We start from the raw sequence: 56218 nt of genomic DNA on the forward strand, positions 1-56218 counted from the left end.
AACGAGAACACCAACGGGCTGCTGCGCCAGTACTTCCCCAAGGGCACCGACCTGTCCGTGCATTCCGCCGAGCACCTACGGTTCGTCGCCGACGAACTCAACGACCGTCCCCGCAAAACCCAGGACTGGCATACTCCAGCCGAGAAGCTCAACGAATTATTCGATGGTGCAACGACCGCATGAATTCGCCTAGCTACGGCAACCAGAAAGGCGCACAGGCCCGGCAGGGAATTTCGCCGGGCCTGCTCCACCCCTCCCGCACGAGCACGGTCTCCACTTCACGGGCTACGACGCACGGATTCTTCGTCACCTCGTCGAACCCGTAGACGAGTCGCGGCCGCCCCTGCAGTTCCGCCGCGTTGTCGCGTCGACGGTCCCGGAACGCCACCTCCGCCATGGCGTGCGCGCGGCGACCGTCGAGCCGCACGATGAGCGGCACGCCGTGGCCGGAGTAGTCGCAGTCCTCGAAGAGGGTGCGGCCATCCACGACCACGGGTGACTGGCGCCGCGCCCGCGGAAGCCCGTGCGCGTCCTCGACGTCGGTGGCGTAGCGGTATTCGAGCACGGACTGCACCCCGTCTGCGAGTAGTCGTGCCGCGTCCGTGAGCGTCTTGCGGTATCGGCGCGGCCGCCGCTCCTCCATGCGTCGTCGAATGTCGCGCAGAGGGATCCGGGCATTGGTCACGAGGGCGATGAGACGGGTGAAGGCGTCCCGCGCCGTCGGTTCGGCGATCGCCACATCCAACGCGGTGTCCGCCCTCGACGTGCGAGGCTGGTCAGTGTCTACGGCAATGTATTCGTGCGCCCTCGACCGATGCACGACGACACCGGGATGCAGTGACGACGACAGCGCGATCGGATTGCCCGGCTTACGCGACGGACGCATGCCCGTCGCGCTCTGGCACCGCGAAGACTTCCCGTAGGGCACCGTGATGTGTATCGGTTCGCCGTCGCGGACGCGAACCATCCCCCATTCCTCCGCGGCGGTGATGTGGCTGAGCATCGAGTGGCCGCCACCGTAGAGAAGGGCGGCCGAAAGGATCATTTCCCGGGTCAACGGGCCGTTGGTGACGGCATAGACGCCCTGGAGCACCCGGCGCCACTGACCCGAGTCCAGCAGATGCCGCACCCGGCCCCGCGTGAAGCCGAAGGGCTCGAGTTGGGATTGCGTGACGAGCCCGAATTGAGTGTCGACGAGGCGTTGAAAGTCGTGGTGATCGATGTCGGTCATACGGCGCATCGTGCGATGCGCGTCCGACTCCGATGCCGACAAAAACGCGGTTATCCACTCTGCCTGTGGATAACCGCGAAGTTGTGGATAACCCTCCCCGTGCGCCTTTTTGGTTGTTGCAGCTACCAAAAAGGCGCACGGGCGGCGGAGCCGCCTACGCCTTCAGCGACGCCGGCGGGGTGAAGCGCTCGCCGTACTTGGCGGCGAGTTCTTCGGCGCGCTTGACGAAGCCGGCCTGGCCGCCTTCGTAGCCCTGGATGTACTGCGACACACCGCCGGTCCAGGCGGGGAAGCCGATGCCCATGATGGAGCCGATGTTGGCGTCGGCGGTGGTGAGGAGCACGCTCTCGTCGAAGCATTTCTGCGTTTCGATGGCCTCGATGAACAGCATGCGCTCGATGAGGTCCTGGAACGGGACTTCGAGTTCCTTGGAACCGAAGTTCTCCCGCAGCCCGGGCCACAGGCCGGTGCGCTTGCCGTCGGCGTAGTCGTAGAAGCCTGCGCCGCCGAGTTTGCCCTTGCGGTCGAACTTGTCGACCATCGTGTTGATGACGTCGCCTGCCGGGTCGGCGGGCAGTTCCTTGCCTTCGGCCTTCGCGGCTTCCGCGGTTTCCTTGCGGATTTTCTGCATCAGCGTCAGGTTCAGCTCGTCGGACAGCTGCAGCGGTGCCGCCGGGTAGCCGGCCTGCATGCCTGCCTGTTCGATGGTGGCGGGCTCGATGCCCTCCGCGAGCATGGCGATGGCCTCGTTGATGAACGTGCCGATGACGCGGGAGGTGAAGAAGCCGCGGGAGTCGTTGACGACGATCGGCGTCTTGCGGATGGCCTGCACGTAGTCGAAGACGCGGGCGAGGGCCTCGTCGGATGTCTTCTCACCGCGGATGATCTCGACGAGCGGCATCTTGTCGACGGGCGAGAAGAAGTGAATTCCGATGAAGTCCTCTTGGCGCTTCACACCGGTCGCGAGGCCGGTGATCGGCAGCGTCGACGTGTTCGAGCCGAGCAGCGCCTTCGGGTCGACGATGTCCTCGATCTCCTGGAACACCTTGTGCTTGAGGTCCTGCGACTCGAACACGGCCTCGATGACGAAGTCGACACCGGCGAAGTCGGCGGGGTCGGCGGTCGGCGTGATGCGGTCGAGGAGCGCCTTCGACTTCTCCTCGGTGGTCTTGCCCCGCGACAGCGCCTTGGCCTCGATGCCCTCGGAGTACGCCTTGCCCTTGTTCGCGGCCTCGATGGTGACGTCCTTGAGGACGACGTCGAAGCCGGCTTTCGCGGAGACGTAGGCGATTCCGGCGCCCATCATGCCGGCGCCGAGCACACCGACCTTGGTGATCGGGGTCTTCTCGATGCCCTCGGGGCGGGACGCGCCGGAGTTGATGGCCTGCAGGTCGAAGAAGAACGCCTGGATCATGTTCTTCGCGACCTGTCCAGTGACCAGCGACGTGAAGTAGCGGGCCTCGATGAGGAGCGCGTTGTCGATGTCGACCTGCGATCCCTCGACGGCGGCGGCCATGATGGCGCGCGGTGCCGGCATGGGTGCACCCTTGAGCTGCTTGCGCAGGTTCGCGGGGAACGCGGGCAGGTTCGCGGCGAACGCCGGGGTGGACGGGGTGCCGCCGGGGATCCGGTAGCCCTTCTTGTCCCACGGCTGGACGCCGCCCTCGGGGTTGGCCTTGATCCACGCCTTCGCGGCGGGCACCAGCTCGTCGACGGAGGCGACGACCTCGTCGACGAGTCCGACCTCCTTCGCCTGCACCGGTCCGCGCTGCTGGCCCTGGAGCAGCACCTGCATGAGGGCGTTCTGCAGACCGAGCATGCGGACGGTGCGCACGACGCCACCGCCGCCGGGCAGCAGACCGAGGGTGACCTCGGGCAGGCCGATCTTGACGCCCTTCACGTCGGCGGCGACGCGGTGATGCGTGGCCAGGGCGATCTCGAGTCCGCCACCGAGTGCGGCGCCGTTGATGGCGGCGACGACGGGCTTGCCGAGGGTTTCGAGGCGGCGCAGGTCCGACTTGATCGCGACGCTGTGGCTGTAGATCTCGTCGGCGTTCTCCGGGCCGACCTTGATCATGTTCTTCAGGTCGCCGCCGGCGAAGAACGTCTTCTTTCCGGACGTGATCACGACACCGGTGATGGAGTCCTTCTCGTCGACGAGGCGGTCGACGGTCGCCTTCATCGAGGAGATGTAGGCGTCGTTCATGGTGTTCGCGCCCTGGTTGGGATCGTCGATGGTGAGCACGACGATGCCGTCGGCGTCCTGCTCCCAGTTGATGATGTTCTGCTCGCTCACTGCTTCAAGTCTCCTGATGGTCCGGGCGGTCAGACGCGCTCGATGATGGTGGCGACGCCCATACCGCCGCCGATGCACAGGGTGATGAGGGCGTACCGGGCATTCCGGCGCTCGAGCTCGTCGATCATGGTGCCGGTGATCATGGCGCCGGTGGCTCCGAGCGGGTGGCCCATGGCGATGGCACCGCCGTTGACGTTGAGCTTCTCGTCGGGGATGTTCAGGTCCTTCTGGAACTTGAGCACGACGGACGCGAACGCCTCGTTGATCTCGAACAGGTCGATGTCGTCGACGGTCAGACCGGCGGCGGCGAGCACCTTCTTCGAGGCCGGGGTCGGGCCGGTGAGCATGATCGTGGAGTCGGCACCGCTGGTGGCCGTCGCGACGACGCGGGCGCGCGGGGTCAGGCTCATGTCCTTGCCGGCCTGCTCGGACCCGACGAGGACCAGTGCGGCGCCGTCGACGATGCCGGAGCTGTTGCCGCCGTGGTGGACGTGGTTGATCTTCTCGACCCAGTGGTACTTCTGCAGCGACACCGCGTCGAAGCCGCCCATCTCGCCGACACCGGCGAAGGACGGGTTGAGGCCCGCAAGGTTTTCGAGGGTGGTGCCGGGACGCATGTGCTCGTCCTGGTCGAGGACGACGAGGCCGTTGATGTCCTTGACCGGGACGACGGACTTGGCGAAGTAGCCGCCGGTCCACGCCTTCGCGGCTAGGTCCTGCGAGCGGACGGCGTACGCGTCGACGTCCTCGCGGGAGAAGCCCTCGATGGTGGCGATCAGGTCGGCACCCACACCCTGGGGGACGAAGTAGTTGTCGTAGTTGGTGGCCGGGTCGAGTGCCCACGGTCCGCCGTCGGAGCCCATCGGCACGCGGGACATCGATTCGACGCCACCGGCGATGACCAGTTCGTCCCAGCCGGACCGCACCTTCTGCGCGGCGGTGTTGACGGCCTCGAGGCCGGACGCGCAGAACCGGTTCAGCTGGACGCCGCCGACGGTGTCGGGCAGTCCGGCGTCGTTGACGGCGACGCGGGCAATGTCCATGCCCTGGTCGCCGACGGGGGTGACGACGCCGAGGACCAGGTCCGAGATGCGATCCTCGTCCAGGTCGGGGAAGCGGGCGCGGAGCTCGTCGATCAGGCCGGTGACCAGCGAGATCGGCTTGACCGAGTGCAGCGAACCGGTCTTCTTTCCGCGGCCGCGCGGGGTCCGGATGGCTTCATAAATGAATGCCTCTGTGGTCACTGTGGAGTGTTCCTTCCTTATCTGCGTCGACGCCGACCGTGCACACGGCGCTCTGCACGGGGCATACCCCGGCAGATTTACCTTAGAACGTGTTGCAAAACAGTAGGAAGGACCGAAGCGATCCTGGATCGTGACCCAGGCGATCACAACCGGCCGGCCTCGTGCTCGAACTGCAGGATGCGCAGCCGGTGTGGCGGGACGGGGCCGTCCGGTTCAGCCCTCGAGCTTCTTGGCCCCGAGCATGTCCTTGAGCAGTTCGAACGCCACGTCCTCCGGGTCGCGGCGAGTCGCGGGATCGGCGGGTTCCGCCGCCTCCTTGAACATCTCTTCTTCGTCCTCGGGTGTGGAGACGGGCGGCGTCGACGCCGAAGCCTCGTAGTCGATAGGCCCGGGATCGTCCGGGTAGTCGGGTGCCTCCGGCGGCGGGATGTCGTCGTCCGGTTCGGACGACGGGCGTGCCTGCGCCGCACCGGGACCCGCGTCGGTGCGCCGGCCGTCGGACTGCTGCTGCGGCGGCCGCTGCGCACTCCTCTCCTGGCTGGGCCGGGAGAACCGGGGTGCGCCCGCCGGCTTCGTCGGCGCCGTAGAGGCCTTCGCGACCGGTGGGGGCGGCGCCGTCGGGGCACCGGCCTGGTACTCCACTTCCCAGGCGCCGCCGAACATCTCGGACAGCACCTCGGTGATCACCTGGGCGTTGTGCGGCGACGCGATCCGGGCACCCAGGTTGGGGACCGGGTGCGCCAGGATCAGGCGGTTGCCCTGCACGTCGTGCACCGTGGCGGCCGACAACATGGCGGGCAGAATTTTGTTCCGCTGACTCACCTTCTCGCGCAGCGAATTCCAGGCCTCGCGCAGGGTCGCAGCATCCGGACCCGCCGAAGCTGCGGGTGCCGCCTCCACCTCGGGTACGAGCGGCGGCTCCGGCGCGGGAGTCGGCTCCGGCGCGGGAGTGGGAGCGGGCGCCGGCTCAGGCGCGGGTGCAGGCGCAGGAGTCGGCTCGGGTTCCGGGACCGGAACGGGCGCAGGTTCGGGCTCGGGCTCGGGCACGGGCTGCGGCGTCGGCTCGGGTGCCGGCGTCGGCTCCGGAACGGGCGTCGGTTCGGGCTGCGGCGTCGGCTCCGGTTCTGGAACGGGAGCGGGCTCGGGCTCCGGAACGGGCCGCGGCATCGGTTCGGGTTCCGGCTCGGGCGGCGGGGGCACGGTGGCCGCCGCGGCCTGGCGCATCGACGGTCGCTGGAACTTCGGCTCCGGTTCCGGCTCGGCGTGCGGTTGCGGCGCGCGCTCCGATGCCGCGGCGGGCCGCTCGGCTGCGGCGGTGACCGTCGCGGAGCCTGCGGGCGGAAGTCCGCGCTCGACACGTTCGAGCCGCTGCAGCACGGCCGACTCCGCATCGGACGCCGACGGCAGCAGCATCCGGGCGCACATCACTTCGAGCAGCAGGCGGGGGGCGGTGGCGCCGCGCATCTCGCCGAGACCGGCGTGGATCACCTCGGCGTACCGGGTGAGCGTGGCGGGGCCGATCCGCTGGACCTGGGCGCGCATGTTCTCGAGCACGTCACCGGGAGCGTCGACGAGGCCGCGTTCGGCGGCGTCGGGGACCGCCTGCATCAGGATCAGGTCGCGCAGGCGCTCGAGCAGGTCGACGGCGAACCGGCGCGGATCGTGCCCGGCGTCCATGACGCGGTCGACCGTCCCGAACAGCGCGGCGCCGTCGCCGGTGGCCAGCGCGTCCACGGCGTCGTCGATCAGCGCGACGTCGGTGACGCCGAGCAGGGCGAGCGCGCGCGGGTAGGTGACGCCCTCCTCGCCTGCGCCGGCGAGGAGCTGGTCGAGGATGCTCAGCGAGTCACGCGGGGACCCGCCGCCGGCGCGGATGACCAGCGGATACACCGGGTCGGCGACCGGAACACTCTCCTGCTGGCAGATCTTCTCCAGCAGCCCGCGCATCGTCGTGGGCGCGAGCAGCCGGAACGGGTAGTGATGGGTGCGCGAACGGATGGTCGGCAGCACCTTCTCGGGTTCGGTGGTCGCGAAGATGAAGATGAGGTGCTCCGGCGGCTCCTCGACGATCTTGAGGAGCGCGTTGAAACCCGCCGTGGTGACCATGTGGGCCTCGTCCACGATGAACACCCGGTACCGGGACTCGGCGGGCGCGTAGAACGCGCGGTCGCGCAGCTCACGGGTGTCGTCGACGCCACCGTGGCTGGCCGCGTCGAGTTCGGTGACGTCGAGGTTGCCCGACCCGCCGGGGCCGAGCGCCACGCACGAGGGGCACTGGCCGCACGGCGTCGAGGTCGGCCCCTCCACGCAGTTCAGCGATCGGGCCAGGATGCGGGCAGACGACGTCTTGCCACAGCCGCGGGGACCGGAGAACAGATACGCGTGGTTGATCCGTCCGGCGTCGAGAGCGGTGCTCAGTGGTTCGGTGACGTGCTCCTGCCCCACCACCTCGGCGAAGGATGCGGGTCGGTACTTCCGGTACAGGGCCACGCGGAAAGACTACCGGCGGGCCCCGACAGTCCGGTCCGGGTGGTCGAAGCGCCTGCTCGGCACCCGCTCGGGGCGCTACTCACAGGTAGGAATCCGGACCTGACCGCATTGCGTAACACGTTCGCAACGCATCGGCATCACAGTTGAAACGGCCCGCGGCCATCGTGAATTTCCGCACCGGGTTTCGTCCGGGTGTGTGAGGAGAATGTCGTGCCTGCAATCGACGCCGGAGCAACCGCCTGGCTTCTGATCAGTACCGCGCTGGTCCTGCTGATGACCCCGGGGCTCGCCCTGTTCTACGGCGGGATGGTCCGCTCCACCGGCGTACTGAACATGATCATGATGAGCTTCGTGTCGATCGCGCTCGTCACGGTCGCCTGGCTGGTGGCCGGGTACTCCCTCATCTTCGGCGACGACATCGGCGGCGGACTGATCGGCGGGCTCGAGCACGTGGGGATGGCGGGCATCGACCCGACCACCGTCCACGGGCAGGTCCCCGAGATCCTGTTCGCCACGTTCCAGCTGACGTTCGCGATCATCACCGCCGCGCTGATCAGCGGTGCGATCGCCGACCGGGCCAAGTTCTCGGCCTGGATGATCTTCGTGCCCGTGTGGGCCCTCGTCGTCTACGCACCGGTCGCGCACTGGGTGTGGAACCCGCAGGGCTGGATCGCGCAGTTCGGCGCCCTCGACTACGCGGGCGGGCTGGTCGTGGAGATCGTGTCCGGCGCGTCGGGCCTGGCGTTGGCCCTGGTCCTGGGCCCGCGACTCGGATTCAAGTCCGAGTCGATGCGCCCCCACAACCTTCCGCTGGTGCTGCTCGGTGTCGGCCTGCTCTGGTTCGGCTGGTTCGGTTTCAACGCGGGTTCCGCGCTCGCCGCCGACGGCACCGCCGCCGCGATCTTCCTGAACACCCTGGTTGCCGGGTGCACCGGCCTGCTCGGCTGGCTCCTCGTGGAGCAGAAGCGCGACGGCCACCCCACGACGTTCGGTGCGGCGTCCGGCGTCGTCGCCGGCCTGGTCGCGATCACCCCGTCCTGCGGCACCGTGAGCATGGTCGGCGCCGTGATCGTCGGTGCGGTCGCCGGTGTGGTCTGCTCGTTCGCCGTCGGCTGGAAGTTCCGCCTCGGATACGACGACTCGCTCGACGTGGTGGGAGTCCACCTCATGGGCGGCATCGTCGGCACGATCCTGATCGGCCTGCTCGCCACCGAGGTGATGACGGGCGGAGCCGAAGGCCTCCTGTACGGGGGCGGGTTCGGCCAACTCGGCAAGCAGGTGCTGGCCGTGGTCGTCGTCGCCCTGTACGCGTTCGGCGTGACGTTCGGGCTGGGCAAGCTGATCGACCGGATCTTCGGGTTCCGGGTGAGCGCCGAGGACGAGTCCTCCGGCATCGACCTCGCGTTGCACGCCGAGTCGGCGTACGAACACGGTGTGCTCGGGCACGGACCGATCGGCGGCGGCCAGGGCAACAGCGTCTTCCCGTGGATGCACGAGGCCGAACGCAGGCGGCAACTCGACGCGGAACGGAAACAGGAGCCGGACGATACGGAGTAGCGGCGGCTACTTCTTCTTCGCTGCCGCCGCCTTCTTCGCGTCGGCCTTCGCGGCCTTCTTGAACTCGCGGACCTCGTGGAGACTCTTGTCGTCCACGACGTCCGCGATCGAACGCCTGGACCCCTCGGTTCCGTAGTCGCCTGCCGCTTCGCGCCAGCCCTTCGGCTCCACCCCGATCTGCTTGCCGAGCAACGCCAGGAAGATTCGGGCCTTCTGGTCGCCGTATCCCGGCAGCGCCTTCAACCGCTTCAACACTTCTTTGCCGTCGGGGTCGCCGCTCGTCCACAGTGCCTCGACGCTGCCGTCGTAGTTCTCGACGAGGAACGCGCACAACGACTGGATACGGGTGGCCATCGATCCGGGAAAGCGGTGGACCGCGGGGGTCTGTGAGCAGACGGCCGCGAACTCCTCCGGATCCATCTCCGCGATGCGGTGCACCTCGAGACCGCCGATCCGGTCGTCGAGTTTCTTGGGGCCCGCGAATGCCGTCTCCATCGGTACCTGCTGATCGAGCAGCATCCCGATGAGCAACGCCAGCGGATCACTCGCCAGGAGTGCGTCGGCGTCCGGATCCCCTACCAGGTTCAGCGTGCGTGCCATGGTTCGATCCTGCCATCCCACGATGGGGCGGGTGCGCCCTTCACCGCGACGCGCGGATTATTCACAGAGTTATCCACATCACTGCATTACCGGTGCGTAACCCAGCATCGACGCCACGCCGGCGATCAGTCCGTCGCGCCAGTGCAGCGCGTCGTGGCCCCCGCAGAACTCGCGGTAGCGCACGTCGTGGCCGGTGCCGGCCAGCGGCCCGGATCTTCACGAACGCTGCGCGACAGCGCTCGGCCCGTGTCGGCGCGGTGGATACCGGGTACCCCTACGGTCAAGGGACTCCGGTCCAAGCGCACGAGCCGTAAGGACACCCGATGGCCCAGCACGAAACGAACAAAGCCGGTGGGATGAGCCGGGCCGTGGACAAGGCAACCGACAGCACCACTTTCGAACGGGTGGCGCGGGCGGGCCACGTGATGAGCGGCTTCGTGCACCTGCTGATCGCGTACATCATCGTTCAGCTCGCCTTCGGTAGCGGTGGCAACGCCGACCAGTCCGGGGCGCTGGGCACGCTGGCCTCCAAACCCGGCGGCCGGTTCGCGTTGTGGGTGGCGACGGTCGCGTTCATCGCCATGGCGCTGTGGCGACTCGCCGAAACGGTTCTCGGCCCCCACGCCACCGAGAAGTCCGGCGACAGCGACGACACGTCGCTGCTCGACCGCGCGAAGGCCTTCGGCCTGGCCGTCGTCTACTTCGCGTTCGCCTTCTCGTCGTACCAGTTCGCGAGCGGCGGCGGGAAATCGAGCGGACAGCAGAACGCCGGAATGAGTGCGCGCCTCATGGAGTCCGGGGCAGGCAAGACCCTCCTCGTGGTCGTGGGCCTCGTCGCCATCGCGATCGGCGGCTACCACATCTACAAGGGAGCGGCGAAGAACTTCCTCGACGACCTGAAGGGCACCCCGTCGAAATTCGTCGAACCGCTCGGGGTGGTCGGCTACGTGGCCAAGGGCCTCGTCATCGCCGGCGCGGGTGTGCTGGTGATCGTGGCGGTCTTCAACTCCGACCCGTCCAAGGCGACGGGCATCGACGGCGCGGTGAAGACCCTCGGCTCGGCGCCGTTCGGGCAGTTCCTACTGGTCCTCGCCGCGTTGGGGATCGCCGCGTACGGCCTGTACAGCTTCGTGATGGCGCGCTACGCCAGGATGTAGATACACGTCCGGCCGCTCACCTGAAACAGGTGAGCGGCCGGACGTGTATTTCTAGGACTTCGGCAGATCCAGGCGAGATTCGGTGGCAGCGAGCAGCACGCACGTGGCGACACCGTTCATCGACTTGTCCAGATCGTCCATCGACGGGAAGCTCGGCGCGAGCCGGATGTTCTTGTCCTCCGGGTCGATTCCGTACGGGAACGCCGATCCGGCGGCGGTGAGCGCGATCCCCGCCTCCTTCGCCAGGGCGATGACGCGCTTCGCGGTGCCCTCGACGACGTCCAGGCTGATGAAGTATCCGCCCTTCGGCTCCGTCCACGACGCCACCTTCGACGCCCCGAGGCGGTCCTCGAGGATCTTCAGGACGAGCGCGAACTTCGGCGCCAGGATCTCGCGGTGCTTCTCCATGTGGGCGCGGACACCGTCGGCGTCACCGAAGAACCGCAGGTGACGCAGCTGGTTCAGCTTGTCCGGTCCGATGCTCTTCTTGCCGAGGAACTTCTGGTACCAGGCCAGGTTCGCGGTCGAGGAACCGAAGAAGCTGACGCCCGCACCGGCGAACGTGATCTTCGACGTCGACGCGAACACGAGCGGCCGGTTCGGGTGACCCGCCTCCGCGGCCATCCCCAGGATGTCCAGCGACGGTGCCGTCTCGCCGACCAGCGGGTGCACCGCGTAGGCGTTGTCCCAGAACAGCCGGAAGTCGGGGGCGGCGGCCGGCATCGACGCCAGCGCCCGCGTGACCTCTTCCGAGTACACCGCGCCCGTGGGGTTGGAGTAGTTGGGAACGGCCCACAGACCCTTGATCTGCGGATCGTTCGCGACGAGTTCGGCGATGACGCCGACGTCGGGGCCGTCGTGGCGCATCGGCACCGGGATCATCTCGATGCCGTAGGTCTCGGTGATCCCGAAGTGACGGTCGTAGCCGGGGGCCGGGCACAGGAACTTGACCTTCTCCTCCTGCGCCCAGGGGCGCGGGGAGTCGGGGGTGCCGTGCAGCAGGGCGAACACGACGTTGTCGTGCATGATCTCGAGGCTGGCGTTGTTGCCGGCGAGCAGGTTCTCGACGGGGATGCCGAGCAGTTCACCGAAGATCGCGCGCAGTTCCGGCAGACCGGTGAGCCCGCCGTAGTTGCGGGTGTCGGTGCCGTTGCCGTCGCGGAAGTCGCCGTCACCGGGCAGGGTCAGCAGCGCCGCCGACAGATCCAGCTGCTCGGGCGAGGGCTTGCCGCGGGTGAGGTCGAGCGTGAGCTTCTCCGTCTTCAGCTGCGCGTAGCTCGCAGTCTGGCGCTCATGCTCCGAAAGTAGTTCCTCATGGCTCATCAACCCGATCTGGGTCTGGTTGGTCATCAGGAGCGGCCTCTCACCGACATCGGGGGTCGGGTATGCGAAAGATAGGGGACCCCGCGCACCCGGCAGAGCCCGTTGACCCTTGCTGCCTTCCGGCCCTGGGGGAGTTCACAGGATGCGCGCCGCGCGGGATCCACCACAGAGTGTAGACGGCCCCGAGCCGCTACCGGGATCCACCCCGGCCCGCGCCCGACGCCGCACGTCAGACCACCGCCAGTGCTACGGTCGCCCCCGCATTCGGTCACCGTCGGCAAAGGATCGGGATGAAACTCAGAAGGACAGCACACGCGGCGGCCCTCGCCGTCGCCGTCGCAGCACTGTCGGCGTGCGGCGGGAGCAGCGAAGACGCGGCCACGTCCGACGCGGTCGGCTGGGACGCGGCCGAGCCGTGCTCCCTGGCGGACGACGCGACGCTCGCACCGCTCCTGACCGCAGGCGCAGGCGCCGGCGAGGGCACCGCAACCGACAGTCCGGAGCGTCGCGCGTGCACGTGGGGCAAACCCGAGGCGCTGAACACTGTGACCGTCACCACCACGAGCGCGCCGGAACCGGTCGACCCGCTGCGCACGATCGACGTCGGCGGACTCGAGGGCCGGGCGCTCGCCGAGAGCAAATACCAGTGCATCCTCGAGGTCACCACCGACGCGGGCACCCTGTCGATCGAGACGAAATTCGGCCTGGACGCGACCGCGAACCCGGACACCTCCTGCGACCGTTCCGTGCCGCTCGCCGAGCACGCCCTCGGTCAGCTGAAGTGGGCGTAGAACCGGCGATCACCTGGTCGTTTAACGGTGAGCCGTCGTCGTTGGGTATGCTCCTCCACGGAGGATTCGCCTAGTGGCCTATGGCGCTCGCCTGGAACGCGGGTTGGGTTAACGCCCTCAGGGGTTCAAATCCCCTATCCTCCGCCACAGGAACCCCTGTGAACCGCTGAAAAGTGGTTCACAGGGGTTTCTTGCATCTCCGGGCAAACCTCAGGCGCCGCCCTCGGAGCACCGCCTGCGGACCCTTCCGGACCGAGAATCCCAGGCCACGACAGGCACAACCCGTTATCTCCCTGTTATCGTCTCCGGTGCAGCGTTCGCTGTGCAGTGTCTGTTACGAGATAGAAGGACATTCGGATGGCGATACGTCGCACCCGCGCGCTGATCGTGGGACTGGTCGCAGTGTTGGCATCGGGCCTCGTGTCCGTACTGGCCGGAACCGGCATCGCGCATGCCGACTCGGCCCTGATCTCGGTGTACTCACCGTCGATGGACAAGGACATTCCCGTCAAGGTGCTCAAGGCCGCCGGTGGCGGTCCCGCGCCGACGCTGTACCTGCTCGACGGTCTGCGCGCGCCGGACGACAACAACGGCTGGCTGATCGAGACCGACGTGGAGAATTTCTTCGCCGGCAAGCACGTCAACGTCGTCATCCCGTTCGGCGGCGGCGGCACCTTCTACTCCGACTGGCTGCGCGACGACCCGAAGCTGGGCCGCGTCAAGTGGGAAACGTTCCTGACCAAGGAACTGCCCCCGGTGATGGCGTCGCAGTTCGGCAGCGACGGCGTGAACAACGCGGTCGCGGGTCTGTCGATGAGCGGCACCTCCGCATTGAACCTCGCCATTCACCGCCCTGACTTCTACAAGGCGGTCGCGTCGTACAGCGGGTACCCGACGGCCAGCTCGCCCGGCTTCGCGCAGGGCATCCAGGTTTCGGTCGCCCAGATGGGCGGCGACGCGCTGAACATGTGGGGCTTCTGGCCGTCCGCCGCCTGGATCCACAACGATCCGCTGCTCAACGTCGGCGCACTGCGCGGCAAGTCCGTCTACATCTCGTCCGGTGCGGGTTCCGCGGCAGGCGATCCCACCGTCGACCCGGACAGCAAGTCGTTCGATCCGGTGAAGTTCTCGCAAACGGTTCCCCTCGAGACCGCCTCGGGTCTGAGCAGTCGGACGTTCGTGCCCGCGGCGCAGCGCGCAGGCGCCAAGCTGCAGACGCACATCGCCGACGAGGGCCTGCACACGTGGAACTACTGGCAGGACCGGCTGCACGAGTCCTGGGCCAACACGCTCGCGCCCGCGCTCGGCACGTCCTAGTCGAGGCGTTCCGATCGCCTGAACTACGCCACAGCGGCCCCCGATCCACGGATCGGGGGCCGCTGTCGTTCACCGCGGTGTTTGATGTGTGATGTGCCGATCGACGAGAGCAGGCGGATGCTCGTGCTGGCGGTGGTGTTGTCTGCGCTGGCCGGCTACGTCGACGCGCTCGGATTCATCACGCTCGGCGGGTTCTTCGTCGCGTTCATGAGCGGCAATCTCACCCGGTTCAGTGTCGGGTTCGCGGACGCGGAATGGGCGCATGCGCTGACGGCTGCCGCGGTGATCGGCATGTTCGTCCTCGGTTGCGCCCTGGGCGCCGTGGTCGTGCACCTGTCCGATCGCAGGCGGCTGTCCGTCCGGACGACGGTGCTCGCCGTCGTGTCCGGGCTCCTGATCGCGGGCGCCGTCGCCGCGACCGTCGGGGCGAGCACCGTGGCCGTCGGCGCGATGCTGCTCGCCATGGGCGCCGAGAACTCCTTCTTCCAGAAGGACGGCGAGGTCACCATCGGCCTCACCTACATGACGGGCGCCCTCGTGAAGATGGGCCACCGGCTGGCCGCGGCGCTGTTCGGCGGTCCGCGGTGGGCGTGGCTACGACATTTCGCGCTGTGGGCGGGCCTGGTGGCAGGAGCGGTGACGGGCGCTCTCGCACACCACTGGATCGGGCTGGACGCCCTGTGGTTCGCGGCCGCGCTGTCGGCGGCGCTGACCGTCACCGTCCACCTCAGGATCGAGCGTCCTACTCGCCGCCCGCAGTTGTCGTGACCGGGTTGCCTGCGGAGTCGAGGGCCCACCACACGCTGCCGACCGCCTGCCCGTATGCGTCACCGGGTTCGTTGTCGTCCTTGTAGCGGTACACGGGGCGGCCGTTCACGGTGAGCTGATGGGTGCCGTCCGCTGCCGGGATGGTGTCGACGACGACTTCCTGCAACCCTTGCACCGTCGGGTTCTCGGTCACGGAGGTGACCGGCGGCCACGACTGCAGGCACGTGTCCCGGCACGAACTGGCACCGGAGCCGACCACGTCCTTGTCGTAGACGTACACCGTCATCCCACCCTCGTCGACCACCACGTCGCCGAGCGTCGTCGGTCCCATCTTCAGCACGGGTGTTCCGGGCACGGCCGGTGGGGACGTCGGCGTCGGGGACACCGGGGCGTTGCCGCCCGTGTCGCCGGAATCGGTGCGGTCGTAGGCGCAACTCGAGAAGGTCAGGCTGACGGCGACGATCGCTGCCAGCGCCCATGTTCGTCTCATGGAGTCCTCGTTCTCTGTGACGGCGAAGTGGCGGGCCTCCGGGGAACCTCTGCGGACCCGTGCATACAGTTCACCTCGAGTTGCGTGCCGGTGCGGGCACTTCGGGCGATGTGACGGGCCCGCACGTGTCGGTATCGGCGATTAGGCTCCGGTGCATGGGCTGGTACACGCCGACCTCGCCGTCACCCGACCTCGCAGGCACCCTCGTGTGCGGGTGGTCCGCACGCACGCAGGGCGAGCATCTGCTGGTGCCCGACGCCTGCATGGACATCCTGTGGATCCGGGGTGCAGGGATCCGGGTGTGCGGTCCCGAGACCACGGCGTGGTCGTTCACGCTGCCGCCCGGCACCGAATCCGTCGGTGTCCGTTTCCGTCCCGGCGCCGCCTCGCATCTGCTGCGGACGTCGGCGGCCGAGGTCCGCAACCTCCGGGTCGGCCTCGGCGACGTACTCGGGTCCACGTGGGAGCGGACGCTGACCGACCGGCTCGACAACGCGTCCGGCTACGCGGAACGAATCGCCCTGTTCGAGAACGCCGTGCGCGCGTGGCGGAACCGCGGACCGGAGGCCGACCCGCTGATCGGGACCGTGCGGCAGGCCCTGGCCCGGCACTCGTGGAACGTCGGTGCGCTCGCCGACGCCGCCTCCGTCACGGAACGGCAACTGCAGCGGCGGTGCAACGACGCGTTCGGATACGGTCCCGCGACGCTCCGCGGAATCCTGCGGCTGCAACGGTTCATGGCGCTGGCGCAGTCGGGGTCGCGGACCGGGCTCGCCGACCTGGCCGCCACCGCCGGCTACAGCGATCAGGCGCACCTGTCGCGGGAATGCCGGCGGATCTCCTCGCTCACGCCGTCCGACCTGCTCGCCGGTGAGGCCCCCGACTGGCACGGGACGGATTCCGTCGTCGATGTCGGAAATGTTCAAGCCCGCGGGCGCCGGACGGGAGAAGAATCGGCAGCATGACCTCGACAACCGAAACCCCCGCAGCCCACTACCGCGACCTCGCCGCGAAGTTCACGAAGCGTGTCGAATCCGTGCCCGCCGCACGCTGGGACGACGCCTCTCCGTGCGACGGCTGGACGGCCCGCGACGTCGTGCGGCACGTGATCGACACGCAGCGCTACATCGTCACCGTCGTCGATCTGGAACTGCCGGAGCCGCCGTCCGTCGACGACGACCCGGTTGCCGCGTGGGCGGCGACGCGCGACGGCATGCAGGAGATCCTGGACGACCCGGCCAAGGCGGGCCGCGAGTACGACGGGCACTTCGGCCGCACCGAACTCGGCAAGACCGTCGACAGCTTCTACTGCTTCGACCTGGTGGTGCACGGCTGGGACCTCGCGCGGGCCACCGGCCTCGACGAGACCATCCCCGCCGACGACCTGACCTGGGTGGGCGGCGTCGCGGAGCAACTGGGCGACAACATCCGCACGGCCGGAGTGTGCGGCCCGGCCGTGGACGTCCCCGCGGATTCCGACGAACAGACCCGGGTCCTGGCCTTCCTCGGCCGCAAGGCCTGACGGCGCTTCCACCCCACCCCTGCCCGGCCGCGCTTGTAACCTCGAGTCATGAGCGTGCCGGGCAGGATTGCCGCGCTGACGGCGGTGTCACTGGCCGCTGTGCTGCTCGGCGGTGACGTGGTCGCGGTGGCCGATCCCGAACCCCGGGGTGCGTCCGGTCTGCCCGCCCGCGGCCTGGTCACGTCGGCGCCGCTCACATCGGCGCTGATGTTCGCCGGGACCACCGGCGAGGCCCCGCCGTCGCAGCGGGTTCCGGGTGCGGAGTCGGACGGGATGTCGGCCACCGGTCACGACTTCGGCAAATACCCGTACATGCGGTACGAGGTCCGGTTCGGCCCGGACACCGCGGGCTCGGACGTGACGTGGCACGGACGTTCGGTGAATCTCGACGACCTCGCGATGCACGTGTGGGACGAGGAGGCGCAGAGTTGGGGTGAGCCGGTCGCGACGGCGCAGCCGTCCGAGCCGGGCGGTCCGGTCACCCTGACCACCCGGATCGAGGGCGAGGACGCCGCCCAGATCCTCGTCATCGACAGCCCGCGACGGGACCGGAGTTTCCGCGAGGCCAACGCGACCGCCGATCAGCAGTTCGCCGACCCGGACACGTACGACTTCGCGTTGCAGCACATCTCTGACACCCAGTACGTGTCCCGGGACCGGCCGGAGGTGTACTTCGACATGACCCGCTGGACCGCCGACAACGCCGCCGAACGCAAGATCGCGTATTCGATGCACACCGGCGACCTCGTCCAGAGCTGGATACGTCCGGGGGCGCCCGAGTCCCGCGCGCGCCCCGAGTTCGAGGTGGCGGACCGGGCGATGGCGACGCTCGAGGACGCCGGCGTCCCGTACGGCGTCCTGCCCGGCAACCACGACAACCTGTGGAACGTGGGCGGACGCCTGATTCCCGGCGAGCACGAGAAGAACCACGCCCTCTACAACGAGTTCTTCGGCCCGTGGCGGTTCCGCGACCAGCCGTACTGGGGTGAATCCGTCACGGACACGGACAATTCGGCGCACTACGACCTGCTCGACATCGCAGGCGCGAAATTCCTGATGCTCTACATCGGCTACAACCCGCCCGAGCACGTGCTGCAGTGGGCCGAGGACGTGCTCGCCGCCCACCCGGACCGCAACGTGGTGATCGGCAGCCACTACTACCTGGACGAGGACGGCTCGCTGCGGATGAGCGGGTTCGGCGACATCGGTACCAGTGCGGGACAGCAGATCTGGAATCGGCTCGTCGTCCCGTTCGAGACGGTGTTCCTGGTCCTCGCGGGGCACGTCGACGGGCAGACGACGGTCACCGACCGGAAGGTGGGCGACACCGACCGGAAGGTCGTGGAGTTGCTCGCCGACTACCAGTACTTCACCGTGAACGGTCTCCGCGAGACCGGATTCCAGCGCCTGCTGCAGTTCGACGTCGACGGCGGAACCCTCGCGGTCACGACGCACTCCCCGACCCTGGACAGCTTCCGGGTGGAGGACTTCGATCCGCAGCGCCGCTACGTGCCCGGTGACGGGGACTTCGTCACCGACGTGGAATTTCGGGCCGACCTGCCGCGCGCCGTCATCCCCGCGCCCTGAGATGCAGGTCGATGGACGACGCACTCAGGCGTCCGGCGTGGCGACGGCGCGCGTCACCAGATCGGCGATGAGCCGCTCGGTGTCGACGCCCTCGAGCACCCCGGGCAGCGTCAGGTGCTCGACGATGAGCGCATTCATCGCGAGGTAGAGCATCAGCACGGTGCTGCGGTCGCCGGGCAGTCCCGAGCCCAGGTGAAACCCGATGTCGTGCTCCAGGTTGCCGGAGATGGTGCGGGTCAGGGTGGTGCGCAGTTCGGGACGACGGACCGCTTCGAGCCGCAACTCCTGCAGCGCGAGGTAACCCGTCCGGTCGCGGGTGATCCGGCCGAACAATCCCTGCATGTACTCGATCGCGAGGTCGAGATTCTGCGGCTTGCGGACGCTTTCCTCGATCACCGAGGGGTCGGGACCCATGCGCTCGTGTATCCGCTTGCCGACCTGGTCGAACAGGTCGTCGCGGCTGGCGAAGTAGTTGGAGGCCGTCCCCTTGGGAACGTTCGCCTCGACGTCGACGGCACGGAACGTGAGGCCGCGCGCACCCTCTCGCGCGAGCACTTCGATCGCCGCGTTCACGAGCGCCGCACGTCGTTCCGGGTTCTGCGCCATCGACACTCCTCGAAAAAAGAACCTTGCAACCACTGCAGTCATAGTACTACAAATGGAGTAGTAACCGACCGCGGGAGGACTCACATGCGAAAACTCGTCTACTACGTCGCCACCACCATCGACGGATTCATCGCCGGCGCCGACGGCGCGGACCCCAGCGGCACCGTCTTCGAACTCGAGGGTGATCACATGCCCGCGATGATCGCGGAGTACCCCGAGACGGTCCCCACCCACGTTCGGGCAGCGATGGGAATCGAGGCCACCAACCGGCATTTCGACACCGTGCTCATGGGCCGCGCCAGTTACCAGCCCGGCCTCGACCTCGGCGTGACAAGCCCGTACGCGCATCTGCGGCAGTACGTGTTCTCGACGACGATCACCGAGTCGCCCGATCCGGGCGTCGAGATCGTCGCGGGCGATCCGATCGAGAAGGTGCGCGAACTCAAGAAGGAGGACGGCAAGGACATCTGGTTGTGCGGCGGCGGGAAGCTGGCCGCCGCGGTGCAACCCGAGGTCGACGAACTCCGGATCAAGCTCAACCCCGTCGCGATCGGCTCCGGCATTCCGCTGTTCGACGGCGAATTCGACCCCCAGCGGTTCCGGCTGACCTCGACCCGCGCGTTCGAGAGCGGGATGATCTTCCTGACGTACGTCCGCCGATAACCGAAAGTCACACCCGCCACTCGAGGCGACACGGGCACCTGACGCATGTATTGATTCAATACGTAAGTAATGTTCGAGGCATGCGCGAACGCCGGTACTCGTCCACCAGCCCCGAACACCTGGCTGCGGCCCTGTTCGACGTCGCGGCCGAGTCGGGCCTCGAGGGCGCCAGCGTGCGCGAGGTCGCCAAGAGGGCGGGTGTGTCCATCGGCGCCGTGCAGCACCACTTCTCCACGAAGGACGAGATGTTCGCGTTCGCGCTGCGCACCCTCGTCGACAAACTGCTCACCCGCCTGTCGGAGGTCGACCGCGACGGCGACCCCGCCCGGGACCTGTTCGCCGCGATGTCGCAGTTGCTCCCCCTCGACGAGTCACGGTCGCGGGAGGCGCACGTCAGGGCGGCATTCGCCGTCCGCGCAGCCACTTCCCCGTCGCTCGCCGAGATCCGGAGCACGACCCTGTTCACCATCCGCACCGGACTGTCCGCGGTGCTCATCGGGATCGGCACGCCGGAAGCGGAAACCCGTGCGGCACTTCTCCTCGCCACCGTCGACGGCCTCGCGGTCGATGCGATCGGCAGTCCGGCGCTGTACCCGTCCGAGTACCTCGAGCACGCCCTGGAAGTCCAGATCGGCATGATTCTGCAGGGCGCCGACGTCGCGCCGTCGTCGTCGATCGAACTGGCCAGCTGATCCCTCGTCCCGATGTCACATCCGTCTCGTCAGAGTGAACCCCTCCCCCATCACGCGGAGGGTGCGGGACGGTTCGCGCCCAGCCCCTCCGGCGACCTGCACCTCGGCAACCTGCGGACGGCCGTCCTGGCGTGGCTGTTCGCCCGGTCCACCGGCCGGCGGTTCCTCATGCGCGTCGAGGACCTCGACCGCGTTCGCGACGGCGCCCGGGAGCGGCAACTCGCCGACCTCGCGGAACTCGGTCTCGACTGGGACGGCGACGTCGTGTCGCAGTCGCACCGGCTCCCGCGGTACGACGCCGCCATCGCCGAACTCCACGCCGCCGGCCTCACGTACGAGTGCTTCTGCACGAGAAGAGAAATCCTGAAGGCGGCGTCGGCCCCGCACGCACCCCAGGGCGCCTACCCGGGGACCTGCCGCAATCTGACACCGGACGAGCGCGCCGACCGTCTCGCCGGCGGGCGACCACCGGCCCTGCGTCTGCGCGCCGCCGTCACGTCGTTCACCATCGACGACGTCCTGCACGGAAGCTACTCCGGAATGGTCGACGACCTCGTGCTGCGCCGCGGCGACGGAACACCCGCCTACAACCTGGCGGTGGTCGTCGACGACGGCGCCCAGGGGATCGACCAGGTGGTCCGCGGCGACGACCTGCTGTCGTCCGCGCCCCGCCAGGCGTACCTCGCGGGACTGCTCGGGCTCACCGCCCCCGCCTATGCACACGTGGCCCTCGCACTCAACGAGGACGGCAAACGGCTCGCGAAACGCGACGGCGCCGTCACCCTCACCGACCAGAAAGCGTTGGGACGCACACCGAGCGACGTCCTCGGGGTGCTGGCGGAGTCACTCGGACTCGCGGAACCAGGCGAGGTCGTGGATCTCTCGACCCTCCTCGCCCGGTTCGACCCGGCCCGCCTGCACCGCGAACCGTGGGTCGTCAGGCCCCCGACGCCGCCGCGATCAGCATGATCACGAAGAACAGGATCCACCCGACGACGTAGGCGCCGCCGATGGCGATTCCCGCGATCGCGAGTCCGCGTCCTTCCTGACCGGACTGCTTGATCTGGCCCAGCGCCACGATGCCGAGGATGATGCCGACGATGGAGCCGACACCGTAGAAGCAACCGCCGACGATCGACGTGATCAGCGACGCGATCGCGAGACCGTTCGTCCCGCGCGACTGCGGGTAGGGCGCGCCGTACGGGTTCGGGGCGCCGTACTGCGGGGCGGGGCCACCGTATTGACCCGCCACCCCGTACTGGTTGGATGCGCCGCCGTACTGGTTCGGGGTGGAGTACTGATTCGGGGCGGCATACGGGTTGGGCGTCCCGTACTGCTGCCGGCCGGGGGCCCCGTACTGGTCGCCGCCGTACTGATTCGGCGCGGCATACGGATTCGGGGAAGTCCCGTACGCGCCCGGCTGCTGATAGTCGGGGTACTTCTCGGTGGGCGCCGAATAGGTGGGATAACCGGATTCGTCGACCCCGTATCCGTCGCGCGGCAACGGCGGAACCTCGCCGTAAGTGGGTGGTGTCTGCCCGTTGTACGGATTCGAATCGTCCGATCCCCCAGAATTAGTCACGATAACCAGCGTAAAGCATCAAAACCGCAGGAGAAGAAGCAGACCAAAGGGAGGCGGGTAAAGGATTGTCCACGTAGTGTTTATTCGCACTGTCACGCGCGAGCATTCAACTCTTGCTGAGGGGATCACATGACGACTGGTGGATACGACCCTAACGACAAACCCGAAGGTGGTGACCAGGGCGGATATCCTCCGCGGGGCAATCCTCCACCGCCGCCCGGCGGATATCCGCCGCCGCCGGGGAATTACCCGCCGCCGCCGCAGGGACCGCCGCCCGGCGGATATCCGCCACCGCCTCCCGGCGGAAACTATCCCCCTCCGCCCGGTGGAAACTATCCGCCGCCCCCCGGTAATTACCCGCCGCCGCAAGGACCCCCACCCGGCGGTAATTACCCGCCGCCGCAGGGAAATTACCCGCCCCCTCCGCAGGGACCGCCGCCCGGCGGATATCCGCCGCCCCCGCCGATGTCGGATTACGGCACCCCCGGGCAGACGCCGGGACAGTTCTCCGTGGGTGACGCGATCGGCTACGGCTGGAACAAGTTCAAGGACAACGCGCTCATCTGGATCGGCATCCTGCTGATCGCCGCCGTCATCCAGGTGGTGCTGAACCTCATCTTCGGCGGCTTCAGCACGTCGTCCGACATGAGTTCGGCGTTCTCGGTGTGGCGCATCATCGGCTCGATCGTCACCACCATCGTCGGTTACCTGATCAACGCGGCGCTCGTGCGCGGCGCACTGCACGAGGTGGACGGCAACAAGCCGGCGTTCGGATCGTTCTTCCAGTTCACCAACGTCGGGGCGATCATCATCGCCAGCGTCATCATCGGTATCGCCTCCATCATCGGTTTCTTCCTGCTCATCATCCCGGGTCTGATCGTCGTCTTCCTGACCTGGTGGACGCTGCAGTTCGTCATCGATCAGAACGAGGACGCGATCACCGGCATCAAGTCGAGTTTCCGCACGATCTCGCAGAACGTCGGACCGGTGCTGCTGCTGGCCCTGGCCCTCGTCGGCATCAACATCGTCGGTGCAATCCTCTGCGGCGTCGGACTTCTCGTCTCGATCCCGATCACGATCATCGCGTCGACCTACGCGTACCGCGTGCTCACCGGCCGTTACGTCGCGGCCTGACCGTTCGCTCCCCACGGGTGAGCGTGCTCCCGCCCCTCGGGCCGGAAGCACGCTCACCCGTTTTGCTACTCCCGTCACTCGAGTCACTCCCACCCCTTGCGTAAGGTGCTCAGGCGTCATCCGAGACGATTCGAGGGGGAACACATGACTACTGGCGGATTCGATCCCAACCAGGGGCAGCAGCAGTTCGGCGGGCAGCAGTACGGGCAACCGCACTACAACGGGGCGGGGCAGCAGTACGGCCAGCAGCAGTACGGCCAGCAGTTCGGCGCGCCGCCGCAGTTCGATTCGGCGCAGCAATTCGACTCTGCACAGTTCGGCACCCAGCCGTTCGCGCAGCCCGACTTCGGGTTCAACCCGTCCCGGCCCGGCGAACTTCTTCCCCGACTGGGCGCGCGGGTGATCGACGGCCTGATCGTCGGCATTCCGACGGCCGTGGTCACCATCGTCATCTCGCTGGTGCTGGGCACGTTCCTGGGCAGCGTCCTCGGGGCGATCCTCACCTCGGCCGCCGCCGTCGGCTACTTCGTGTTCCTCGAGACGACGCGGGGCCAGACCGTCGGCAAGCAGGTTCTGGGTCTGCGCGTCGAGGGCCCGAACGGCGGACTGCCGACCCAGCAGCAGTCGCTGACCAGGAACGGCTTCTACGTCGTCGCCGCGCTCGGCGGGTTCCCGTTCCTCGGGTTCCTGTTCGGACTGCTCGGTGTCGTCGCGGCGATCGTCATCGCCGTGACGATCAACGGCAGCCCCACCAAGCAGGGCAAGCACGACGAACTGGCGGGCGGCACGCGCGTCGTCCAGGGTTAGCCCGGCACGACCCATCCCGCGGGTGAACGTACCTTTCAACGCCTCAGATCGGACAAAAGGTGCGTTCACCCGTTCCTGATTCGCGCCTCTCCACGTGCAAGTGCTTGGATTGCGGCGTGACAGCCTCAGATCAGCAGACCAAGCAAGACGACCACGCGACGTTCGCGCACGTCAGCCGGGGGTACTACCCCACGTTCGTTGCCCTCTTCACCGCGACGCTGCTGATCTCGAATATCTGCGCGACGAAAGGCGTCGCATTCTTCGCCGACTCGTCGCTCACCGTCGGCCCGCTGCAGATCCTGCCGGTCATCACCGACGGCGGTTTCTTCCTGTTCCCGCTGGCCTACATCCTCGGCGACGTGCTCAGCGAGGTGTACGGGTTCAAGTCGACGCGACGCGCGATCTACCTGGGCTTCGGCGCCCTGATCCTGGCCGCGTTCTGCTTCTGGCTGCTCATCGAACTGCCGTCCGCCGACTTCTACGAGAACCAGGAAGCGCTGCGGTCCGTCGTCGGCGTCTACCCGCGACTGCTGCTCGCCGGGCTGGCCGGGTACTTCGTCGGCCAGATGTTGAACTCGGTGACGCTGGTCCTGATCAAGGAGCGGACCAAGGAGAAGCACCTGTGGGCACGGCTCATCGGCTCCACCATCGTCGGTGAGTTCGCCGACACCCTGATCTTCTGCTCCATCGCCGCCGGCGCGATCGGCATCAGCACGTGGAGCGATTTCGTCAACTACGTGATCGTCGGCTTCCTGTGGAAGACGCTGGTCGAGGTGCTGGTCATGCCGATCACGTACCGCGTCATCGCGTACGTGAAGAAGCGCGAACCCACCTACCAGCTCTGACCCGTAGGTGAGTGGGAAAGCGTCCCAGGGGACGCTTTCCCACTCACGTGCGGTAGAAGCGGCCCAGCGTCTCGGCCTTGAACTCCTCGAAGTAGCCGCCCTCGATGCTGTCGCGGATCTGATCGACCAACCGCACCGTGAAGCGTTCGTTGTGGATCGTGCACAACGTGGACGCCAGCATTTCCTTCGCCTTGAACAGGTGATGGATGTAGGCGCTGGTGTAGTTCGCGCACGTGTAGCAGTCGCAGTTCTCGTCGATCGGCGTGAAATCACGCCGGAAGCGGCTGGTGTTGATGTTGAACCGGCCGTCCGGGTGGTAGATCGCGGCGTTGCGCGCCACCCGCGACGGGTTCACGCAGTCGAACGTGTCGGCGCCGTTCTCGATGGCCACGAAGAAGTCGTCCGGCTCGCTGATGCCCAGCATGTGCCGCGGCTTGTGCTCGGGCAGCTCCTCGTTGCACCAGCGGACGATGGTGCCCAGGTTCTGCTTCTCGAGCGCCCCGCCGATGCCGTACCCGTCGAAACCGCGGCCACTCTCCCCCGTGATCGATTCGAGCCCCCGGCACGCCTGCCGCCGCAGGTCCTCGTACTGCGCGCCCTGGACGACGCCGAACAGCGCCTGGTACGGGCGGTGGGACCGTTCGGCGTTGAGCTTCTCGTGCTCGGCGATGCAGCGCACCGCCCACGCCTGCGTCCGCTCCACCGACTGCTCCTGGTAGCCGCGGGTGTTCAGCAGCGTCGTGAGCTCGTCGAACGCGAACATGATGTCGGCCCCCAGCTGATGCTGGATCTGCATCGACACCTCCGGGGTGAACCGGTGCCGCGACCCGTCCAGGTGCGATTTGAACGTGACGCCGTCGTCGTCGACGGTCGCGAGGCGTTCCTTGCCCTTGGCGATGACGTCGTCGGAGCGCACGCCGACCGCTTCCATCGCGAGGACCTTCTTGAATCCGACGCCCAGCGACATCACCTGGAATCCGCCGCTGTCGGTGAACGTCGGGCCGTCCCAGTTCATGAACTTGCCCAGCCCGCCGGCCTCGTCCACGATGTCCGGGCCCGGCTGCAGGTACAGGTGGTACGCGTTGGCGAGCAGCGACTGCGCGCCCAGTTCCTTCATGCTCTCCGGCAGCACCGCCTTCACGGTGGCTTTGGTGCCGACGGCCACGAACGACGGCGTCGCGATGTCGCCGTGCGGGGTGTGAATGGTTCCGGTTCGGCCGAGCTGCCCCTCGAGTCGGGTGCCGACGGTGAAGAACGGATCGGGCGGGGTCGGGACTACGGCATTCACGGGTGTATCCAATCACGCGCGACATTTTCGGCGACACATCACTACTTCGTACGAAAGTGGGTACAGAGAGTGAGACGATCCCACCCCCGCGACCGGAGGAACCGCCATGAGCGACGAGAAGACCGGCCGTCGGATCGACAGGCGAACGTTTCTCTCGGGTGCCGCTGTCGCGGGCGGGGTGACCGTGATGTCGGGTCTCTTCGACCGTCGGGCGGACGCGTCGCAGAAGCCGCTGAGCCGTCAGCGCGGCAACTACGTGCAGCCCAACATCGTGTTCATCGTCGTCGACGAGATGCGGTTTCCGCAGGTCTTTCCGGCGGGGATCACCACTCCGGATCAGTTCCTGCAGCGGTTCATGCCCAACCTCTACAAGTTGTGGGCGCCGGGGGTGAAGTTCACGCAGCACTACACGGCCGGGGTGGCGTGCAGTCCGGGCCGTGCGTGTTTCGTCACCGGGCTCTATCCGCTGCAGAACTGGATGCTGCAGACCCGGACCGGTAATCGGGCGTCGCCCGTCCCGTCCCCGGCGATGGGGCGGGAGTTCCCGACGTACGGCAAACTGCTGCGGCAGGCGGGGTACGTCACGCCGTACGTCGGGAAGTGGCATCTGTCGCCGTCCCCCGACGAGGATTCGGGGCTCGCCCCCGGCTACCTCGAGGAGTACGGATTCGACGGACTGACGATGCCCGACATCATCGGATTGAACGGTGAGGGCTTCGAATTCGACGGGCACATCGCCGACCAGGCCGCGGCGTGGTTGTCGACGCGCAAACCCTCCGACGGCCCGTTCTGCCTGACGGCGAGCTTCGTCAACCCGCACGACCAGCAGTTCTTCTGGGCCGGAACGGAAGCGGAACGCTACCAGTCGCTGTACGCGAACAACGTTCCCCCGCTCAGCCCCGCCCGGTCCTGGTCGGTGACCACCGGCGAGAGCGACCCGCCGCGGCTGGGCTACCCGTCCGTGCCACCCAACTGGGAACCCGAGAAGGCGCTGCAGTCGAAACCGAGCACCCAGGTGTTCGCACGGGAGTTCCAGGCGCTGGTGTGGGGCGGCGTCACCGACGACGTCCAGAATCTGTCGAACTATTACCTTCAGCCGTACGGCCAGGGCACCGATCCCGACCGGCACATCGCGTTCGCGCCCTACACGTACTGGGAACGGGCACTGGACAGTTACACCAACGTGCTGTCGATGGTCGATCACCACATCGGCACGGTGATCGACTCGCTGCCGGAGGACGTCGCGGCGAACACCGTCTTCGTCATGACGTCCGACCACGGCGAATATGCGGGGGCGCACGGCTTCGTCGCGGGCAAACTGTCCACCGCCTACGACGAGGCGTTCCACATCCCGCTGATCGTCGCCGACCCCACCGGGCGGTTCACCGGCGACACCGACACCCCGCGCGGACAGCTGACGTCGAGTGTCGACGTGGTGCCGCTGCTCGCGACGCTCGGCCACGGCGACCGGAACTGGATGTCCGGGGACCTGTTCGCCACCTACGCCGAACGCGCCGACCTGATGCCGCTGCTGCGGAGCAACGCCGCAGCGGGTCGCGACCACGTCGTGCTCGCCACCAACGAGCATGCACCGCAGGGGATCAACTGGAACAACTCCCCCACCCACATCTACGTGCTGCGGACCCCCGAGGCGAAGGTCGCGGTGTATTCGAAGTGGCTGGGCCCCACCGCCTACGTCGATCCCGCGTCGTTCCAGTACGAGTTCTACGACTACGCCACCGACCGCGGTCGGGCGGAACTCGACAATACCTTCGATCACGACCCGCGCGGCCCCGCGATGGCCGCCCAGCTGATGACCCAGTATCTGCCGACTCAGCTCGCCGCGCCGCTGCCCCCGGCGTTCGCGCAGCAGAGCGCGGACGCGATGGCCCGGTACCTCACCTACATTCAGGTGATCAACCGGTACACCCCCGGCGAGATCGACCGCGAGGGCATCGCCAAGTTGACCGAGTTCGGGGAGGTGTTCTGACCACCATGTCCGGGAAAATCGTTGCCGCCGTGCTGCTTCTGCTGTTGTGGTTCGGCGGGGCGTCCCTCGCCTCCGCGGCCCCGCCGCCGACGGCGCAGTGCGCGTGGCAGTTCATGTCCAACTCGACAGTGCTCAATGTCGCGTTCCCCGACGCCAACGCGACGTACTGGGTTCTGCCCTACGCGTTGGCGTCCGGCGACACCATCGAACTGAGCGGCACCTACCCCGCCGCCCGCTACTTCTCGCTCAACACGTACGGCACGAACTTCGACACCGTCGACACGTTGCGCGACAACCAGATCGGGCCCGACCCGGGCAGCGGCAACCCGTTCGCCGACGCCGCGGCCGGTTCCCTGCCCGCCGCGCAGAAGCGCTGGCACGCCACGGTCGTGACCGGTCCGGCCGATCACTCACGCAACCAGATTCAGGCCCTCCCCACCGGGGCCGGCGCGCAGTCGGCGCCCGTCGGCTTCCTCATCATCCGGGTGTACGTGCCCGACGACCCGGCATCACCGTCGGGCGGCGTCCCACTGCCCGACGTGACGCTGACGTCCGCGGGCCGAACGTCGCCGGTGCCGACGTGCGGGTCCGAATTCGACCCGTCCGCCTACGACAACGGCCCGCTCGGACAGGTCGCGGAGGCCGGATTCGATCAGATCATCGCCGGCGCCGCGTCCGGTGCGTTCCCCGGTAACGTGCCCGAGGCGACGTTCGTGAACCCCGCGAGCACGTCCGGCCTGTTCCCCAACGGCGACAACAAATACGTCGGAGCGGGGCTGACCTATCAGCCCGGGCGCATCGTCGTCGTCCAGGGCCGGGCACCCACGTTCCCCGACACCCGTGCGGGACAACCCGTCACGGCACCCGGCAGCCAGGTGCGGTACTGGTCGATGTGCCAGAACGATCAGCTGACGCCGTACCCGGTGGTCGCGTGCGCCGCCGACTTCCAGACCCGCACCGACGGCGCCGGCAACTACACGTACGTCGTCGCCGCACCGCAGGACGTCCCCGCCCGCGCCGCCTCCGACCCGACCGTCACCGTCATCCCCTGGGGCTCCACCGACGTCGCGAAGAAGGTGCTCTTTCTGCGGTACATGCTGCCGTCCGACGCCTTCTACCCGCAGTCGGTGCAGGCGTCGCAGAACGATCACACCGACCCCGCAACGACGATGGGTCCGTATTACCCGCGCTCCGCCTATTGCGACACCGCCACCTTCGAGGCCGGGGGAAGCACTGCGTGCCTGTGAGTACTTGTTAACCGCGGGACGTTAACAAGTACTCACGGGCGGCTACGCAGAAACGAACTGGCTGTTGTACAGACGGTAGTACGCGCCGCGGGTGAGGAGCAGGTCCTCGTGGCTGCCCTGCTCGACGATGCGACCATCCTCCATGACGACGATGAGGTCGGCGTCGCGGATGGTCGACAGCCGGTGTGCGATCACGAAACTCGTGCGATCGCTGCGCAGGACTGCCGTCGCGTGCTGGACGAGCAGTTCGGTGCGGGTGTCGACGGAACTGGTTGCCTCGTCCAGGATCAGGATCGACGGTTGCGAGATGAACGCGCGGGCGATGGTGATCAACTGCTTCTCGCCGGCGCTGATGTTGCTGCCTTCTTCATCGATGACGGTGTCGTAGCCGTCGGGCAGCGAGTGGACGAACCGGTCGACGTAGCTGATCCGCGCGGCCGCCTGGATCTCTTCCTCGGTGGCGTCGGGGCGCCCGTACGCGATGTTGTCGCGGATGGTGCCGCCGAACAGCCACGCGTCCTGCAGCACCATGCCGATGCGGGACCGCAGGTCGTCACGCGACATTGCGGCGATGTCGACGCCGTCGAGGAGGATGCTGCCGCCGTCGAGTTCGTAGAACCGCAGGATCAGGTTGACGAGGGTGGTCTTGCCTGCACCGGTGGGTCCGACGATGGCGACCATCTGGCCGGGTTCGGCGACCAGCGACAGGTTCTCGATCAGCGGCTTGTCGGGTGAGTAGCCGAACGAGACGTCCGAGAACTCCACCCGGCCGGCGACCTCGGCCGGGTTGGGTGCGTCGGCCGGGTCCGGGTCTTCCTCGTCCTCGTCGAGGATGGCGAACACCCGCTCGGCGGACGCCACACCGGACTGCATGAGGTTGACCATGGCCCCGATCTGGGTGAGGGGCTGGGTGAACTGGCGCGAGTACTGGATGAAGGCCTGCACGTCGCCGAGGCTCATGGTGCCGGACGCCACGCGCATGCCGCCGAGGACGGCGATGGCCACGAAGTTGAGGTTTCCGAGGAACATGATCGCGGGCATGATCAGCCCCGAGATGAACTGGGCCCGGTAGCTGGCCTGGTAGAGCGCCTCGTTCTGCTCTTCGAACCGTGCCTCCACCTCACGGCCGCGACCGAACACGGTGACCAGTTCGTGGCCCGTGTACGCCTCTTCGACGTGCGAGTTGAGTTCGCCGGTCGACTTCCACTGCGACACGAAGTGGGTCTTGGACCGTTTCGCGATCTGCGCCGTCACCAGGATCGACAGCGGCACCGTCAGCACGGCGATGAGCGCGAGCAGCGGCGAGATGACGATCATCATCACGAGGATGCCGATCACCGTCATCGCCGACACGATCAGCTGGCTCATCGTCTGCTGCAACGACTGCGAGACGTTGTCGATGTCGTTGGTGACCCGGCTGAGCAGGTCGCCGCGGGAATGGGAGTCGAAGTACCGCAGGGGAAGCCGGTGGATCTTCCGTTCGACCTCGGCGCGCAGGTTCTTCACGACACCCTGCACGATGATGTTCAGCAGGAAACCCGACAGCCACATGAACATCGACGACCCCAGGTACAGGGCCAGCACGATCGCCAGCACCCGGCCGAGTGCGCTGAAGTCGATGCCGACCCCGGGCACGACGGCCATCCCGGACACCATGTCGGCGAACGTGTTCTGGCCGTCGGCCCGCAGCGCGGCGACGGCCTGATCCTTCGACATTCCGGCCGGCAACTGCGCGCCGATGATGCCGTCGAAGATCAGGTTCGTACCCTGACCGAGCATGCGCGGCGCGATCGACGTGAGCACCACCGACACGGCGGCGACGAGGAAAACGACGCCGACGGCGATGCGGTGGGGACGCAGCCGCCGCAACAGCCGCTTGGTGGACGGCCACAGATCGTGCGGCTTGGACCCCGGGGCTCCCGGAGCGACCGGTCCCGGAATACGCGGGCCGACGGGCCTTTCGGTGGTGGTGGTTGCGCGATCGCTCATAGTGCTTCCTGGACCGATCGTTGGGATTCGACGATCTCGACGTAACACGGACACGTCTCGAGCAGTTGGTCGTGGGTTCCGATTCCGACGACCGCGCCGTCCTCGAGGACCACGATCTGCTCGGCCTCCACGATCGTCGAGACACGCTGGGCGACGACGATGACGCACGCGTCCGAGGTCTCGGGTTTGAGCGCCGCCCGCAACCGGGCGTCGGTGGTGAGGTCGAGGGCGGAGAACGAGTCGTCGAACAGGTAGATCGACGGACGACGCACCAGCGCCCGCGCGATGGCGAGCCGCTGCCGCTGACCGCCGGAGACGGTCGTGCCGCCCTGCGCGACCGGGGTGTCGAGGCCCTCGGGCATGGCGCGCACGAAATCGGCGGCCTGCGCGATCTCCAGCGCCCGCCACAGTTCCTCGTCGGTGGCGTCGGGTTTGCCGTACCGGAGGTTGGTGGCGACGGTGCCCGAGAACAGGTACGGCCGCTGCGGGACGAGTCCGATGCCGGCCCGCAGGACGTCCAGGTCGATGCGGCGCACATCCGTGTCGGACACGGTGACCGCGCCCGACGTGGCATCGATGAGTCGCGGGATCAGTGACAGCAGGGTCGTCTTGCCGGACCCGGTGCCGCCGATGATCGCGGTGGTCTTGCCGGGTTCGGCGCGGAAACTGATGTCGCGCAGGACGGGTTCGTCGGCGCCGGGGAACTTGAACTGGGCGTCGCGCAGTTCCACCACCCCGGGGTTCTCCAGCACGGTGACCGGATCGACGGGCGGCACGACGGTGGAATCCGTGGCGAGCACCTCGCCGATGCGTTCGGCGCATACGGTGGCGCGGGGGGCCATCATCGCGATGAACGAGGCCATCATCACCGACATCAGGATCTGCATGATGTAGCTGAGCATCGCGGTCAGCGAGCCGACCTGCATGGTGCCGCTGTTGATCTCGTGACCGCCGAACCAGATGACGGCGACGCTGGTGACGTTCGCGATCACCATCACGAGCGGGAACATCACCGCCGTCAGCCTGCCGACACGCAGCGCGGTCTGGGTGAGCTGCTCGTTGGCGTCGCCGAACCGCTTCATCTCGGAGCGCTCGCGGACGAATGCCCGGACGACCCGGATGCCGGTGATCTGCTCACGCAGCACCCGGTTGACCCCGTCGATGCGGGTCTGCATCTCCCGGAACGCGGGCACCATCCGCGAGATCACGAAACCCATCGACAGCGCGAGCACCGGCACCGTGACCGCCAGAATCCAGGCCAGTCCGGCGTCCTCCCGGATCGACATCACGACGCCGCCGACGCACATGATCGGCGCCATCACGAGGATCGTGCAGCTCATCACGACGAGCATCTGCACCTGCTGCACGTCGTTCGTGTTGCGGGTGATCAGCGACGGCGCGCCGAAACGGCTGAATTCCCGGGACGAGAAACTCCCGACCTGATGCATGACGGCGCGGCGCACATCGCGTCCGAAACCCATTGCGGCACGGGCACCGAAGAACACCGAACCGATCGAGCAGATGATCTGCACGACGGTCACGAGCAGCATCATGACGCCCGTGGACAGGATGTACGCCGGGTCGCCCTTGGTGACGCCGTTGTCGATGAGGTCGGCGTTCAGGCTGGGAAGGTAGAGCGCGGCCGTCGTCGCGACCAGCTGGAACAGGACGACCGCCGTGAGCTCCCGCTTGTACGGGCGGAGGTACGTGGTGAGCAGGGCATTCAACATGGGCAGCAGCGATCCTGGCGGGTCATCATTATGTCCGAAGGTTACCAACAGAAAGGGCCTGCGGCCTTGTGCGCCTTTCTGGTTGTTCGCACTACCAGAAAGGCGCACGGGCGCGGAGCGCCTAGCGGACGGGCTGCAGCGATTCGTCCGCGTCGTGCAGCGCCTTCTTCAGCTTCTCGCCTTCGATGTCGACGTTGGGCAGGATCTTGTCCAGCCACTTCGGCAGCCACCACGCCTTGTCGCCGAGCAGTGCCATCACCGACGGGATGATCACCATGCGCACGATGAAGGCGTCGAAGAACACGGCGGCCGCGAGGGCGAAGCCGATCGACTTGATGAACGAGTTCGGCTCGGCGATGAAGGCCGCGAACACCGAGATCATGATGACCGCGGCGGCGCTGACCACCCGGGCGCCGTGGTTGAAGCCGACGGTGACGGCCTGCTTCGCGGTCGCGCCGTGCACGTATTCCTCCCGCATCCGGGTCACCAGGAACACCTGGTAGTCCATCGCGAGTCCGAACACGACACCGATCAGGAAGATCGGCATGAAGCTGACGATCGGCTGCGGGTTGGAGATGATGCCGCCCCAGCCTTCCTGGAACACCGCGACCGTGGCACCGAACGTGGCCGCGACGCTGAGCAGGAAGCCGAGGGTTGCGGTCAGCGGCACGAGCACCGAACGGAACACCAGCAGGAGCAGGAGGAAGGCCAGGCCCACGACCACCGCGAGGTACGGGATCAGCGCGTCCTGCAGCGTCTCCGACACGTCGCCTTCGAGCGCGGTCTGCCCGGTGACGCCGTAGTTGACGCCGATCGAGTCGTGCAGATCCGTCTCCGCCCCGCGGATGTTGTTCACCAGATCCATCGTGGCGGGATCGCTGGGTGCGCTGCTCGGCGTCACCAGGATCTGCGCCGTGTCGCCGGCCTTGTTCACGCCGACGACCTGCGCGTTGGACACGTCGTCCTGTGCCCTGATGCTCTTCACGACCTCACCGAACGCCTCCGACGGCGTGCCGGTGGTGACGTCCTTGGCGTCGACGACGACGAGCAGCGGGCCGTTCTTGCCGGGACCGAAGCCCTCGCTGACGAGGTCGTAGGCCTGCCGTGAGCTGGTGGCGGGATCGCCGGTGCCCTCGCTGGGCAGGGCCAGGCTGAGGCCGGTCGCGGGGATGGCGAGCGCCCCGAGCACCACGACACCGGCGACGAGCGGGATCGCGGGCCTGCGGACCACGGCGCTGATGAAGCGCAGGGCGAGGCTCGGCTTGCCCTCGTCGTCCTCGAGGTCGCGGCTGCTGAGGAACGGGATCTTGCCTGCGAACGCCTTCTTCCCGAACAGCCCGAGGATCGCGGGCAGCAGGGTCAGTGCGATCGAGACGGCGATGAACACCGTGAACGCGGCGGCGGCACCCATGTCGGCGAGGAACGGGATCCCGACGACGCGCAGCGCGATCAGCGCGATGATGACGGTGAGACCGGCGAACACCACGGCGGAACCGGCGGTGCCGACGGCACGTCCGGCGGCTTCCGAGCGGTCGTCCGTGAGCGTGAGTTCGTGCCGGAACCGGGACACGATGAACAGCGAGTAGTCGATGGCGACGGCGAGACCGATCATGATGGCCAGCGTGGGCGTCATCGAGCTGAGATCGGTGAATCCGGTGGCGACGGTGATGCCGAGGCTGCCGATCATGATGCCGATGATCGCGGTGATCAACGGCAGACCCGCGGCGACCAGCGAACCGAACGTCAGCGCGAGCACGACAGCGGCCACGCCGATGCCGACGAGTTCGGTGGCGCCTCCCGGCGGCTCGGCCTCGTTGGCGGCGGAACCACTGATCTCGACGGTCAGACCGGCGTTGCGGCCTGCGTCGGCGGCGGAGTCGATCTGGTCACGCAGCGCCTGGTCGACGTCGCCCATGCTGCCCTTGAACGGCACCGTGACGTAGCCGACGGTCTTGTCCGCATTGAGCGGGGACAGCGCCTGCGCATTCGCGACGGCGTCCGCTTCGCTGATGCCCTTGTCGGCCGCGGTCGACTTCGCCATCTCGACGAGCTGCTCGTTCGCGGTGACGGGGTTGACCAGTGCCTTCGCGGCGTCGGCGCCCGAGGCGGTGGCGGGATCGACCTTGGCGGCGTCCTGGACCTGTTCGATGCCGCGCACCTTGGCGAGCACCGCGTCCATCGCCTGCTGACTCTGCTCGCTCTCGAGCGTCTGCCCCTCGGGTGCGGCGAACACGTACCGCGCGCTGACGGCGTTCATGGGATCGGCGCCCGCGGCCTCGGGGAAGCGCTCGGCCATCAGGTCCTGAGCCTGCTGGGCCGGGGTGCCCGGGATGGTGAACGAGTCCTTCGTGGGCCCGGACAGCGTTGCCGCCCCGACGCCCATGAGGACCAGGATCACCAACCAGGCGCTGAGGACCGCGCCTTTTCGCCGGTAGGCGAATCTGCCGATCCGATAGAGGTAGGTGGCCACGAGAGGCTCCTTCTGAGTCGGTGGAACGAAGAGTGGTTCTGGGGGCAGCCGGCTACGGCTGCGGGATTCCCTGACGGAGTTGTCGCATGGCGTCGCGGACCAGTTCTTCGGGCCCGTCGGCGCCCGACTTGCCGCTCATCCACAGGTCGAGGGACGCCTTGCACGCCGATCCGACCGCCATGTGCAGCAGGTTGGGATAGAGGTCGGTGTCGATGTTCGTGCCGGTGCGTTCGGCGATCACCTCACCGATCAGCCGGGTGACGCGCAGGTGCATTTCGAGTTTCTTGGCGAGCAGCGCGGGGCTGGACTCGACGAGTTCCATCATCATCGCGGTGTCCTCGAGGGGTTTCGCGGGATCGGTGACGATCTGGATCACCATGTGCTCGAGGGAATCCCAGATCGGCTCGTCCTCGGGACGAGCGCGGAGCAGGTCCACCCAGCCGTGGACGGACTGCTCGAAGTGCGCGAGGACCGCCTCTTCCTTGCTGGAGAAGTAGTTGTGGAACGTCCGGGTGGAGACCCCCGCCTCGGACGCGATGGCGTCGGCGGTGACGCATTCGATGCCCAGCGCGCGGGCCAGGCGTGCGGCGGCGCCGCTGAGGGCTGCGCGGGTGGCGGCCTTCTTGCGGTCCCGCAGTCCGATTTCCGAAATCACTGTTCCGAGGGTACAGAACTTGCAGAACTCTGCAAATTTGCGCGAGAGCGCAATTTTCATGTTCTTGGCCACAGTCCGCACGGCACTGTGTCGGGGGTCACCGCGGCGCTACGGTGGACCCATGTCCGATCCGACGGCACCGCTGTCGTTCCGGGCGGACGAGATCGACCGCGCCGCCCTGGACCAACTCGCGTCCGTTCTCGACGTCCAGGCCGCGCGCCCAGGCCGCGCGCCCGGGAATTCGGCGACTGCGCGAGTGGTCGTTCGCCGCGCTGCACGTACAGCCGGGCGAGAGCGCCCTGGACATCGGCTCGGGCACCGGATCGGAGACCCGCGCGCTCGCGGCCGCGGTCACCGCGTCGGGCCGGGCGATCGGACTCGATCCCAATCCCGGCATGGCCCTCCTCGCCCGGGAGCGGACCGAGGAGGACGGCTCGACCGCGCAGTTCGTGATCGGCGACGCGTATTCGCTGCCGTTCCCCGACAATCGTCTCGACGTCGTGCGCAGCGAGCGGGTCTTCCAGCATCTCAGCGAACCGGACCGCGCGGTGGCGGAAGTGGTCCGCGTGCTGCGGCCCGGTGGGCGCGGCGTGATCGTCGACAGCGACTGGGGCACGGCGATCATGCATCCCGGCGATCCCCTGGTCCTGCAGAAGATCATGGACGTGATGCTGGCGCACACCGCCAACCCGCACTCCGGGCGACTGCTCCCGGGTCAGCTCACCGCCGCCGGTCTCGTCGTCGAGGACGTCGGCTCGGAGGCGTTGATCCAGGATCCGGCGGATGTGACCGGTCCCCTCGTCCAGATGATGACCGCCGCCGCCGCCGAGGGAGCGATCACCGAAACGCAGCGCGACGACCTGCTGGACCAGCTGAATGCCGCCGCCCGCAGCGGCGACTTCCACGTGTCGGTGACGATGTTCGCCTATCTCGTTCGCAAGCCCTGAGAAAATTCGTCCTTCCGACATTCGGAAACCGAGTGTGGTGGATCACCTCCGATGCCGCACAGTGGTGGGGACGACGCTGCCGCCTCTTCGAGTCCGGCGTCACGAATCACGCAGCAGCCCAGCATATTCCGGAGGCACTCATGTCCACGATCGCCCGCAACCAGTGGTACGTCGCAGCCTACGGCCGTGAGGTCGGACGCGAACTATTCTCCCGCACCATCTGCGAGGAGCCGATCCTGTTCTGGCGCACCGAGGCCGGGGAGGCCGTCGCGATGAGCGACCGCTGCGTGCACCGCCGCTACCCGCTGTCCGAGGCGCCGAGCCGGCTCGACGGCGACTCCGTGGTCTGCGGCTATCACGGATTCACCTACGGCAGCGACGGCGGCTGCGTGTTCGTGCCCGGCCAGGCCCGCGTTCCCCGCACCGCCCGGCTGCGCTCGTACCAGGTGGTCGAGCAGGACTCGTTCGTGTGGGTGTGGATCGCCGACCCGGACAACCCCGAGCAGGGCGACCCCACCCGCATCCCCCGCGCACCGTGGATGGACTCCCCCGACTACACCGTCGTGTCCGGAATGGAACCGATCGACTGCAACTACGGCCTGCTCGTCGACAACCTGATGGACCTCTCCCACGAGACGTACCTGCACGGCGGCTACATCGGCACCCCCGAGGTGGCGGAAACCCCGATTACCACCGAGATCGACGAGGACCGCAACGTCATCTACGTGTCCCGGCACATGGACGACGCCGAGTGCCCGCCGTTCTACTCCGAGTCCACCGGCATCGAGGGACGCATCACCCGCTGGCAGGACATCGAGTACACGCCGCCGTGCCTGTACCTGCTGCACAGCCGCATCGCCCCGGTCGGCGCACCGCTGCCCGGCGACGACGGCTCCGACCCGCACGCGTTCCACAGCGAGATCGTCTACGCGATCACCCCGTCGACCGAGAACTCCACCCTCGACTTCTGGGCCGTGGCCCGCGACTTCGCCGTCGGCGACGACGCCGTGACGACGTTCCTGGCCGAGAACAACCGCACCGTCGTCATGCAGGACGTCGTCGCGCTGAACATCCTGCAGCAGGCACTCGACACGGAGGAGGACGGCTACCAGGAATTGTCGATCAACATCGACGCCGGCGGACTCGGCGCCCGCCGCCTCCTGAAGAAGCTGGCCGGCGCGCCGCAGGCCGTCGCCGCCACGGCGGGCTGAGCCGTGGAACCGACGAGGATGCTCCGCGGCTCCCACGTGATGCGCATCGTGTGGCTGCCGGGCTCGGACCTGCTCGAGGGCGAGTGCCACTGCGGCGCCCGCCACGTGGCCGAGGAACCCGCCGCCCTGTGGGAGTGGTTGCTCGCCTGCCCCGACGGCCACCACCCCGCCCCGCCAGCGCCTGCCGCGCCGCTGCCCGCCGCGCCGGACTCCGCTCCCGTTTCCGTCTGACCCGGAAGAGACCGCCATGCCCATCCCACCCGAACCCGTGCTCGAACTGGAGCTGACCACCCGGACCCTCGGCGCCGACGGCGTCGTCGTGCTGGAGTTCCGCGACCCGTCCGGCGCCGACCTGCCTGCGTGGACGCCGGGTGCGCACGTCGACCTGGTCCTGACACCGGAACTCACCCGCCAGTACTCGCTGTGCGGCGACCCGGCCGACGCCGGCACCTGGCGCGTCGCCGTGCTGCGGGAGGCGCTGGGCCGCGGCGGTTCGCAGTTCGTGCACGACAAGCTGAGCGAAGGCGACCGCGTCACGATCCGGGGTCCGCGCAACCACTTCGAACTCGAGCCGTCACCGCGGTACGTGTTCGTCGCCGGCGGCATCGGGATCACCCCGATCCTCACCATGGCGCACGCCGCGGAGAACGCCGGCGCCGACTGGGCCCTCGTGTACGGCGGACGCAGCCGCAGTTCGATGGCGTTCGCCGACGTGCTCGCCGACCGGTTCGGCGACCGAGTGGTGATCCACCCCCAGGACGAGCACGGGCTCATCGACCTGCCGGGGCTGCTCGGCGACGTCCGGGACAACACCCTCGTCTACTGCTGCGGGCCCGCGCCGCTGCTCGACGCCGTCACCGCACACTGCGACCACTGGCCGTCCGGCGCGCTGCACCTCGAGCGGTTCGCGGCCAAGGACCTCGACGAACCGGTCCGGGCCGAGGGTTTCGAGGTGGAGCTGACGCTGAGCGGCAAGACCGTCACCGTGCCGCCCGAGCAGTCGATCCTGCAGGCCGTCACCGCCGCAGGCGTCCAGGTGCTGTCGTCCTGCGAGGAGGGGACGTGCGGAACCTGCGAGACGCCCGTGCTCGGCGGTACTGTCGATCACCGGGATTCCCTGCTCACAGCGGACGAGCAGGCAGCCAACGACACCATGATGATCTGCGTCTCGCGCGCGAGCTGTCCACGCCTGACGCTCGAACTGTGAGACGGAGACCGAGCAATGGCGATCACCGGTTCGGTGACCATTCGCTCGTTGCGGCTCCTCGAACTGTTCACCCCGGCGTCGCCGCGGCTGACCCTCAGCGACCTGTCCCGCAAGTCCGGGTACCCGCTGAGCACCGTGCACCGGCTGACCAGCGACCTCATCGAATGGGGCGCACTCGAGCGTGACAGCAGCGGTCGCTTCACGGTCGGGCTGAAGCTGTGGGAGATCGCGTCGCTCGCACCTCGCGGCACGATGCTCCGCGAACTGGCGATGCCGGTGATGGAAGACCTGTCGCAGATCACGCGGGAGAACGTGCAGCTCGGCATCGCGGAGGGCACCGAGGTCGTGTTCGTCGAACGCATCGCCGGCCAGAAGGCGGTGCCCGTCCAGACCCGCGTCGGCGGCAGATTCCCGCTGACGGCCTCGGGCATCGGGCTGGCCCTGCTCGCGTACATGCCAACCGACGTGCAGGAGCAGGTGCTGGCCGGGCCGATCGAGAAGTTCACCGCACGGACCGTCACCGACCCCGTCGTGCTGCGGCGGACGCTCGCCGAGATCCGCCGGTCCGAGGTAGCGATCAGTGATCGTCAGGTGACCATGGACGCCGTCTCCGTCGCGGCCCCGATCTTCGAACGTCCGGGAACGGCGGTCGCGGCCGTGTCGCTCGTGGTGTCGGCGGAGGGGGCGTCGCTCAACGCGCTGGTCCCGCTCGTGCGCGCGGCAGGCCGGACGATCAGCCGCGCGCTGCGCCCTCGTCAACCGACGTAGCCGGGCGGGTGCGACGCTCCCAGGCCCCCGGATCGGACGTCAACGTGATGAGGAAACCCGGCAGCTGCCCGTTCGCCACGTCCGCGAGGCTCACGTTCTCGAGCACGGCGCGCAGGTTCACCCGCACCGCGATCCACACGTCCTGCAGTTTGGCGGCCGGCCCCGCGTAGTCGACGTCCTCGGGGCGTTCACCGCGCACCGACGCCAGCGGACCCTCGACGGTCCGGATCACGTCGGCGATCGTGATGTCCTCGGCGGGACGGGCCAGCCAGTAGCCGCCGTCGGGTCCGCGCCTGCTGTTGACCAGTCCTCCGCGGCGGAGGTCGGCGAGCACGGCCTCGAGGAACTTGTGCGGAATCGTCTGCGACTGTGCCAGGAACTCGGCCTTGGACGGGGACGGCCCGGCCGCGGCGAGTTCGATCAGCGTCCGCACGGCGTAGTCCACCTTTGCGGTGATGTGCACACCGAATTCCTACCATCCGAGTATGAAAACCGGCAACTCACGCTTAGTGATGCATGTCACTCCGAGGTACATTGAACTGGACGATCGTCTTGTATGGAGGAAGCAGCATGTGGGAGACCGTGACGTCGGCATGGAATTCGGCGCTGCTGACGCCCCTGCACGAGCCGGTGACGCTGGCCATCCCAGCGTTCGTGCTGTTCCTCGTCATCGAATGGTTCGCGGCCCGGCACCTCGAGGACGCCGCCATCGACCCCGACGGACGGTCCCGCCCGGTGCGCGGCGGCTACGAGCGGCGCGACGCCCGGGCCAGCGTGTCGATGGGCGCCGTGTCCATCCTGACGACGACGTTCTGGAAGCTGCTCGCTCTGATCGGGTACTCCGCGATCTGGGTGTACCTCGCGCCATGGCACCTGCCCGCGGACGCCTGGTACACGTGGGTGATCCTCATCCTCGGCGTCGACGTGCTGTTCTACGCGTACCACCGGATGTCGCACCGCATCCGCCTCATCTGGGCCACCCACCAGGCGCACCATTCGAGCGAGTACTTCAACTTCTCCACCGCGCTCCGCCAGAAGTGGAACAACAGCGCCGAGATCCTGATGTGGATTCCCCTGCCGCTGATCGGCATTCCGCCGTGGATGGTATTCATCGGATTCTCCGTGAACCTCGTCTACCAGTTCTTCGTCCACACCGAGCGCATCGACAAGCTGCCCCGGCCCGTCGAGTTCGTGTTCAACACACCCTCGCACCACCGCGTCCACCACGGCTGCGATCCCGAATACCTCGACCGCAACTACGCAGGCATCCTCATCGTCTGGGACCGGATGTTCGGCACCTTCCAACCCGAAACGCACCGCCCCACCTACGGACTCACCAAACCGGTGGGCACCTACAACATCTGGACACTGCAGACCCACGAATACGCCGCGATCGGCCGGGACTGGCGGCGGGCGTCGTCGTGGCGAGACAAGCTCGGCTACGTGTTCGGCCCGCCCGGCTGGACGCCGTCAGGAGCGCGCGAAGCTGACCAGGAAGTCGACCGTGCCGTTGCCGTCCACGGTCACGAAACCCAGTGACGGCGGCGTCACACCGAAGTCCGTCCAGGTGACCGGGATGCTGCCCGACGCGATGAGGTCGTCGCCGGAACGCAGCACGTCGACGTCGACGGTCACCGGACGCGACTGACCCTTCAGCGTCAGCGTGCCCTGCGCGGACACCGTTCCCACGGAACCGTCCGCGGGCAGCCCGGACAGATCGACCGGGGAGTCCAGCGTGAACGTGGCCGTCGGGAACGTCGCGGTGTCCATCACGTTGCCGCGGAACTGGCCGTCGCGGCGGGACTGATCGGTCGCGATCGTCGCCACCTGCACGGTCACCTCGCCTGCGGTGAGTTTCTCGCCCTCGACGGTCGCGTTGCCGGTCACGTCGCCGGTCGACCCGACCACGGTGACGCTGGCGCCGTTGAGGATCTCGTGCACGGTGTACCCGGCCGCCGTCTCGTTGGAGCCCTGCCCGGGTGTGACGGTCCACTGCCCGTCGACCGATCCGGTGGCCGCCTCCGCGCCCTCGGTCGACACCGACGCCGCCGGTGCGTCGTCCTCAGCGATGAATTGGCCGTAGAACCACGGTCCCACCAGCACCGCGAGTACGACAACGACTACTGCGCCGACCAACCACCACAGCTTTTTCATGAGCTCAGGCTAGTTGCAGCTTCAAGGGGTGTCACCCGGAACGACCTGCGAAAGTTCTGTGAACGAGCGGCCCGGGACCGGCACACAAAAAAACTCCCCACCTGCGTGTGCAGGTGGGGAGCTTTGGCGGTGGCGGAGGGATTTGAACCCTCGGACGGGGGTTACCCGTCACACGCTTTCGAGGCGTGCTCCTTAGGCCGCTCGGACACGCCACCGCCGGTGACTTTACCGGATGTGGCGCCCGAGCCCGAAATCGCCAGGTGAAGCCGCTTTACGTGAGCTTGTCCTTGAGGTTCTTCGCGGCGTCCTTGACCTTCTCGCCGGCGTCTTTCACCGCCGAGGAAGCCTGGTCTGCCTTGCCCTCGTCGCGCAGGTCCGGGTCGCCGGTCGCTTTGCCTGTGGCTTCCTTCGCCTGACCCTTGAGGTCTTCCGCCTTGTTCGAAGCTTTGTCTGCGATTCCCACGAGATACCTCCGTGAATCCGATTTCGAACCCGGTGACGGGTCCGGCGGCGCCTCGTCAGCGCCTGTTCTCCAGAGAAGCACGGGTCACGACGACCCGGCCACAATGTGTCGAGTACCCCACGAAAGCGTTTAAAACCGGTCAGCGCCGCTCACGGAAGAAGTCTTCGAGGATGCCGGCGCACTCGTCCTCGAGAACACCACCCCTGACCTGCGGGCGGTGTGTGAGACGCCGATCGCGGACCACATCCCACAACGAGCCGACGGCACCGGTCTTCGGCTCCCACGCCCCGAACACGACACGGGAGATCCGGGCAAGCACGAGCGCGCCCGCGCACATCGTGCACGGCTCCAGCGTCACCGCGAGCGTCGCCCCCTCGAGGCGCCACCCGTCTCCGTACACCCGCGCCGCGGCCCGCAACGCGATGATCTCCGCGTGGGCCGTCGGATCCGACATCGCCTCCCGCGAGTTCGCCGCCCGCGACACCTCGACGCCGTCCGCGTCGAACACCACCGCACCCACGGGCACGTCGGCGTCGGTGGCAGCGCGGGCCGCCTCGATCGCCGCGCGGATCATCCGCTCGTCGTCCTGAAGAGTCACGGCGTGCGGGACTACCGGGGAAGCTTGTCGAGGACCCCGGTCAGCTCCGTGGTGAACCCGAGCCGCTGCGCGATCATCCCGAGCTGCTCGTCGGGGTACAGATCCGTCTCGGACGTGATGACCGCCAGCACGGGTTCGGGCAGACCGAGGTCGGCGAGCAGCGACAGGTCGCCCTCCTCCCACGGCTCAACGTCGTCGAGATCGTCCGGATCGATGTCCGGGACCTCGACGTTGAGCGCCTCGAGGACGTCGGCGGCGATGTCGTAGTCGATGGCGGCGGTGGCGTCGGACAGCAGCAGTCGCGTTCCCGACGGCGCCGGACGGAGCACGATGAAGAACTCGTCGTCCACGTCCAGCAGACCGAAGAACGCGCCCGCGCTACGGAGGGCCCGAAGCTCCTCCTCCGCGACGCTCAGACTGGTCAGAGCAGCCGACGTGAGGGCCTTCACCTTCCACCGGCCGTCCTCGTGTACTACTGCGACACCGAAGCCCTCCAGATCCTCTGCCCGATCCGTGGAGGCGCTGTTGTTTTCCGCGCGCTGTGCACCCATGAGCGCAACGGTAGCCCGCTGGGTGCCGGTAAATGAAGTCCGCCGCCGAATGTGCCAACCTGTTCGGGTGTCAGATACCCCTTCCACAACTCCGGTGTGCGTGCTCGGCCTGGGATTGATCGGCGGTTCGCTGCTGCGTGCGGCAGTGCGCGCAGGCCGCGAAGCGTGGGGTCACAACCGGTCCGCACCGTCCGTCGACGCCGCCCGCGCGGACGGATTCGACGCCGACACCGATCTCGTCGCGGTGCTCCAGCGTGCGTCCGCCGCATCGGCGCTGATCGTGATCGCGGTCCCGGTGCCCGCCGTCGCCGCCACCCTCACCGCGATCGCCCTGTACGCACCGAACTGCCCGATCACCGACGTCGTCAGCGTCAAGGCCGAGGTCGCGGCGGCCGCGGCTCGGCAGGGACTCGCCGACCGCTACGTGGGCGGGCATCCGATGGCCGGGACGTCGGCGTCCGGGTGGAGCGTCGGCAGCGCCGACCTGTTCCGCGAGGCCGTGTGGGTGGTCGGCACCGACGACGGCGTCGACCCCGGCATCTGGACGCAGGTCGCGCAACTCGCGTTGGACTGCGGTTCCGTCGTCGTCCCCGCCGAGTCCGCCGAACACGACCGGGCGGTCGCGCGGATCTCGCACCTGCCGCACCTGCTGGCCGAGACCCTCGCGATCACCGGGGCCCGCGGCGGACCGCTGGCACTGGGCCTGGCGGCCGGCTCGTTCCGCGACGGCACCCGCGTGGCGGGCAGCGCACCCGGGCTCGTCCGGGCCATGTGCGAAGGCAACCGGGACGCCCTGCTGATCGCACTGGACGAGGCGCTGACGCTGCTGCAGGACGCGCGGACCGAGCTCGCGGAGCAGTCGTCCACGGCGTCACTCGTCGAAGACGGTCACGGCGCGCGCCTGACGTACGACAACCAGGAGACCTGGGAGATCACCGGCATCGTCCCCGGCCGCGAAGGCTGGATCGAGGAGATGCGCGACGCCGGCCGGCGCGGGGGGCGGCTCCGCCACCTGTGAGCCTTTCTGGTTGCCGGAGCTACCAAAAAGGCGCACGAGCGCGAAGCGCCTAGATCCGCTCCGCCAGCCCCGGGTAGTCGATGATGAACCCGTCCCGGTCGACCGTCACCGAGGAACTCGACACCGGCGACAGCACGTGGATGCCGTCCGGACCGCTGCTGTAGGTGAGGATCGCGCCCTCGACCCGCAGGTCCAGGAGGTTCACGTAGACGACGGGGACCTCGACGTCCTCGGACCCGAGGTGCAGTCCGTACCGCCGGATGGGCAGGGCGTTGAAGAAGGGGCTGAGCACCATGTCGACGTCGAGGGCGCCCTCGAACGTGGACCGCTGGTGGTTGGCGCCGTGCTCCACCATCCATGTGCCCTCTTCGTCCCGGCTGATCGACATCTGCCGTTCCCCGGCCGCGACGGACGTCCGCAGCGACAACCGGCGGGTGATGCCGCTCTCGTCGGTGACGAGGTCGTAGGACGCGCTGAACGCGGGATGCTCGGGGCACTCGCCGCCGATGATCCGGCCTGCGGCCTTGATGCGGTCGCCGCTCAGCTGGACGCGCACCGATTCCATTCGGGGTGCGTTGTCCGCCCGCCACGTCAGTACTGCGGGCCAGGTCGAGGCACCGGAGGCTTGGATGCTCACCTGTCTACGGTAAGCGACGACGGCTCCCGGGGTGGCAACGGGCCGAGTTTCGTTGCAGCAGAGTTGTCGAGCGTCAGTGCCCGGGCTCGTTCCGTGACCGCGATGCGCGACGAGAAGACGACGAGGGCGCCGAGTCCGACCGCAACGTTCAGCAGCGCCCCGAATTCCTGTGCGACGAAATCGAACACCTCGGTGAGGAGCACCGTGACCAGCGCTGCCGCCCGCAGGAACTGCAGCGGCCACAGTTTGCCGTTCCGCAGTCGCACGACGGCCGACCAGCACAGGACGAACGCGATCGCGGACCCGGTGAGCTGACCGACGGTCGTGATGTCGGTGCCCTCGTCGCCGCGGAGGTCGTCGTCGAGGGTGATCACGGCGCTGAGCAGTCCCAGGGTGGAGAACAGGGTGAGGAGCACGGCGGCGGTCCAGAGCATGCCGGGGCCCTTCGCGAACGCGGGCGTCGCGCGGCGGGCCAGTTCCCGGGCCGTCGGCACGGTCCGTCCGGTCCGGTCCGGGCAGTGGTCGAGCAGATCCCGCACCGACGTCAGCGTCGCCTCGTCCGCCCCGGCCGCGGCCGCCCGTCGCAGCTGCGCCAGCGCCTGCACGCGGCGCGCGCGGTCCAGACCGCGGTCCAGGCCGCCGAGCGCGATGGCGGCGGCGTTGGCGACGTCCTCCGTCGGGGTCGGCGGGCGCACGTCGTGCAGCGACCGGTTGACCAGCAGCAGCACGACGATCACCACGTACATGATCGCGACGGACGGCCGGTAGAAGTAGTCGTTGGTCTTGGTGACGAACTTGCCGATCTCGTCGAGGAACAACCCGAACCCGATGCCGCCGATCACGACACCGAGGACCCGCGGTTTCATCCCGAGGAACGAGAACACGGTCACCAGCGCCACGACCATGCCGAGCCCACCCCACAGGACGTGCGCGATGTGCAGCGACGATCCCCCGACCTGCGGATAACCGGTGAGGTGAAGGTAGGCGCGGGTGAGCAGGATCGTGCAGATCCCGATGATGACGAACGCCTCGACGAGGCCGCTGCCCTGGGCGTCACGCACGAGATGCGACCGGTTCCGGAAACCCGAGATCATGCCGCCTCCCTGTGCTCCCACCTACAGGAAGTCTAGGACTCTCAGTGGTGGAAAGTCTGCGTGTTGCTCGCGGAGGACAGGCCGGCCACGCGACCGCGGCCTCGTATCATGTGTGGCTGCGCCACCCGTGAGTACTTCTTAACCGCCCGAGGTTAATAAGTACTCACGGGTCGTTGGTCAAAGCGGCCGCAGATCTCGAGTAACGTTCTCGGGTGACTGGTTCGTGAGGAAGGGTGCCGTGACGTCAACCGGGAGCATGGTGGGCCTGTTCGCCGGTATCGGCGGGCTCGAGTTGGGTCTGAGGGAGCACGGCTGGAACACCGAACTGCTCTGTGAGATCGACCCGGGCGCCCAGGCGGTTCTGCGTACCCGATTCACGGACGTCCCAGTGCATTCCGACGTCACCAAGCTGCGTTCCCTCCCCCAGGACATCGAACTCGTCGCCGCCGGATTCCCCTGCCAGGACCTCTCCCAGGCCGGCCGGACCGCAGGCATCACCGGTGCGCGATCCGGCCTCGTCGACGAGGTGTTCCGGTTGGTGAAGCGGAAGAAGGGTCCGCGCTGGCTCCTGATCGAGAACGTTCCGTTCATGCTGCAACTGGGTCGCGGGGCGGCTATGAGGCACATCACGGACGCCCTCGAGGACCTCGGCTACATGTGGGCGTACCGGGTCGTCGACGCGCGCGCCTTCGGACTCCCCCAGCGCCGGCAGCGGGTCCTGATGCTCGCCTCCCGCACCGAGGATCCCCGCGCGGTGCTGTTCGGTGAGGACGCCGGGGAACGCCCCGTCGACGACCCCACCGACTTCCCGTGCGGTTTCTACTGGACGGAGGGCACCCGCGGCCTCGGGTGGGCGGTCAACGCGGTGCCGACGCTCAAGGGCGGTTCGTCCGTCGGGATCGCGAGCCCGCCCGCCGTGCGACTGCCGTCGGGCGAGATCGTCACCCCGGGACTGGTGGACGCCGAACGCCTGCAGGGTTTCGACCCCGACTGGACGGCACCCGCGGCGCTGGTCCCCGGCCTGCGGAACAGTCATCGGTGGAAGCTCGTCGGCAACGCCGTGAGTGTGCGGATGGCGTCGTGGGTCGGGCGGCGGCTGCTCGAGCCTGCCGAGTACGAGCGGGGTATCGAGACACCGATGAAGCCGGGTGACGCGTGGCCGGTGGCTGCGTGGGGCAGCAACCGTCAGGCCTTCCGCGTGCACACGTCGACGTGGCCGGTGCAGGAGCCGTACGAGGATCTCAGCGGATTCCTGGAGGACACCCGGCTGCTGTCGGCGCGGGCGACCGCCGGGTTCCTGAAACGGGCCCGGATGGGCAATCTGCGTTTCGTCCCCGGTTTCATCGACGACGTCGAGAGCCACCTCGACCGCATGGGCGGCTTCCCCGAGGCCGCCGCGTAACCGGACGGACCTGCGATGCCTGCCACCGACCCCGCGACCAGCGCCCGGATGCGGGCGCAGCGGCGTCGCGACACGGCACCCGAACTCGCGTTGCGCCGCGAACTGCACCGCCGAGGGGTCCGGTACTTCGTGGACCGGGCGCCGATGAAGGGGGTTCGGCGGCGTGCCGACCTGGTGTTTCCGCGACGCAAGGTGGCGGTGTACGTGGACGGGTGTTTCTGGCACAGCTGCCCGCAGCACGCCACGTTCCCGAAGAACAACGCGCAGTGGTGGGCCGACAAACTCGCCGGGAACGTCACCCGCGACCGGGACACCGACTCGACGCTGACCGACGCGGGGTGGACGGTGGTGCGGATCTGGGAGCACGAGAATCCGGTGGTCGCCGCGGACCGGGTTCAGGCGGCCCTGCGTCGCTGACGGTGAAGGTGTTGCAATTCCCACCCCTGGGGGGTCTGGTCGCCGACGCCGGATCGGTGCAGGATGGTGTCATCAGCAACCGTTCGAACCACATTCGGAGGCGCATGATGATCCGCCGTATCGTCGCGGCGGCCTCCATTGCGATTGCAGCAGCGGCCGTCCCACTCGTCGGTCCGGTGGCCTATGCGGTGGCTGCCCCCGGCGACACGTACATCAGCAATCCCCCGGCCAATCCCGCGGACCAGGGTTTCTGCGACGACCAGGCCGCCCTCGCGAACAATCTCTCCGCCAAGGGCGACTTCGCGCGCGCGGACGGCGTCGTGTCGGCCGCGAACATGAGCGGGTGCCGGATCTACACGTTCTCCAGCCCGTAATCGCTTGCCGTTACGGCAACAGGATTCCCGGTCGGGCGGGGCTGCGCGGCACAGTGGGAGCATGACTCACGAGCATGCACCGGACACGACCGATTTCCTCAGCCAGGAGTTCTGGGACGAGCGCTACCGTTCGGCCACCGCGGTGTGGAGCGGCAACCCCAACCCGCGCCTCGTCGAGCAGGTCGCGGACGTGACCCCGGGCAGCGCCCTGGACGTCGGCAGCGGCGAGGGTGCCGACGCGATCTGGCTGGCTACCCGCGGGTGGACCGTCACCGGGGTGGACGTGTCCACGGTGGCATTGGACCGCGCCGCCGCACGGGCCGCCGAGGCCGGTCCCGACATCGCGGACCGGACGACGTGGGAGCAGGCCGACATCCTGTCGTGGGAGCCGCCTGCCCGCCGATTCGACCTGGTGTCGGCGCATTTCATGCATCTGCCCGGACCTGCCCGCGAGGCCCTGCACCGGCGCCTGGCGGGAGCGGTCCGCCCCGGCGGGCACCTACTCGTCGTCGGTCATCACCCGTCCGATCTGGAGACGTCCGTCGGGCGGCCCAATGTTCCCGACATGCTGTTCACCCCGGAACAGGTCGCGGCCGTGCTGGACCCCGCGGAGTGGAAGATTCTCGTGTCGGCGGTCCCGTCCCGTGAGGCACGCGACCCCGACGGCCTGCCCGTCACGATCCACGACACCGTCCTGCATGCGGTTCGCCGCGCCTGACGACGGACTACCCTGTGGGCACGATCTCTTCCGATGCCGAGACGAGGACGCCGTGGCCGACCTGTTCGTGAAAACCCTTCAGCTGCACCAGTTCGTCTACGAACACAGTGGCGGCTGGGTGGGGCATCGGTTGTTGTTCGGGATGCCGACGCTGTTGCTGCGCAGCGTCGGCCGGAAGTCCGGTCAGCCGCGCACGTCCGCGTTGACCTACGGCCGCGACGGCGCGAGCTATCTGGTCGTCGCCTCGAAGGGCGGTGCGCCGACGTCGCCGGCGTGGATGCACAACGTGCTGGCCGCCCCGACCTGCGAGATCCAGGTGGGCCGCGAACACATCACCGTGGCGGCGCGGAAAGTGCTTCCGGGCGAACCGGATTACGACCGGATGTGGGCGAAGATGAACGAGATCAACCACGGCCGGTACCGCGACTATCAGAAGAAGACGGACCGCCCGATTCCCGTCATCGCGCTGACCCCGAACCGCTGAACTCGTCGGCGTGCGCCGACACCCACTGCGCGAACGTGGTCGCCGGACGGCCGGTGAGTTGCTCCACAAGACGGCTCGCCTGCTGCGGGGCGTCGACCAGGCTCGCCATCCCCTCCAGGTACCAGCGGGCGTACTCCCCCTTCGCCGGCGTCACGGCGGGCAGGCCGTCGAGTCTGCGCAGGTATCCCTCGACGACGGTGACCGCGTCCGGAAGTTGGTCCTTGTCAGGATGATTCGTGAGGGCCCGGACGTCCGTCGCGCCCCGCGCGAGCAGGTGGTCGACGAGCATTCGGCCCATGCTCCCGGTTGCCCCCGTCACGAGAATCGTCATGGATGCACGCTACTACCGCGCCCGGGCACGTGAGTGGCAAAGTGTGCCCGGGCACGCTTTGCCACTCACGTGGGGGTCAGCTGGTCGGCGGGGCGGGGGTCGTGGACGGCGCCTGCGCCGGGGTCTCCGACGGTGTCGGCGTGGCAGGGGACGACGCGTCCGGATTCTGCACCCCGGGCCGGAGCCGGTAGATGTGTTCGGGCGAGATGACCTCGGTGACGGCTCCCGCCAGCGCCGTGCTCGGTTCGCTGTCCTCGTAGGGGATGTCGGTGTTGAGCATGATCGCGACCGTGGTCTCCGTCTCGGGAAGGTACATGCACACCGTCTGGTAGCCGGGGAGGCTGCCGTTGTGCCCGATCCAGCCCGCGATGTCGAAGATGCCCAGCCCGTAGCCGACATCGGACGCCAGACCCGGCGCGGTCACCGTCTCGAGCCGCTGCGCCTGCGTGGCCGGCTGCAGCAGTGTTCCGGTGGCCAGCGCGGGCGCCCAGATGCGCAGGTCGTCGAGGGTGGAGATCATGGCGCCTGCCGCCCATCCCCAGGACGGATTCCAGTCGGTGGCGACGGCTTCCTTCTCGTCCAGGGTCTGCTCGGTGTAACCCTGCGCGTGCGGTTCGGGGAACGCGTTGGTGGTCGGAAAGCTGGTGTCCGCCATCTTCAGCGGCTGCAGGATCTTCTGCGAGACGTACTCCGGGAGCGGCATTCCGCTGATCTTCTCGACGACGAGCCCCAGCAGAACCGTGTTCGTGTTCGAATACTCGAATCCCTGACCGGGCGGGAACGTCGCGGGCTGCGTGAACGCGTACCCCAGCAGTTCTTGCGGCGTGAATTCCCGCATCGGGTCGGAGAGCAACGCCTGCTGGAAGTCCTTGTTGGCCGTGTAGTTGGGCAGCCCACTCTGCATTCGGGCCAGCTGGCGCAGCGTGATCTGGTCACCCGCGGGCACACCCTCCACGTACTTCGAAATCGGGTCGTCGAGGGCCACCTTGTCTTCGTCGACCAGCTGCAGCAGACCCGTCACCGTGAACGTCTTTGTCACACTGCCGATCCGGTGATAGAAGTCGGTCTCCATCGGTGCGCCCGTCGACTTGTCGGCGACACCGAACGCCTTCACGTAGTCGCCGTCGGGCCCCCACACGCCGACGATCGCGCCGGGAATCGCCGCCATCGACATCGTCTTCTCGATCGCCTCGTTCAGTCGGTCCGCGACACCGGGGTCGATCTGCGCGGCGCCCGCCTCGACGCCCGGCGATCCCGCCTGCGTCGTCGTCGAGGTCGCGGAGGCGCCCGTGGAGGAGGAGTCGTCGGAGCACGCCGCCGTCACCACCAGCAGCAATGCTGCCGCGACCGCCGCGAGGCCTCGTCGCCGATTCGTCTTGGTCACGACCTGAGCTGTCATCGTGCGGTCCCGTCGTCGAGGTGCCCCTCTCGGGAATTTACCCCGCAACCGCCGGGCGAATGTACCTTTCGGCGCTTCCGAGGCGACCGACGATACATTCGCCCTACTGCGCACTCTCGGTCGCGTATTCGGACAGCAGCCGCTTCTCCTTGTCGCGCCGCGGGTAGAAGAAGAACACCACCACGGCCCCGGCGCACACCACCACGATCGCGGCGAGGTACGCGCGGTCGTCGCCGTCCAGGAAGGCGTTGCGGGCGGCGGCGATGATCTGCTCGGTGTACTGCGGATAGCGTTCCGCGAGCACCTCGGCGCTGGAATACGACTTCGTGAGCGCCGCTTGGGTTTCCGCGTTTACCTGGTCGGCGTCCGGCGACGAGGCGATCGTGGCCGACAACGACTTCGCGTAACCGGCGGTGAGCACCGCACCGAGGATCGACTGCATGATCGCGCCACCGAGGTCGCGTTGCAGGTCGGACGTGCCCGACGCCATGCCCGCCCGCGACACCGGCACCGAACCGGTGAGCGAGCGCGACGCCGGGGTTCCCGCGTACCCGACCCCGATACCGACGAACGCGTAGGCCAGCGCCACCCACCAGTACGACGCGTTCTCGTCCCACCACACCAGGGCGACGACCAGTCCGAGGACGACGAACAGGTAGCCGAGGAGCAGGGTGAACCGGGAGCCGTGCGATTCGACGAGTTTCGCGGAGCGGGGTGCGACGACGACCATCGCGACGGCGGCGGGGATGATCGCGGATCCGGCGGCGAGCGTGGAGTACCCGAGCACGTTCTGCAGGAACTGCTGCCCGATGAACATCGCGCCCATCAGGGCGCCGAACACGATCACCCCGCCGACGGCGGCCACCCAGAACGTCGGGCGGGCGGCGACGTGCAGATCGAACAGTGGGTGCGCCGCCCGCCGTTGCTGCAGGAAGAACGCGGCGCCCGCGGCGAGGGCGATCAGTCCGAGACCGACGGCGAGTGCACCGGAGCCGTTCACGGGCGCGAAATTGATCGCGAGGATGAGGGCGGCGATGAAGACGACGGAGATGATGCCGCCGAGATTGTCGACGGGATCGGTCGTTTCGTTGACGTGGGCGGGCACCCATAGGATGGCGCTGACGAGGGCGAGACCGGCGAGCGGAAGGGTCACGAGGAACACCGAGCCCCAATGGAACTGCTCGAGGAGCGCCCCCGACACGATCGGTCCGAGCGAGGAGATCGCGCCACCGAGGGCCGACCACAGTGCGATCGCCTTGGTGCGCGGCGGTCCCGACCACAGCGCAGTGATGATCGCGAGGGTGGTGGGGAACGCGAGCCCGGCGGAGACGCCACCGAGAACGCGTGCGAGGAACAGTATTTCGAAGTTCCCGGCGAACCCCGCGATCGCCGACGCCGGCAGCGACAGCGCCATGCCGAGCACCAGCATCTGCTTGCGCCCGTAGCGGTCGCCGAGCGCCCCGAGGTAGAGGACCGACGCGGCCAGCCCGAGGGAGTAGGCCACGGCGATGAGGTTCAGCTGTGTCTGACTCGCGTCGAATGCGCGGCCGATGTCGGGGAGCGCGACGTTCGCGACGGACAGGTTCAGGTTGGCGACGGCGGCGACGAGGATGAGCGTCGCGAGGGTCAGCGTCGCACGGGCCGGCGCCTGCGTCGTTTCGGTTCGAGTCACGGTCTGCTCCCGGGGTTCTTGTCTCCTCGTGTGCCCGGGCCGGCCGGGTCGGCCACAGGGTCCGGGGCCGGCGCGAGCAGCGATGCCGCGAGCGGGAAGAGGAGGACGGTGATCGCACCCGCCGCGACGAGCACGGAGGCATTGGCGGGCGTCATGTCGCCCGAGTCGACGGCCACACCGGTGACGGCGACGATCAGCGGCAGACCGGTTCCCGCGTACAGCGCCAGCTGGGTGCGTTCACGGACGGTGAAGGGTGGGTCGGTGCCGTCGGCGCCGCGGTCGAATCTTCCGGCGAAGTAGACCGGTCCCGACCGCACCAGCAGGATCAGCAGGACGAACGCGATGAGGACGCCGGGTTCGGACGCCACCGCGGCGACGTCGATGGCCGTGCCCGACGTCACGAAGAAGATCGGGATCAGGAAACCGAACGCGAGGCCGTCGAGTTTGGTTTCGAGTGTCTCGTCGCCGTCGGGTGTGGCCCTGCGCAGGATGAATCCCGCTGCGAACGCTCCGAGGATGGTGTCGAGCCCGAACTCCGCCGCGAGCACGGTGAGTGCAACGAGAAGCAGCATCGTCAGCCGGACCGTCGTCTGCGACGTCGTCTCCGCCCCCGACCGGATGATCGCCGTGATCCGGGAGCCCTCGCGCCGCACACGGGCGGGGATGAACGCGACCAGCACGGCCGCGGCCGTGAACAGTCCGAGGACCACGATGGACGCCACCGAACCCCGGGACCCGAGCAGGATCGCCATCGCGACGACGGGGCCGAGTTCACCGAATGCGCCGTGCTCGAGGATCGTCCGGCCCAGCCGGGTGTCGAGTCCGCCCGCGTCCCGGAGGATCGGCAGGAGGGTGCCGAGCGCCGTCGACGTCATGGCGATGGCCACCGCCGTCCCCGCGTCGACCACGTGGGCCAGGCTCAGCAGCGACACCACCGTGAACGCCAGCGCCAGCGAGATCAGCCACGTGAGCAGCGCCCGCCTGCCGCCGCGACCGGTGATCTCGGCCGTGTCGATCTCGTAGCCGGCCAGCAGGAACAGCAGCCCCAGCCCCAGTTCGCGCAGCAGGTCGATCTCGCTGCCCGCCACCGCGAGGTCGAAGACGTGCGGGCCGATGACGATCCCGGCGACGAGGAGGAGCACGACCTCGGGCACCAGCTTGCGGGGGAACAGCCCGGCGAGCAGCGGGGCGATCACGGCGCAGGCCACGATCCAGAAAAGCGAGGCTCCCACGGAAGGCATGCATCACCCGTCTCTCGAACCACCCGGCAACGGCACTGCGCTCGAGCCTCACAGAACCCGGACCCGGGGGCATCATCCGTAAGGGATGAACGGCGGCGCGAGGAATCACCCGTCGTGGATGATGTGCACCCCCGGGCCGGTGGCGATCATCGACACCAGGGCACCCAGCGCAGGGAGAGAAGATGTCGATTTCAGCTGAAGATGTCGGTCCGGTCGCGTTCCTGTTCCTCACCTTTCCGGGTGAGCGGGCCGATCCCGCGGTGATCGACACGTTCCGGGAGGTGGTCGCGCAGGGCGTGGTCACCATCCTCGATCTCGTGTTCGTCTCCAAGGGGGCCGACGGCACACTGAGTCAGGTGGAGGTGGACGAGGACCTCGACAGCATCGGACTCGCCGCCCTGTCCCTCGAAGCCAAGGCGCTGATCAGCGACGAGGACCTCGAGGTGGTACGCGAATCACTGGAGCCGGGCACGTCGGCGGTGGCGCTCGTGTACGAGCAGACGTGGGCGCGCAAGCTCGCGGCGGCGTCCCGCCACGCCGGCGGCGAGGTGGCTCTGCACCTGCACATCCCGCGCGAGGTGGTCGAGGCGGCCATCGCCGCCGCGGTCTGACGGTCACGAACGGAAACGGAGCAACGACATGGTTTTCAGGGGTCCACGCCGCATGGGACGTCCCGGGCTACTCGGCACGGTGGCCCGGACTGCGGTCATCACCGGCACCGCGCGGGCGACGTCGAACGCGATGAACCGGCGCGCCGCCGGCAAGGACGCGGAGCAACAGGCCCGGATCGACGAGGCGGCGCAGCAGCAGTACGCGGAACAGCAAGCGGCGCAACAGCAGGCACCGCCGCCACCACCACCGGAACCCGCGGGCGGCGACGACCTGGTGTCCCGCCTTCAGGAACTCGCCCGCTTGAAGGAGGCGGGCGTGCTCACGGACGAGGAGTTCGCGGCGGCGAAGGCGAAACTACTCGCGTCCTGACGAGACCACGGCGACCCGCCCACCGGACGGGCCGTCGTGGCGTCGCGTCGTCAGTAGAACTCGACGGTGTCGACGCGGTTGATCAGTTCCTCGCCGTCGAGGAACCGGGTGGCGTTGCGCGCGAACAGTTCCGCGATGAGCCGGTCCTCCGCGGGATTCAGCGCCGCGGTGTGCGGGCTGACCAGTACGTTCGGATGCGTCCACAGCGGGCTGTCGGATGCCAGCGGCTCGGACGCGAACACGTCCAGCGCGGCGAAGCCGACCCGCCCGTCCTCGATGGCCGCGGTCATGGCGGCCTCGTCGACGACGCTGCCGCGGCCGACGCTCACCACCGTCACTCCGGGCTTGACGGCGCCGAATACCTTTGCGCTGACGAGGCCTTCGGTGGCGCTGGTTCCGGGAAGTGTCACGACGATGCCGTCCGCGTCGCCGACCACGTCCGCCAGTCGGTCGGGGTGCACGATCTCGTCGACCCCCTCG

56 protein-coding genes, 2 tRNA genes, 1 other RNA gene and 1 pseudogene (1 of these 60 cut by a window edge) are annotated in these 56218 nt (G+C 68.1%); 32 read left to right on the forward strand and 28 right to left on the reverse strand.

What is annotated here, in order from left to right:
• The coding region (locus CA951_RS36475) for an IS30 family transposase (RefSeq protein WP_143543156.1) at nt 1-183 on the forward strand (183 nt) is incomplete at its 5' end.
• Between the two features lie 10 nt (nt 184-193).
• Here the strand turns inward: CA951_RS36475 and CA951_RS36480 are convergent.
• The 4 genes from CA951_RS36480 to CA951_RS36495 all read right to left on the reverse strand — a co-directional run bounded on the left by CA951_RS36480 (nt 194) and on the right by CA951_RS36495 (nt 7261).
• On the reverse strand, nt 194-1231 hold the full coding sequence (locus CA951_RS36480) for a type IV toxin-antitoxin system AbiEi family antitoxin domain-containing protein (protein ID WP_087561514.1): 1038 nt from the start codon (nt 1229-1231) through the stop codon (nt 194-196).
• Nucleotides 1232-1385: 154 nt separating this feature from the next.
• Nucleotides 1386-3527: a 3-hydroxyacyl-CoA dehydrogenase NAD-binding domain-containing protein gene (locus CA951_RS36485; protein ID WP_087561515.1), complete on the reverse strand. Its 2142-nt coding sequence runs from the start codon at nt 3525-3527 to the stop codon at nt 1386-1388.
• Nucleotides 3528-3556: 29 nt separating this feature from the next.
• Nucleotides 3557-4771 (reverse strand): acetyl-CoA C-acetyltransferase, encoded by a 1215-nt coding sequence (locus tag CA951_RS36490; RefSeq protein WP_012691313.1) that lies wholly within the window; start codon nt 4769-4771, stop codon nt 3557-3559.
• A gap of 213 nt (nt 4772-4984) precedes the next feature.
• The gene (locus CA951_RS36495; protein ID WP_087561516.1) at nt 4985-7261 is read right to left on the reverse strand and encodes a DNA polymerase III subunit gamma and tau; all 2277 of its coding nucleotides are present in this window, start codon (nt 7259-7261) and stop codon (nt 4985-4987) included.
• A gap of 210 nt (nt 7262-7471) precedes the next feature.
• Between CA951_RS36495 and CA951_RS36500 the strand changes: the two genes are divergently transcribed.
• Complete coding sequence (locus CA951_RS36500; RefSeq protein WP_087561517.1) at nt 7472-8818, forward strand: ammonium transporter; 1347 nt, start codon at nt 7472-7474, stop codon at nt 8816-8818.
• Nucleotides 8819-8824: 6 nt separating this feature from the next.
• Here the strand turns inward: CA951_RS36500 and CA951_RS36505 are convergent, their stop codons facing one another.
• A complete protein-coding gene (locus tag CA951_RS36505) occupies nt 8825-9418 on the reverse strand; it encodes an HhH-GPD-type base excision DNA repair protein (RefSeq protein WP_087561518.1) in 594 nt (197 codons plus the stop codon).
• A gap of 323 nt (nt 9419-9741) precedes the next feature.
• Between CA951_RS36505 and CA951_RS36510 the strand changes: the two genes are divergently transcribed.
• Entirely contained in the window at nt 9742-10575 is an 834-nt protein-coding gene (locus CA951_RS36510) for a DUF1206 domain-containing protein (protein WP_087561519.1), read from the forward strand.
• A gap of 51 nt (nt 10576-10626) precedes the next feature.
• Here CA951_RS36510 and CA951_RS36515 read toward each other — a convergent pair whose 3' ends face one another.
• Nucleotides 10627-11925 (reverse strand): aminotransferase class I/II-fold pyridoxal phosphate-dependent enzyme, encoded by a 1299-nt coding sequence (locus CA951_RS36515; RefSeq protein WP_087561520.1) that lies wholly within the window; start codon nt 11923-11925, stop codon nt 10627-10629.
• A gap of 43 nt (nt 11926-11968) precedes the next feature.
• Nucleotides 11969-12063: signal recognition particle sRNA small type (gene ffs / locus CA951_RS36520), an RNA gene on the reverse strand.
• Nucleotides 12064-12188: 125 nt separating this feature from the next.
• Between ffs and CA951_RS36525 the strand changes: the two genes are divergently transcribed.
• The 4 genes from CA951_RS36525 to CA951_RS36540 all read left to right on the forward strand — a co-directional run bounded on the left by CA951_RS36525 (nt 12189) and on the right by CA951_RS36540 (nt 14774).
• A complete protein-coding gene (locus CA951_RS36525; protein WP_087561521.1) occupies nt 12189-12689 on the forward strand; it encodes a hypothetical protein in 501 nt (166 codons plus the stop codon).
• Nucleotides 12690-12748: 59 nt separating this feature from the next.
• Nucleotides 12749-12836 (forward strand) — tRNA-Ser (locus CA951_RS36530).
• A gap of 210 nt (nt 12837-13046) precedes the next feature.
• Nucleotides 13047-14006: an alpha/beta hydrolase family protein gene (locus CA951_RS36535; RefSeq protein WP_087561522.1), complete on the forward strand. Its 960-nt coding sequence runs from the start codon at nt 13047-13049 to the stop codon at nt 14004-14006.
• 84 nt (nt 14007-14090) lie between these two features.
• Nucleotides 14091-14774, forward strand: a complete 684-nt coding sequence (locus tag CA951_RS36540; RefSeq protein WP_087561523.1) for a YoaK family protein — start codon at nt 14091-14093, stop codon at nt 14772-14774.
• Here the strand turns inward: CA951_RS36540 and CA951_RS36545 are convergent.
• Nucleotides 14749-15264 (reverse strand): hypothetical protein, encoded by a 516-nt coding sequence (locus CA951_RS36545; RefSeq protein WP_087561524.1) that lies wholly within the window; start codon nt 15262-15264, stop codon nt 14749-14751. The two genes, CA951_RS36540 and CA951_RS36545, sit on opposite strands and share 26 nt — an antisense overlap.
• Before the next feature lie 155 nt (nt 15265-15419).
• Between CA951_RS36545 and CA951_RS36550 the strand changes: the two genes are divergently transcribed.
• Genes CA951_RS36550 through CA951_RS36560 form a run of 3 tightly spaced genes read left to right on the forward strand, consistent with a single transcriptional unit; the run spans nt 15420 to nt 18373 of the window.
• On the forward strand, nt 15420-16229 hold the full coding sequence (locus CA951_RS36550) for a helix-turn-helix domain-containing protein (RefSeq protein ID WP_087561525.1): 810 nt from the start codon (nt 15420-15422) through the stop codon (nt 16227-16229).
• The gene (locus CA951_RS36555) at nt 16226-16786 is read left to right on the forward strand and encodes a TIGR03086 family metal-binding protein (protein WP_087561526.1); all 561 of its coding nucleotides are present in this window, start codon (nt 16226-16228) and stop codon (nt 16784-16786) included. The genes CA951_RS36550 and CA951_RS36555 overlap by 4 nt, the downstream gene beginning before the upstream one ends.
• Nucleotides 16787-16834: 48 nt before the next feature.
• Nucleotides 16835-18373 carry a metallophosphoesterase gene (locus CA951_RS36560; RefSeq protein ID WP_087561527.1) on the forward strand — a complete coding sequence of 513 codons (1539 nt, stop codon included), beginning with the start codon at nt 16835-16837 and terminating at the stop codon, nt 18371-18373.
• Between the two features lie 24 nt (nt 18374-18397).
• Here CA951_RS36560 and CA951_RS36565 read toward each other — a convergent pair whose 3' ends face one another.
• Nucleotides 18398-18979, reverse strand: a complete 582-nt coding sequence (locus tag CA951_RS36565) for a TetR/AcrR family transcriptional regulator (RefSeq protein WP_087561528.1) — start codon at nt 18977-18979, stop codon at nt 18398-18400.
• Between the two features lie 84 nt (nt 18980-19063).
• Here CA951_RS36565 and CA951_RS36570 point away from each other — a divergent pair, with 84 nt between their 5' ends.
• The 3 genes from CA951_RS36570 to gluQRS all read left to right on the forward strand — a co-directional run bounded on the left by CA951_RS36570 (nt 19064) and on the right by gluQRS (nt 21303).
• The gene (locus tag CA951_RS36570; RefSeq protein ID WP_087561529.1) at nt 19064-19642 is read left to right on the forward strand and encodes a dihydrofolate reductase family protein; all 579 of its coding nucleotides are present in this window, start codon (nt 19064-19066) and stop codon (nt 19640-19642) included.
• 80 nt (nt 19643-19722) lie between these two features.
• A complete protein-coding gene (locus CA951_RS36575) occupies nt 19723-20334 on the forward strand; it encodes a TetR/AcrR family transcriptional regulator (RefSeq protein ID WP_087561530.1) in 612 nt (203 codons plus the stop codon).
• 12 nt (nt 20335-20346) lie between these two features.
• Complete coding sequence (gene gluQRS / locus CA951_RS36580) at nt 20347-21303, forward strand: tRNA glutamyl-Q(34) synthetase GluQRS (RefSeq protein ID WP_087561531.1); 957 nt, start codon at nt 20347-20349, stop codon at nt 21301-21303.
• On the opposite strand, the gene CA951_RS36585 is transcribed toward gluQRS, so the two are convergent.
• On the reverse strand, nt 21272-21838 hold the full coding sequence (locus CA951_RS36585; RefSeq protein WP_087561532.1) for a DUF4190 domain-containing protein: 567 nt from the start codon (nt 21836-21838) through the stop codon (nt 21272-21274). The genes gluQRS and CA951_RS36585 overlap by 32 nt on opposite strands.
• 207 nt (nt 21839-22045) lie before the next feature.
• Between CA951_RS36585 and CA951_RS36590 the strand changes: the two genes are divergently transcribed.
• The 3 genes from CA951_RS36590 (at nt 22046) to CA951_RS36600 (ending at nt 24702) form a co-directional block, all read left to right on the forward strand.
• On the forward strand, nt 22046-23050 hold the full coding sequence (locus tag CA951_RS36590; protein ID WP_256974233.1) for a hypothetical protein: 1005 nt from the start codon (nt 22046-22048) through the stop codon (nt 23048-23050).
• A gap of 144 nt (nt 23051-23194) precedes the next feature.
• On the forward strand, nt 23195-23857 hold the full coding sequence (locus CA951_RS36595) for an RDD family protein (protein ID WP_087561534.1): 663 nt from the start codon (nt 23195-23197) through the stop codon (nt 23855-23857).
• A gap of 116 nt (nt 23858-23973) precedes the next feature.
• Nucleotides 23974-24702 carry a queuosine precursor transporter gene (locus CA951_RS36600; protein ID WP_087561535.1) on the forward strand — a complete coding sequence of 243 codons (729 nt, stop codon included), beginning with the start codon at nt 23974-23976 and terminating at the stop codon, nt 24700-24702.
• Between the two features lie 43 nt (nt 24703-24745).
• On the opposite strand, the gene tgt is transcribed toward CA951_RS36600, so the two are convergent.
• Nucleotides 24746-25990, reverse strand: coding sequence for a tRNA guanosine(34) transglycosylase Tgt (gene tgt / locus CA951_RS36605; protein WP_087561536.1), 1245 nt, complete (start codon nt 25988-25990; stop codon nt 24746-24748).
• Nucleotides 25991-26096: 106 nt separating this feature from the next.
• Between tgt and CA951_RS36610 the strand changes: the two genes are divergently transcribed.
• On the forward strand, nt 26097-27980 hold the full coding sequence (locus CA951_RS36610) for a sulfatase-like hydrolase/transferase (protein ID WP_087561537.1): 1884 nt from the start codon (nt 26097-26099) through the stop codon (nt 27978-27980).
• Between the two features lie 5 nt (nt 27981-27985).
• A complete protein-coding gene (locus tag CA951_RS36615) occupies nt 27986-29227 on the forward strand; it encodes a hypothetical protein (RefSeq protein ID WP_087561538.1) in 1242 nt (413 codons plus the stop codon).
• A 42-nt stretch (nt 29228-29269) separates the two neighbouring features.
• Here the strand turns inward: CA951_RS36615 and CA951_RS36620 are convergent, their stop codons facing one another.
• The 4 genes from CA951_RS36620 to CA951_RS36635 all read right to left on the reverse strand — a co-directional run bounded on the left by CA951_RS36620 (nt 29270) and on the right by CA951_RS36635 (nt 36071).
• Nucleotides 29270-31216, reverse strand: coding sequence for an ABC transporter ATP-binding protein (locus tag CA951_RS36620; RefSeq protein ID WP_087561539.1), 1947 nt, complete (start codon nt 31214-31216; stop codon nt 29270-29272).
• On the reverse strand, nt 31213-32946 hold the full coding sequence (locus tag CA951_RS36625; RefSeq protein ID WP_087561540.1) for an ABC transporter ATP-binding protein: 1734 nt from the start codon (nt 32944-32946) through the stop codon (nt 31213-31215). Before CA951_RS36625 ends, CA951_RS36620 begins: the two co-directional genes overlap by 4 nt.
• A gap of 121 nt (nt 32947-33067) precedes the next feature.
• Nucleotides 33068-35416 (reverse strand): MMPL family transporter, encoded by a 2349-nt coding sequence (locus CA951_RS36630; RefSeq protein ID WP_087561541.1) that lies wholly within the window; start codon nt 35414-35416, stop codon nt 33068-33070.
• Between the two features lie 52 nt (nt 35417-35468).
• Complete coding sequence (locus CA951_RS36635) at nt 35469-36071, reverse strand: TetR/AcrR family transcriptional regulator (protein ID WP_087561595.1); 603 nt, start codon at nt 36069-36071, stop codon at nt 35469-35471.
• 121 nt (nt 36072-36192) lie between these two features.
• Between CA951_RS36635 and CA951_RS36640 the strand changes: the two are divergent.
• The 5 genes and pseudogenes from CA951_RS36640 to CA951_RS36660 all read left to right on the forward strand — a co-directional run bounded on the left by CA951_RS36640 (nt 36193) and on the right by CA951_RS36660 (nt 40204).
• Nucleotides 36193-37018 (forward strand): annotated as a pseudogene (locus CA951_RS36640) (class I SAM-dependent methyltransferase).
• A 140-nt stretch (nt 37019-37158) separates the two neighbouring features.
• Nucleotides 37159-38229: an aromatic ring-hydroxylating dioxygenase subunit alpha gene (locus tag CA951_RS36645; protein WP_087561596.1), complete on the forward strand. Its 1071-nt coding sequence runs from the start codon at nt 37159-37161 to the stop codon at nt 38227-38229.
• A gap of 18 nt (nt 38230-38247) precedes the next feature.
• Entirely contained in the window at nt 38248-38460 is a 213-nt protein-coding gene (locus tag CA951_RS36650; protein WP_087561542.1) for a hypothetical protein, read from the forward strand.
• 16 nt (nt 38461-38476) lie between these two features.
• Nucleotides 38477-39436, forward strand: a complete 960-nt coding sequence (locus CA951_RS36655; protein WP_087561543.1) for a PDR/VanB family oxidoreductase — start codon at nt 38477-38479, stop codon at nt 39434-39436.
• Between the two features lie 15 nt (nt 39437-39451).
• Entirely contained in the window at nt 39452-40204 is a 753-nt protein-coding gene (locus CA951_RS36660; protein WP_087561544.1) for an IclR family transcriptional regulator, read from the forward strand.
• Here CA951_RS36660 and CA951_RS36665 read toward each other — a convergent pair.
• On the reverse strand, nt 40170-40667 hold the full coding sequence (locus CA951_RS36665; RefSeq protein WP_087561545.1) for an Rrf2 family transcriptional regulator: 498 nt from the start codon (nt 40665-40667) through the stop codon (nt 40170-40172). The genes CA951_RS36660 and CA951_RS36665 overlap by 35 nt on opposite strands.
• Before the next feature lie 107 nt (nt 40668-40774).
• Here CA951_RS36665 and CA951_RS36670 point away from each other — a divergent pair, with 107 nt between their 5' ends.
• The gene (locus tag CA951_RS36670; RefSeq protein WP_087561546.1) at nt 40775-41743 is read left to right on the forward strand and encodes a sterol desaturase family protein; all 969 of its coding nucleotides are present in this window, start codon (nt 40775-40777) and stop codon (nt 41741-41743) included.
• On the opposite strand, the gene CA951_RS36675 is transcribed toward CA951_RS36670, so the two are convergent.
• The 5 genes from CA951_RS36675 to CA951_RS36695 all read right to left on the reverse strand — a co-directional run bounded on the left by CA951_RS36675 (nt 41675) and on the right by CA951_RS36695 (nt 43970).
• Nucleotides 41675-42358, reverse strand: coding sequence for a YceI family protein (locus CA951_RS36675; protein WP_087561547.1), 684 nt, complete (start codon nt 42356-42358; stop codon nt 41675-41677). The genes CA951_RS36670 and CA951_RS36675 overlap by 69 nt on opposite strands.
• A gap of 124 nt (nt 42359-42482) precedes the next feature.
• Nucleotides 42483-42573 (reverse strand) — tRNA-Ser (locus CA951_RS36680).
• Between the two features lie 56 nt (nt 42574-42629).
• Nucleotides 42630-42821 (reverse strand): CsbD family protein, encoded by a 192-nt coding sequence (locus CA951_RS36685; protein WP_009477222.1) that lies wholly within the window; start codon nt 42819-42821, stop codon nt 42630-42632.
• Nucleotides 42822-42960: 139 nt separating this feature from the next.
• Nucleotides 42961-43419 carry a nucleoside deaminase gene (locus tag CA951_RS36690; RefSeq protein WP_087561548.1) on the reverse strand — a complete coding sequence of 153 codons (459 nt, stop codon included), beginning with the start codon at nt 43417-43419 and terminating at the stop codon, nt 42961-42963.
• Between the two features lie 11 nt (nt 43420-43430).
• On the reverse strand, nt 43431-43970 hold the full coding sequence (locus tag CA951_RS36695; protein ID WP_087561549.1) for a tRNA adenosine deaminase-associated protein: 540 nt from the start codon (nt 43968-43970) through the stop codon (nt 43431-43433).
• Between the two features lie 49 nt (nt 43971-44019).
• On the opposite strand from CA951_RS36695, the gene CA951_RS36700 reads away from it, so the two are divergent.
• The gene (locus CA951_RS36700) at nt 44020-44988 is read left to right on the forward strand and encodes a prephenate dehydrogenase (protein WP_087561550.1); all 969 of its coding nucleotides are present in this window, start codon (nt 44020-44022) and stop codon (nt 44986-44988) included.
• Between the two features lie 49 nt (nt 44989-45037).
• On the opposite strand, the gene CA951_RS36705 is transcribed toward CA951_RS36700, so the two are convergent.
• Nucleotides 45038-45625, reverse strand: a complete 588-nt coding sequence (locus CA951_RS36705; protein ID WP_087561551.1) for a putative glycolipid-binding domain-containing protein — start codon at nt 45623-45625, stop codon at nt 45038-45040.
• A complete protein-coding gene (locus tag CA951_RS36710; protein ID WP_087561552.1) occupies nt 45622-46719 on the reverse strand; it encodes a hypothetical protein in 1098 nt (365 codons plus the stop codon). The genes CA951_RS36705 and CA951_RS36710 overlap by 4 nt, the downstream gene beginning before the upstream one ends.
• Nucleotides 46720-46975: 256 nt before the next feature.
• Here CA951_RS36710 and CA951_RS36715 point away from each other — a divergent pair, with 256 nt between their 5' ends.
• The 5 genes from CA951_RS36715 (at nt 46976) to CA951_RS36735 (ending at nt 50114) form a co-directional block, all read left to right on the forward strand.
• Nucleotides 46976-48121, forward strand: coding sequence for a DNA cytosine methyltransferase (locus tag CA951_RS36715; RefSeq protein WP_087561553.1), 1146 nt, complete (start codon nt 46976-46978; stop codon nt 48119-48121).
• A gap of 15 nt (nt 48122-48136) precedes the next feature.
• Nucleotides 48137-48538, forward strand: a complete 402-nt coding sequence (locus CA951_RS36720) for a very short patch repair endonuclease (RefSeq protein ID WP_087561554.1) — start codon at nt 48137-48139, stop codon at nt 48536-48538.
• Nucleotides 48539-48642: 104 nt separating this feature from the next.
• Complete coding sequence (locus CA951_RS36725; RefSeq protein ID WP_087561597.1) at nt 48643-48912, forward strand: hypothetical protein; 270 nt, start codon at nt 48643-48645, stop codon at nt 48910-48912.
• 61 nt (nt 48913-48973) lie between these two features.
• On the forward strand, nt 48974-49630 hold the full coding sequence (locus CA951_RS36730) for a bifunctional 2-polyprenyl-6-hydroxyphenol methylase/3-demethylubiquinol 3-O-methyltransferase UbiG (RefSeq protein WP_087561555.1): 657 nt from the start codon (nt 48974-48976) through the stop codon (nt 49628-49630).
• Nucleotides 49631-49682: 52 nt separating this feature from the next.
• The gene (locus CA951_RS36735) at nt 49683-50114 is read left to right on the forward strand and encodes a nitroreductase family deazaflavin-dependent oxidoreductase (RefSeq protein ID WP_087561598.1); all 432 of its coding nucleotides are present in this window, start codon (nt 49683-49685) and stop codon (nt 50112-50114) included.
• Here the strand turns inward: CA951_RS36735 and CA951_RS36740 are convergent.
• The 4 genes from CA951_RS36740 to CA951_RS36755 all read right to left on the reverse strand — a co-directional run bounded on the left by CA951_RS36740 (nt 50089) and on the right by CA951_RS36755 (nt 54757).
• Nucleotides 50089-50445 carry an NAD(P)H-binding protein gene (locus tag CA951_RS36740; RefSeq protein WP_087561556.1) on the reverse strand — a complete coding sequence of 119 codons (357 nt, stop codon included), beginning with the start codon at nt 50443-50445 and terminating at the stop codon, nt 50089-50091. The two genes, CA951_RS36735 and CA951_RS36740, sit on opposite strands and share 26 nt — an antisense overlap.
• A 76-nt stretch (nt 50446-50521) precedes the next feature.
• A complete protein-coding gene (locus CA951_RS36745; protein ID WP_087561557.1) occupies nt 50522-51844 on the reverse strand; it encodes a serine hydrolase in 1323 nt (440 codons plus the stop codon).
• A 103-nt stretch (nt 51845-51947) separates the two neighbouring features.
• Entirely contained in the window at nt 51948-53516 is a 1569-nt protein-coding gene (locus CA951_RS36750; RefSeq protein ID WP_087561558.1) for an MFS transporter, read from the reverse strand.
• Nucleotides 53513-54757 carry a cation:proton antiporter gene (locus CA951_RS36755; protein WP_087561559.1) on the reverse strand — a complete coding sequence of 415 codons (1245 nt, stop codon included), beginning with the start codon at nt 54755-54757 and terminating at the stop codon, nt 53513-53515. Before CA951_RS36755 ends, CA951_RS36750 begins: the two co-directional genes overlap by 4 nt.
• A 182-nt stretch (nt 54758-54939) precedes the next feature.
• Between CA951_RS36755 and CA951_RS36760 the strand changes: the two genes are divergently transcribed.
• Both CA951_RS36760 and CA951_RS36765 read left to right on the forward strand, forming a co-directional pair.
• Nucleotides 54940-55368, forward strand: coding sequence for a DUF6325 family protein (locus CA951_RS36760; RefSeq protein ID WP_087561560.1), 429 nt, complete (start codon nt 54940-54942; stop codon nt 55366-55368).
• A 28-nt stretch (nt 55369-55396) separates the two neighbouring features.
• On the forward strand, nt 55397-55738 hold the full coding sequence (locus CA951_RS36765; protein ID WP_087561561.1) for an SHOCT domain-containing protein: 342 nt from the start codon (nt 55397-55399) through the stop codon (nt 55736-55738).
• Nucleotides 55739-55788: 50 nt separating this feature from the next.
• On the opposite strand, the gene CA951_RS36770 is transcribed toward CA951_RS36765, so the two are convergent.
• On the reverse strand, nt 55789-56218 hold the final stretch of the coding sequence (locus tag CA951_RS36770; protein WP_087561562.1) for a D-2-hydroxyacid dehydrogenase. Its footprint extends 644 nt past the window's final position; only the last 430 of its 1074 coding nucleotides appear in the window; its start codon lies off the right edge, out of view; its stop codon occupies nt 55789-55791.

Source organism: Rhodococcus sp. NCIMB 12038 (assembly GCF_002165735.1).
In the GTDB taxonomy this organism is placed as follows: Bacteria; Actinomycetota; Actinomycetes; order Mycobacteriales; family Mycobacteriaceae; genus Rhodococcus_F.

Excerpts from the sequence above, each read along its gene's own strand:
- CA951_RS36480 (WP_087561514.1), bottom strand. The coding sequence starts at position 1,231 with ATGACCGACATCGATCACCACGACTTTCAACGCCTCGTCGACACTCAA.
- CA951_RS36505 (WP_087561518.1), bottom strand. The coding sequence starts at position 9,418 with ATGGCACGCACGCTGAACCTGGTAGGGGATCCGGACGCCGACGCACTC.
- CA951_RS36510 (WP_087561519.1), top strand. The coding sequence starts at position 9,742 with ATGGCCCAGCACGAAACGAACAAAGCCGGTGGGATGAGCCGGGCCGTG.
- CA951_RS36515 (WP_087561520.1), bottom strand. The coding sequence starts at position 11,925 with ATGACCAACCAGACCCAGATCGGGTTGATGAGCCATGAGGAACTACTT.
- CA951_RS36525 (WP_087561521.1), top strand. The coding sequence starts at position 12,189 with ATGAAACTCAGAAGGACAGCACACGCGGCGGCCCTCGCCGTCGCCGTC.
- CA951_RS36535 (WP_087561522.1), top strand. The coding sequence starts at position 13,047 with ATGGCGATACGTCGCACCCGCGCGCTGATCGTGGGACTGGTCGCAGTG.
- CA951_RS36540 (WP_087561523.1), top strand. The coding sequence starts at position 14,091 with ATGTGTGATGTGCCGATCGACGAGAGCAGGCGGATGCTCGTGCTGGCG.
- CA951_RS36545 (WP_087561524.1), bottom strand. The coding sequence starts at position 15,264 with ATGAGACGAACATGGGCGCTGGCAGCGATCGTCGCCGTCAGCCTGACC.
- CA951_RS36550 (WP_087561525.1), top strand. The coding sequence starts at position 15,420 with ATGGGCTGGTACACGCCGACCTCGCCGTCACCCGACCTCGCAGGCACC.
- CA951_RS36555 (WP_087561526.1), top strand. The coding sequence starts at position 16,226 with ATGACCTCGACAACCGAAACCCCCGCAGCCCACTACCGCGACCTCGCC.
- CA951_RS36560 (WP_087561527.1), top strand. The coding sequence starts at position 16,835 with ATGAGCGTGCCGGGCAGGATTGCCGCGCTGACGGCGGTGTCACTGGCC.
- CA951_RS36565 (WP_087561528.1), bottom strand. The coding sequence starts at position 18,979 with ATGGCGCAGAACCCGGAACGACGTGCGGCGCTCGTGAACGCGGCGATC.
- CA951_RS36570 (WP_087561529.1), top strand. The coding sequence starts at position 19,064 with ATGCGAAAACTCGTCTACTACGTCGCCACCACCATCGACGGATTCATC.
- CA951_RS36575 (WP_087561530.1), top strand. The coding sequence starts at position 19,723 with ATGCGCGAACGCCGGTACTCGTCCACCAGCCCCGAACACCTGGCTGCG.
- gluQRS (WP_087561531.1), top strand. The coding sequence starts at position 20,347 with ATGTCACATCCGTCTCGTCAGAGTGAACCCCTCCCCCATCACGCGGAG.
- CA951_RS36590 (WP_256974233.1), top strand. The coding sequence starts at position 22,046 with ATGACGACTGGTGGATACGACCCTAACGACAAACCCGAAGGTGGTGAC.
- CA951_RS36595 (WP_087561534.1), top strand. The coding sequence starts at position 23,195 with ATGACTACTGGCGGATTCGATCCCAACCAGGGGCAGCAGCAGTTCGGC.
- CA951_RS36610 (WP_087561537.1), top strand. The coding sequence starts at position 26,097 with ATGAGCGACGAGAAGACCGGCCGTCGGATCGACAGGCGAACGTTTCTC.
- CA951_RS36615 (WP_087561538.1), top strand. The coding sequence starts at position 27,986 with ATGTCCGGGAAAATCGTTGCCGCCGTGCTGCTTCTGCTGTTGTGGTTC.
- CA951_RS36620 (WP_087561539.1), bottom strand. The coding sequence starts at position 31,216 with ATGAGCGATCGCGCAACCACCACCACCGAAAGGCCCGTCGGCCCGCGT.
- CA951_RS36625 (WP_087561540.1), bottom strand. The coding sequence starts at position 32,946 with ATGTTGAATGCCCTGCTCACCACGTACCTCCGCCCGTACAAGCGGGAG.
- CA951_RS36645 (WP_087561596.1), top strand. The coding sequence starts at position 37,159 with ATGTCCACGATCGCCCGCAACCAGTGGTACGTCGCAGCCTACGGCCGT.
- CA951_RS36650 (WP_087561542.1), top strand. The coding sequence starts at position 38,248 with ATGCTCCGCGGCTCCCACGTGATGCGCATCGTGTGGCTGCCGGGCTCG.
- CA951_RS36655 (WP_087561543.1), top strand. The coding sequence starts at position 38,477 with ATGCCCATCCCACCCGAACCCGTGCTCGAACTGGAGCTGACCACCCGG.
- CA951_RS36660 (WP_087561544.1), top strand. The coding sequence starts at position 39,452 with ATGGCGATCACCGGTTCGGTGACCATTCGCTCGTTGCGGCTCCTCGAA.
- CA951_RS36670 (WP_087561546.1), top strand. The coding sequence starts at position 40,775 with ATGTGGGAGACCGTGACGTCGGCATGGAATTCGGCGCTGCTGACGCCC.
- CA951_RS36675 (WP_087561547.1), bottom strand. The coding sequence starts at position 42,358 with ATGAAAAAGCTGTGGTGGTTGGTCGGCGCAGTAGTCGTTGTCGTACTC.
- CA951_RS36695 (WP_087561549.1), bottom strand. The coding sequence starts at position 43,970 with ATGGGTGCACAGCGCGCGGAAAACAACAGCGCCTCCACGGATCGGGCA.
- CA951_RS36700 (WP_087561550.1), top strand. The coding sequence starts at position 44,020 with ATGTGCCAACCTGTTCGGGTGTCAGATACCCCTTCCACAACTCCGGTG.
- CA951_RS36710 (WP_087561552.1), bottom strand. The coding sequence starts at position 46,719 with ATGATCTCGGGTTTCCGGAACCGGTCGCATCTCGTGCGTGACGCCCAG.
- CA951_RS36715 (WP_087561553.1), top strand. The coding sequence starts at position 46,976 with ATGGTGGGCCTGTTCGCCGGTATCGGCGGGCTCGAGTTGGGTCTGAGG.
- CA951_RS36720 (WP_087561554.1), top strand. The coding sequence starts at position 48,137 with ATGCCTGCCACCGACCCCGCGACCAGCGCCCGGATGCGGGCGCAGCGG.
- CA951_RS36725 (WP_087561597.1), top strand. The coding sequence starts at position 48,643 with ATGATGATCCGCCGTATCGTCGCGGCGGCCTCCATTGCGATTGCAGCA.
- CA951_RS36730 (WP_087561555.1), top strand. The coding sequence starts at position 48,974 with ATGACTCACGAGCATGCACCGGACACGACCGATTTCCTCAGCCAGGAG.
- CA951_RS36740 (WP_087561556.1), bottom strand. The coding sequence starts at position 50,445 with ATGACGATTCTCGTGACGGGGGCAACCGGGAGCATGGGCCGAATGCTC.
- CA951_RS36745 (WP_087561557.1), bottom strand. The coding sequence starts at position 51,844 with ATGACAGCTCAGGTCGTGACCAAGACGAATCGGCGACGAGGCCTCGCG.
- CA951_RS36755 (WP_087561559.1), bottom strand. The coding sequence starts at position 54,757 with ATGCCTTCCGTGGGAGCCTCGCTTTTCTGGATCGTGGCCTGCGCCGTG.
- CA951_RS36760 (WP_087561560.1), top strand. The coding sequence starts at position 54,940 with ATGTCGATTTCAGCTGAAGATGTCGGTCCGGTCGCGTTCCTGTTCCTC.
- CA951_RS36765 (WP_087561561.1), top strand. The coding sequence starts at position 55,397 with ATGGTTTTCAGGGGTCCACGCCGCATGGGACGTCCCGGGCTACTCGGC.